This is a genomic window from Paraburkholderia nodosa (assembly GCF_001718195.1).
GTDB classification, from domain to species: domain Bacteria; phylum Pseudomonadota; class Gammaproteobacteria; order Burkholderiales; family Burkholderiaceae; genus Paraburkholderia; species Paraburkholderia nodosa_A.
This window is the reverse complement of sequence record NZ_MCNV01000003.1, coordinates 506343-564013: the sequence shown is the minus strand read 5'-3', so window position 1 is coordinate 564013 and position 57671 is coordinate 506343. Positions and strand designations below refer to the sequence as shown.

Here is a 57671-nt window from a genome sequence, read left to right as displayed (position 1 = left end):
CGTCACGACATTGTCGAATTCGTACATCGTCCGGCTGGCGAGCACGGCTTGCGCGTCGAACAGGCCGGGGTACTGCTCGAGTTTCTGGAGCGCCTTCACTTTCAGCGTCTTCAGGAAGCTGCGCGTGTAGATCATGCCGAAACCCTGCGTCAGCATCTCACTGCCTGCATGCACATCGAGCGGCGTGGAGATCGCCGCGGCGGCCGCGACGATCGCGGCATCTTCCCGACGCTGGGCAAGCCAGTGCAGCAGCACGTTGCCGCCGAGCGACACGCCCGCGACCACGAGCGGCCCCGCGTGGCGGGCAGCGAAGCGGCGCAGCACCCAGTCGACTTCGGCGGAATCGGCGAGATGGTAGAAGCGCGGCAGCAGGTTCAGCGGTCCGCTGCAGCTGCGAAAGTGGGGGATCGCCGCATGCCAGCCGCGCGCCTGCGCGGCGGCAGCGAGCGCGCGCGCATAGTGGGAGCTCGAGCCGCCTTCCAGGCCGTGGAACAGGACGAAAAGCGGGGCGTTGTGTGAATCCGCACCGGCATGCTTGCCGTCCAGCCAGTCCACTTCGATGAAGTCGCCATCCGGTGTGTCCCAGCGCTCGCGGCGGTAGGCGGGCGCGGGCAGGCGCGAGAACAGCGCCGGCACGATGGTCTGGATGTGCGCACCGGGCAGCCAGAACGGCGCGCGGTAGTCGTTGTCGTAGTGGGGGCCGAGCAGGGCGGTCTGGGCATCGAGCGCGGCCGCGACGCGGGCTGCGTCGCCGGGCCTGCGGGTGTCGTCGGTCGTACTCATCACTGCCCCCTGCTTTGCGCCCTTATGTCAGTGCAGCGCGCCCTGGCCGTGGCGCAATCTGGCCGAGAACTGGGTGGCTGCGTCGTCGGGCATGCGGCTCGCGTGAATGTGCGCAATGCGCCACTCGCCGCGCTCGTGAACCATCACGTAGGTCGTGAAGACCATGGTGGGAATCGCACTGGGATCGACCGGGCGGTGCGCTTCCACGATCGCGTAGACCACGGTGCCGAGGCTGTCGTACACACGGATGTCGAGCGGCTCGATCGACACCGGCGCCGCTTCGAGCTGTGCGGCGAGGCCCGCGCGGATACTCGGCAGGCCGTGCAGGTGCGCGCCTTCCGCCGTGATGCAGCTCACGAACTCTTCATCGATCCACAGACCCATCAAGCTGTCGATGTTGACTTCCGCGACGGCCTGGTAGTACGCGTTGAGGGTGTCCGCGGCGGCTTCGAAGATGTGGGCAAAACGTGGCATGGCTCGTTGGTCTTGTGCGCTCGGTGTCGCATTCGGCGTCTACCTGGGCGCGGGTTGGCGATTGATCGGTTGCGTCGTTGTGCGGCTGTCGCTGCGTGCCGCGCGTTTGCCGCGAGCATGCCGCTTTCGCGAGGCAGGCCTGTGACGTGCTCCGATGCGGCGCATGGGTCCCTCCCGCGCCTCGTTGCCTCTATTGGGCGCGCGCAACGCGCATGGCGTCCGTTGCGTGGCGCACATCCATTTGTGTGCGCGATGTTTTCAGCGTGGCGGGCGGCACATAGCCGCCCAACGCTGCTGGCGATGCCTGTTGCTTATCGCTGCCCGAGCAGCATGCCGCGTAGATCGCCGAAAACCTGTTCCGGGCTCAGTTCGCGCAGGCAGTTCAGATGCCCGAGCGGACACTCTCGCGCAAAGCAGGGACTACATTCGAGATGGAGCCATTGTACCTTTGCAAGCTCGGACAAGGGCGGCGTGTGGCGCGGATCCGTCGAACCGTACAGCGCGACGAGCGGCCGACGCAGCGCGGCGGCCACGTGCATCAGGCCCGAATCGTTGGTCACCACGGCGTTCGCGCGCGAGATCAGTGCGCACGCCTCGCCGAGCGCGGTCTGCCCGCACAGGTTGCGCACGTTCGGCGCGCGATCGGCAATCGCCTGGGCGAGCGGGGCGTCCTTCGGCGAGCCGAGCGCGACGATCTGCGTGTACGGGAACGACTGCCCCACCATCTTCGCGAGCGCCGCGAAATGCTCGGGCGGCCAGCGCTTGGCCGGGCCGTACTCGGCGCCGGGGCAGAACACGAGCAGCGGCACGCGCGTATCGAGATTGAAGCGCGCCGACACGCGCGACGCCTCGTTCGGGTCCGACTCGAGGCGCGGCATCGGCAGGTCGTCGGGCACGCTCGCGCCGGGCGCGTAGGCGAGCGCGGCGTAGTGGCTGACCATCGGCGGGCGCTCGTCCTTGGGCGGATTCGCATGGCGCACATTCAAGAGGCCGTAACGGTTCTCGCCCGTGTAGCCAATGCGCAGCCCGATATTGGCGAGCCACGGGATCAGCGCGGACTTGAGCGAATTGGGCAGCACGTAGGCGGCGTCATAGCGTTCGGCGCGCAGATCGCCCGCCAGTTGCCAGCGGCGCAGCAGCTGCAGCTTGCCGTGGCCGAGGTCGGTGGCGTAGACGTCGCGGATCTCGGGCATGCGCTCGAGCACGGGCGCAACCCAGGTTGGCGCGAGCGCATCGATCTGAATGCGCGGGTGCAGTTTCACGAGCCGCGAAAAAAGCGGCTGCGCCATCAGTGCGTCACCGATCCAGTTCGGTGCGATTACCAGCGCGCGGCGCATCGGGAGTCAGGGTCCGGAGAGGGTAAAGGTTGCACGTGCGGCTTGCCCGCCTCGCGCCGGCTCGGGCCGGCATGGGGGCGGATTGGGCCGCGCGCGAAACACGGTTGGGAAAATGACGAGAAGCCGCTCGCCGGTGAACGGGCGGCGGCAGCACGTAAAACGCGCCGCCGCATGCAACGACGGCGCGCCGCGAGTGAGGCGAAACGCGTCAGTGGCCGTGGACGACCTCGCCCGCGCGCAGCTTGTAACGCGTGCTGCAGTACGGGCACTTCGCTTCGCCGTGCGTCACGTCGAGGAACACGCGCGGGTGGTTGCTCCAGCGCGGCATCGACGGATTCGGGCAGTAAGCGGGCAGATCCTTGGCCGAAAGTTCGACCAGCGGCATTTCCTTGATTTCGCTCATGAGGACGATTCTCTGTGTAGCTGTGGGGGCCAGGCGTTGGCGCGCCCGGACCTTTTGTCTTAGACCTTCGCGAGCCAGCGCGCGTACTTGTCGTTCTTGCCCGAAACGACGTCGAAGAAGGCCGATTGCAGCTTCTCCGTGACCGGGCCGCGCGAGCCGCTGCCGATGGTGCGGTTGTCGAGCTCGCGGATCGGCGTGACTTCGGCGGCGGTGCCCGTGAAGAACGCTTCGTCGCAGGTGTACACCTCGTCACGCGTGATGCGCTTTTCGATCACGGGAATGCCCATGTCGCGCGCGAGCGTGATGACCGTGTCGCGCGTGATGCCGTCGAGGCACGACGCGAGGTCCGGCGTGTACAGCTTGCCGTTGTTCACAAGGAAGAAGTTCTCGCCCGAGCCTTCCGAGACATAGCCGTCCACGTCGAGCAGGAGCGCTTCGTCGTAGCCGTCGGCGGTGGCTTCCTGGTTGGCGAGGATCGAGTTCACATACCAGCCCGAAGCCTTGGCGCGCACCATCGACACGTTCACGTGATGGCGCGTGAACGACGACGTCTTCACGCGGATGCCCCGGGCGAGGCCGTCTTCGCCGAGATAGGCGCCCCACGGCCATGCGGCGATGGCCACGTGGATGGTGTTGCCCTTGGCCGAAACGCCGAGCTTTTCCGAGCCGACCCAGATGATCGGGCGGATGTAGCACGACTCGAGCCTATTCGCGCGCACGACTTCGAGCTGCGCGTCGGCGAGCGTCTTCGCGTCGAACGGCACGTCCATCTGGAAGATCTTGGCCGAGTTGAGCAGACGCCTGGTGTGCTCGGCGAGGCGGAAGATCGCGGTGCTGCCGTCGGCGGTCTGATAGGCGCGTACACCTTCGAAGACACCCATGCCGTAGTGCAGCGTGTGGGTCAGCACGTGAATGTTGGCGTCGCGCCAATCAATCAGCCTGCCGTCCATCCAGATCTTGCCGTCGCGGTCGGCCATTGACATACGAATCTCCAGACAAGTGCAGTAAATATCGGGCTTATATAGGGGTTTCGCCGCGCGCGGCGTGGCTGCGGTTGGCAAAGACGATTATTTTAGCGTCATTTGACGCCTGCCAGCGCGCCCGCGGGCGCTTGGGGCGGGGATTTCGGGCGATTTTAGGGTCGTTTCGCGCGCGTTCCGCCTGAATATTTTTTGGGTTTAGCCCATGCTGCATCGCAGCAAATCGCGCGAACGCCCGCCCGGCGAGCAGCGTCTGCCCAAATACGGGAGATTCGCCTGGACACGTCTCTGATCGTCCTGGCTATCAGCTAAAATACCGATCTCGCAATCGATGCCGGCTCGTGCCAGCGACGAGCAGCGACATGGAGCCGCGACCCGAAACAGCGTTCAAACCGGATCCCGCGCCGTGCCGTCCCGCACGTCTTGCCGCGCCAGAATGAGGCCCGCGGCGCCGCATCGCCTTGCCACCGCCTTCCCACCATCAAGATGACATGCCCATGAACAAGGTTCTGCGTCTTTCCGATCTGATCTCCGAAGGCAAATTGAAGGGCAAGCGCGTATTCATCCGCGCCGACCTGAACGTGCCGCAGGACGACCACGGCAACATCACCGAAGACACCCGCGTGCGCGCCTCCGTGCCGGCCATCAAGGCCGCACTCGACGCCGGCGCGGCCGTCATGGTCACCTCGCACCTGGGCCGCCCGACTGAAGGCGAATTCAAGCCCGAAGACTCCCTCGCGCCGGTCGCGAAGCGTCTGGCCGAACTGCTCGGCCGCGACGTGCCGCTGGTCGCGAACTGGGTTGAAAACGGCGTGAACGTCGAGCCGGGCAACGTGGTGCTGCTCGAAAACTGCCGCGTCAACAAGGGCGAAAAGAAGAACTCGGACGAGCTTTCGCAAAAGATGGCGAAGCTCTGCGATATCTACGTGAACGACGCGTTCGGCACCGCCCATCGCGCCGAAGCCACGACCTACGGCATCGCGAAGTACGCGAGCGTCGCCTGCGCGGGTCCGCTGCTCGCGGCCGAACTCGACGCGCTCGGCAAGGCGCTCGGCGCGCCCAAGCGTCCGCTGGTGGCCATCGTGGCGGGCTCGAAGGTTTCGACCAAGCTCACCATCCTCAAGTCGCTGGCCGAGAAAGTCGATCAGCTGATCGTCGGCGGCGGCATCGCCAACACGTTCATGCTGGCCGCGGGCCTGAAGATCGGCAAGTCGCTCGCCGAAGCCGATCTGGTGGACGATGCGAAGGCCATCATCGACGCGGCGCGCGCGCGCGGCGCCTCCGTGCCGATCCCGACCGACGTCGTGACCGCCAAGGAATTCTCGCCGACGGCCAGGGCCGAGACGAAGAACGTGGCCGACGTAGCCGACGACGACATGATCCTCGACATCGGTCCCGTCACCGCCAACGCGCTCGCCGCGCAACTCGCGCAGGCCGGCACGATCGTGTGGAACGGCCCGGTCGGCGTGTTCGAGTTCGACCAGTTCGGCAACGGCACGAAGACGCTCGCGGATGCGATCGCCAGTTCGGGCGCCTTCTCGATCGCGGGCGGCGGCGACACGCTCGCAGCCATCGCGAAGTACAACATCGCCGACAAGGTCAGCTATATCTCCACCGGCGGCGGCGCCTTCCTCGAGTTCCTCGAAGGCAAGAAGCTGCCGGCGGTCGAAGTGCTCGAAACGCGGGCGGCTGGTTAAGTGGCGCCGCGCGCCCCGGCCGGGAAGGCCATGAGCAAACTTCCTCGTGCAGGCGCACAGAAGTCGCGCAGCGCAGCCGGGGCCGCAGCAAAACAGAAGGGGCGCGCAGCGCCCCAGGCAGAGACGGACCAGGCGGGGGCCGACGCGACCCCCGCCGCCGCTGCCGAAAAGGATCTTGCGGCGACGCAGTCGACTGCTGAATCGACAGCCGCACAGAATCCGACGGGGCGCACAGCCCCGCCCGCATCGAATACGACTACGCATGTAGACAGCGCCGTAGCGGCTCACGTGAGCCCTGCGGTGTCCTCCAAGAAAGCGACGCCGGGTACACCCGGTGCGCGTTCCGGCGCATCCGCACTCGCGGCGCAGCCGGCCAGCACTTCTCGCAGCAACGGTTTTCCCAGCGATCCTATCCAGACGAGGAGACTCATGCATCGCGCCACCAAGATTGTCGCCACCATCGGTCCGGCTTCCAGCACGCCGGACATCCTGCTGAAAATGATCCGCGCAGGACTGGACGTGGTGCGCCTCAACTTTTCGCACGGCACCGCCGACGACCATCGTCAGCGTGCTGAAATGGTGCGGGACTGCGCCCGCCAGGCTGGCCGCGAAGTTGCGATCATGGCGGACCTGCAAGGCCCGAAGATTCGCGTCGGCAAATTCGAGAATGGCAAGACGACGCTCGAGCCGGGCCATCCGTTCATCCTCGACGCCGAATGCGAGCTCGGCAATGACGAGCGCGTCGGTCTCGACTACAAGGATCTGCCGCGCGACCTGAAGCCGGGCGACATCCTGTTGCTCAACGACGGCCTGATCGTGCTCGACGTCGCGCGCGTGATCGGCAGCGAGATCCACACGATCGTGCGCGTGGGCGGCGACCTGTCGAACAACAAGGGCATCAACCGCCAGGGCGGCGGCCTGACGGCGCCCGCGCTCACCGCGAAGGACATGGAAGACATCCGCACGGCCATGTCGCTGGGCGCGGACTTCGTCGCCGTGTCGTTCCCGAAGAACGCCACCGACATGGAAATGGCGCGCCAGCTCGCGAACATCGCGGGCGCGCCGTACGGCATCAAGCCGAAGATGATCGCGAAGATCGAGCGCGCCGAGGCGATTCCGGCGCTGCAGGAAATTCTCGATTCGTCGGACGGCATCATGGTCGCGCGCGGCGACCTGGCCGTGGAAGTGGGCAATGCCGCCGTGCCGGCGCTGCAAAAGCGCATGATCCGCATGGCGCGCGACTCGAACAAACTCGTCATCACGGCCACGCAGATGATGGAGTCGATGATCCACGCGCCGGTGCCTACGCGCGCCGAAGTCTCGGACGTCGCCAACGCGGTTCTCGACGGCACGGACGCCGTGATGCTCTCGGCCGAATCGGCCGCGGGCAAGTACCCGGTGCAGACCATCGAGGCCATGGCCGCGATCTGTCTGGAAGCGGAGAAGTCGGAGCAATCCGAACTGGACAAGGACTTCCTCGACCGCACCTTCACGCGCATCGACCAGTCGATCGCCATGGGCGCGCTGTTCACGGCCTACCACCTGGGCGCAAAGGCGATCGTCGCGCTTACCGAGTCGGGCTCGACCGCACTCTGGATGTCGCGTCACTGGACCCATGTGCCGATCTTCGCGCTCACGCCGCGTGCAGGCAGCGAGCGCGCCATGTCGCTCTATCGCAATGTCACGCCGCTGCACCTCGATACGAGCAGCGACCGCGACACGGCGCTCCAGCAAGCCATCGAAGTGGTGGTCAGCAAGGGCTACGCGTCGCACGGCGACATGGTCGTGCTGACCGTGGGCGAGCCGATGGGGCAGCCGGGCGGCACGAACACACTGAAGATCGTGCGCGTCGGCGACGTGCTCTAACTTCGGTGCGGTAACCTCGCGGCGATTTTTTTCGCTTTATTTTCGCGACTCCCGAAAATAAATGCGGACGGCTTCGACTGGTACCACACTGGTATCAGATCGACGCCAAATCGGTGCCGTTTAGACGCTTTTTCCCCGCAATTGAAGCCCGTACGCCATAGAAACGGCGCACGGGCTGTCAACGCTTTTTGCATCTTCTCGCGGTTCTGACGCTCCGATACGCCAATTTCATGCCAGTTACGTGCCTGGTGCCGGGATCGGACGCGCTTCGCGATAAAATCACGCCATCGAGCCCGCGGCAGGTCACGCGGGCGGCGGCTGCCAGGCCGCCCTCGACCGGCTGCGCAAGACAGTCGGCGGCAGAAGCATTTCGTTTCAAATCAAAGGAGTAACAATGCCTCTCGTATCAATGCGTCAACTGCTGGACCACGCGGCTGAACACGGTTATGGCCTGCCCGCGTTCAACGTGAACAACCTGGAACAGGTCCAGGCGATCATGGAAGCCGCGAACCAGGTCGGTTCGCCGGTGATCATGCAGGCATCGGCCGGCGCGCGTAAGTACGCGGGTGAGCCCTTCCTGCGCCACCTGATCGAAGCCGCGGTCGAGTCGTATCCGCATATTCCGGTCGTGATGCACCAGGACCACGGCCAGTCGCCGGCAGTCTGCATGGCAGCGATCCGCAGCGGTTTCACCAGTGTGATGATGGACGGCTCGCTCGAAGCCGACGGCAAGACAGTCGCATCGTACGAGTACAACGTCGAAGTTTCGCGCAAGGTCGTCGAAATGGCGCACTCGATCGGCGTGACGGTCGAAGCGGAACTGGGCGTGCTCGGTTCGCTGGAAACGATGAAGGGCGACAAGGAAGACGGTCACGGCGCCGAAGGCACCATGACGCGCGAGCAGCTCCTGACGGACCCGGAGCAGGCCGCCGACTTTGTGAAGCTCACGCAGTGCGACGCGCTGGCCATCGCCATCGGCACCTCGCACGGCGCGTACAAGTTCTCCAAGAAGCCCACGGGCGACATTCTGTCGATCCAGCGCATCAAGGAAATCCACGCGCGCATTCCGAACACGCACCTCGTGATGCACGGTTCGTCGTCGGTGCCGCAGGAACTGCTGGCCGAGATCCGCGAATTCGGCGGCGACATGAAGGAAACGTACGGCGTGCCGGTGGAAGAGATCCAGGAAGGCATCCGTCACGGCGTGCGCAAGATCAACATCGACACTGACCTGCGTCTGGCGATCACGGGCGCGATCCGTCGCTATATGTATGAAAATCCGTCGAAGTTCGACCCGCGCGACTACCTGAAGCCGGCTCGCGAAGCCGCGAAGAAGGTGTGCCTGGACCGCTTCCTCGCGTTCGGCTGCGAAGGCCAGGCCGGCAAGATCAAGCCGGTTTCGCTCGACAAGATCGCCGAGAAGTACAAATCGGGCGAACTCGCGCAGATCGTTCGCTAAGCGAGCTTCTGTGCCGGGCGCTGTGCGCCTCGAGTAGCAAACATCGCCGTTTCCGCCTGTTTTGGGGGAACGGCGATGGGCTTTTCCGGGAAATTTGCCGGTTTTTGGTTTACCCTCGCATTACCTTCGGTTTTACGGTTTCCGCGCGCGGTTGCAACCGCGATTCTGGACCGAACCCGCCTCCGTTTCGATTGTCCTTTTAGCGAATCACGACGATGTCTACCCTCTACGAATCCACGCTCCGCTCGCTGCCGCTTCTCGGCCGCGGCAAGGTCCGCGACAACTATGCCGTGGGCAATGACAAGCTGCTGATCGTCACCACCGACCGTCTGTCGGCGTTCGACGTCATCATGGGCGAGCCGATTCCGCGCAAGGGCGAGGTGCTCAACCAGATGGCCGACTTCTGGTTCGAAAAGCTCAAGCACGTCGTGCCGAACCACCTCACGGGCGTCGCGCCTGAAACGGTGGTGGCCGCCGACGAAGTCGAGCAGGTCAAGGGCCGCGCCGTCGTGGTGAAGCGCCTCGAGCCGATCCTCGTGGAAGCCGTGGTGCGCGGCTATCTGGCCGGCAGCGGCTGGAAGGACTATCAGGCAACGGGCGCCGTGTGCGGTGTCGAACTGCCGCCGGGCCTGCAGAATGCACAAAAGCTGCCCGAGCCGATCTTCACGCCGGCAGCCAAGGCCGAAATGGGCCACCACGACGAGAACATCACGTACGAAGAGATGGAGCGCCGCATCGGCACCGAGCTCTCGCGCACCATCAAGGATATTTCGATCAAGCTGTACAAGGAAGCCGCCGACTACGCGGCCACGCGCGGCATCATCATCGCCGACACGAAGTTCGAATTCGGTCTCGACAACCACGGCCAGCTGTATCTGATGGACGAGGCGCTCACCGCCGACTCGTCGCGCTTCTGGCCGGCCGACCAGTACCAGGTGGGCTCGAACCCGCCGTCGTTCGACAAGCAGTTCGTGCGCGACTGGCTCGAAACCCAGGACTGGAAGAAGGAGCCGCCGGCACCGAAGCTGCCCGACGAAGTGATCGCCAAAACGTCGGCAAAGTATCAGGAGGCGCTCGAGCGTCTTACGGGTCAAAAGCTCGCGTGAGCGAGAAGAGGGAAAAAGGAAGCACAATGAGCGAAGTTCAGACGGCTCACCAGCATGCGGCGCCGCTCGTCGGCGTGTTGATGGGCTCCAGCTCCGACTGGGACACGATGAAGCACGCGGTCGCGATCCTGCAGGAGTTCGGCGTCGCGTACGAGGCCAAGGTGGTCTCGGCGCACCGCATGCCCGACGAGATGTTCGAGTACGCGGAAAAGGCGCGCGAGCGCGGCCTGCGCGCGATCATCGCCGGCGCGGGCGGCGCGGCGCACCTGCCGGGCATGCTGGCGGCCAAGACCACGGTGCCCGTGCTGGGCGTGCCGGCGGTCAGCAAGTATCTGAAGGGCGTGGATTCGCTCCACTCGATCGTGCAGATGCCCAAGGGCGTCCCGGTCGCGACCTTCGCCATCGGCGAGGCGGGCGCGGCCAATGCGGCGCTCTTCGCCGTCTCGATCCTGAGCGTGACCAACACCGAATACGCGAACAAGCTCGCGGCCTTCCGTGTGCGCCAGAACGAAGCGGCGCATGCCATGGTGCTGCCCCCGCTTTGATCGTCCCGCTTTGATCGTCCCCACGCGCCGCGGCCACCCCGCGGCCGACCACGAAGATGACTCCTGACAATTCACCGGTTTCACCGATCCTGCCCGGCGCCTGGCTGGGCATGGTGGGTGGCGGCCAGCTCGGCCGCATGTTCTGCTTTGCCGCGCAGGCGATGGGCTATCGCGTCGCCGTGCTCGATCCCGACGCGACGAGCCCCGCGGGCACCGTGGCCGACCGCCACATCTGCGCCGCGTACGACGACGAAGCGGCGCTCACCGAACTCGCGCGTCTGTGCGCGGCCATCTCGACCGAGTTCGAGAACGTGCCCGCGGCGAGCCTCGACACGCTCGCGAAGTCGACCTTCGTGAGCCCGGCTGGACGCTGCGTGGCGGTGGCGCAGGACCGCATCGCCGAGAAGCGCTTTATCGCGGCGGCCGGCGTGCCGGTCGCGCCGCACGTGGTGATCGAGTCGTCGCAGGCGCTCGCCGGCATCGACGACAAGACGCTCGCCGCCGTGCTGCCGGGCATTCTCAAGACCGCGCGCATGGGCTACGACGGCAAAGGCCAGATTCGTGTCTCCAACGCCGAAGAAGTGCGCGAGGCGCATGCGTCGCTCGGCGGCGTGCCGTGCGTGCTGGAAAAGCGCCTGCCGCTGAAGTTCGAGGTGAGCGCGCTGATCGCTCGCGGCACGAACGGCAAGGCCGTCGTTTATCCGCTCGCGCAGAACACGCACCGTAACGGCGTGCTCTCGCACACCATCGTGCCCGCGCCGGACGCAAGCCCGGCGCTCGTGCAGCAGGCCCAGCAGGCGGCGATCCAGATCGCGGCGAAGCTCGGCTATGTTGGCGTGCTGTGCGTGGAGTTCTTCATCCTCGAAGACGGCTCGCTCGTCGCCAACGAAATGGCGCCGCGTCCGCACAACTCGGGCCACTACACGACCGATGCGTGCGCCACGAGCCAGTTCGAGCAGCAGGTGCGCGCCATGACGGCCATGCCGCTCGGCGACACGCGCCAGCACTCGCCGGCCGTGATGCTGAACATTCTCGGCGACGTGTGGTTCCCCTGCGCCGTGGGCGAGGCGAAGCCCCAGAAGGGCGCCGCGCCCGTCACGCCGCCGTGGGACCAGGTGGCCGCGATGCCGGCCGCGCGCCTGCATCTGTACGGCAAGGAAGAAGCGCGTGCGGGCCGTAAGATGGGCCACGTGAACTTCACTGCGCCGACGCTCGACGAAGCGCGCACGGCCGCACGCGACTGCGCGCGCCTGCTGCACATCGCCACGAGCTGAGGTTGAGCCGCATCATGTCTGATCAGCAGAACGCGCCGCACGATGGCGCGCCGACTCTGACCGATGCCGACATCGAGCACGCCGCCGCGCTGCTCGACGCGGGCGAGCTGGTAGCGTTCCCGACCGAGACCGTCTATGGTCTGGGCGGCGATGCGGCGAGCCCCGAGGCAGTCGCGCGCATTTACGCGGCCAAAGGGCGGCCGGCGAACCATCCGGTGATCGTGCACTTGCCGCCCGGTGGCGACCCGCAATACTGGGCCGCTGAATGGCCCGAGGCCGCGCAAAAGCTCGTCGACGCGTTTTGGCCCGGCCCGCTCACGCTGATCGTCAAACGCCACGAACGCATTCCCGATGCCGTGAGCGGCGGTCAGGACTCGGTGGGGCTGCGCTGCCCGTCGCATCCGGTCGCGCAGCAGCTGCTGGCGGCGTTTTCTGCGCGTCGCGGCGGTCATGGCGGCGTGGCGGCGCCGTCGGCGAACCGCTTCGGCCACGTGAGCCCGACCACGGCGCAGCACGTGCGCGACGAATTCGGCGCGGCGGTGCATGTGCTCGACGGCGGCGCATGCGACGTGGGCATCGAATCGACGATTCTCGATCTCTCCCGCGGATTTCCCGCGTTGCTGCGGCCCGGCCACGTGACGCCGCACGACATCGCGCGCGTGCTGGGCGAGGCGCCGCGCTTGCCCGACGGCTCGGACGCCACGGCGCCGCGCGCCTCGGGTACGCTCAAGGCGCACTATGCGCCGCGCACGCCGCTCGCGCTGCTGCCGTTCGAGGCGCTGGAGCCGCTGCTGGCGGCAGCGCGCGATGCGGGCGAAACGGTGGCGCTCGTGGCGCGCGCCTCGCGCGCGGGCGATTGGGCGCAGGCACAGGGCGTGCACTTCGTCGCCGCGCCGGAAGAGCCGCAGGAATATGCGCGCGAGCTGTATGGCTTGCTGCGCGCGCTCGATCGCGCGAACGTCTCGCGCATTCTCATCGAGAAGCTGCCGGAGACGATCGAGTGGATCGCGGTCAATGACCGGTTGGGGCGGGCGGCGGCGGCGTTCGAGGCGCAGCAGCAGGGCTGAGCACCTTCTTTCGCGTTCAATGAAAAACACCCCACGAGCCTGACGGTTCGTGGGGTGTTTTTTCTTGCACCGGGAGGCCCGGTGCAAGCGACGCTTATCAGGGCGCCTTGCCGATGCCCGCAGCAGCCAGCTGCTTTTCGACGTACGTCGCGAACTGCGAATGCAGCGCCGTGGTCGGGTGCACGAGATCCGCGAACATGTAGGTCGTGGGCGCGTTGGCCGTCGTCAGCGTTTGCGGCGAGCAGAACAGCGAGCTGCCGAAGTTCTGGCCGTAGGCCGCGGCGTACGCGTTGATGGTGGCTTGCGGCGTCGTGGCCGGGTCCAGCCCCAACGTAGCCTTCGGATTGGCGAGCGCGTAGTTGGTCGCGCTGTTCGTCATGGCCGTGAGGTTACAGGCCGTATCCGTGTTCGTCACGGTGAAGCCGAGGCTGGCCGCGTTCGCGATCGACTGATCGAGCCACGAGAACGTATCGACCAGCACGACCTTCTTCGCCTGCACGTCGGCTGCGGTCGCCTTGATCAGCGTCAGGTTGTACATCGCCGAAATGAGCGAGAGCGCCTGGTCGGCCGAGCTCGCGGAGCCGGGCGTTGCGCCGATGGCGGCATCAGCCTTCAGCGCCGCCGGCGTCTTGCCGATGTCGGGCACCGTGACGACCGCGATCTTCGGATTGCCGGGGACGATATCCGCATGGACGAGCGCGCCCAGCGTGCCCGCTGCTGTGAGGACCGGGGCGATCGAGGCGAAGCTGGAGGCGTAGTTCGGGTTCGTGACGATACCGAGCGCGATGGCGGCGGGCACCAAGGCTGTTGCCTGCGCTTGGGTGAAGCCCGACTGCATCAGGCTCGCAACCGTGCTCTGCTGCGTCGCGGGATCGTTGACGAGCGTCGAAAACGGAGTGGCCGCGAGCGCCGCGCCGAACAACGCCAGGCCCGTGGGGCTGCCGTTAGTGGGCACGTTCAGCAGATTCAGGATTTCATTCGCGCCGCCTTCCACGAGCACGAGCTGATTCGCATTGAAGCTGCCGTGCTGCGCCAGGTACTGCTGGAGCTGCCACGTGACCGGCTGCTCGCTCGCGGCGGAGATCACGGCGCTGGTATTCGCCACGCCGCCGCCCGTCACCAGCGCGCCGCCTTGCGCGTAGTCGAGCCCGCCCGTGGCCGTGAGCGGCAGACCGAAGCCGCCTTCGAAGGCGGGCGATAGCGTGTTGCCGAAGTACTCGGACACATGCTGCGCCCAGACCTCGCCCGGGTTGGTCGTGAAGCGGCCGCCGCCGAAGCCCGGCAGAATCTGCTCCGAATACGTGCCCGCGTCTGTCAGGCTCGTGCCGAACGCCACCACCTGCATGTTGACGCCCGAGGGCGGCGGCGTGCTCGCGTTGTTGTTCCCACTGCTGCCACCACCGCAGGCGGCGAGCAGCGCAAAGGCGGCGCTCGCGGCAGCGATCTGGGTGGCGCGCAACAGCTTACGGTGTCTCGGTCCTTGATGCTTCATATTCACTTCATCTCCTCTGTGTGTGGCCTTTGATGCCATGCCTGCCTACTCATGCAACGGGTGCTCGTGGCACGAGCAGCTGCCCCGTTGTCGATGTTTTTCTCGATCGCCGGCCTTGCATGCACCCCCTGTGTGCTGCTGTCCCAGGGTCAGGGCCAAGGCCGACAGACTACGCAATCTCTCAGCTATTGCGCGACCCGAACTCACCCTCGGTGTTGTTTTCCGGCACGCCGTAGCGCGTTCCCACGGGTGTCGCCGGCGCCGTCACGGATGCGAGGCCGAGCGCGTCGTGGCGCTCGCACCAATCGGGCGGTGCGAAGAGCGCGGCGAGGCGCGAGCGCCAGTCGGGCATGCGCGCGAAGTCCCGCGCCATCGCGAGCCATTCGTGAAACGTCGCCTTGAGCGGATTGCATGACGCAAGCGGCTTGACGATGCCGTAATCGGGCGCGTCGTGTGCGTCTTCCTCGACATAGCTGCCGAACAGGCGGTCCCAGATCGCGAGCACGCCGGCGTAATTGCGGTCGATATAGCGTGCGTTACGCGCGTGATGGACGCGATGCATCGACGGCGTGTTGAATACGTATTCGAGCCAGCCGAGCTTGCCTACGGCCTGGGTATGCACGAAGAACTGAAACGCGAGATTGACGAGCACGATCGCGACGATCTGCTCCGGCGTGAAGCCGAGCATGGCGAGCGGAACCCAGAACAGCCACATGCCCGCCACGGGGTACATGAGGCTCTGGCGAAACGCCGTGGAAAGGTTCAGGCGCACCGACGAATGGTGGACGACGTGCGCGGCCCAGAGCCAGCGCACGCGATGGCTCGCGCGGTGAAACACGTAGTAGAGCAGGTCCTGCCCGATAAAGAGTGCGAACCATGCGACGAGCCCCGGCTGCCACGAAACGAGCCGGAAGTGCCGGTAGACGTAGGCATAGACGGGCACCGCGACGAGCCACGCAAGTTTGTCGGCGCCCTGGTGCATGAGCGCGAGCGCGGCGTTGCACAGCGTATCGGGCCAGGCGTAGCGGGCGCTGTCGGGGGTGGCGTTCGATGCAGTGCGCGGCCGCGTGTGGGAGAGATGCCACGCTTCCCAGCCGATGCAGGCGAGAAATACGGGGGCGAGGGCGAGCAGCAGCCATTGCGCATCGAACTGCACGAACGTCGTCCTCCTTGTCCCGTGGGCGGCGCTGGTGGACAGCGCGGCGGTTGTAGTCTCATGTCTTGTCGGCCGCGTTAGTGCGCGTTCTTACGGGCGCGCGGCTCGATTGGCGGGCGCGTATGACAGATTTTTATGACGCGCCTTCGGCCTTTGCCCGTCAGGGTACACGCCTCGCGCCCAGGACGGGCGGCGCTTTGCTAGAGGAAAGATTCGAGCCCGGCGCGCGGCGGCGCGCTCGGGTGAGGCGCACGGGGACAGGTCCGCGGCGCCCGCCCGGCGTGCACACAGCGTGCTCGCCGGGTGCAATCAGCGTGCTCCCGGCACGTGGTCAATGCGTGGTCAATGCGCGTGGTCAATGCGCGCCGCGTCGTCTGGCCGGAGTTTTGTGCGTGGCCTTCTCGCCCTTCGACGCTTTCGCCGCGCGCTTCGGATGCGGCTCGACATACACGGGCTTTTCTTCGGGCATGCCCTTGTAGACCCACTCGAGCAGCGCGTCGTGCGCGGCGCGTGCGGCCTCGGCGCGCGGATCGTTGATGAGGCTCACCACGATCCAGCTCTCGCCATTCTCGGCCGCCACGTAACCGGCGATCGCGCGCACGTCGCGCAGCGTGCCCGTCTTGATATGCGCGTTGCCTTCCACGCCTGCGTTGGTGAGGCGGTTGCGCATCGTGCCGTCCACGCCGACGATCGGCAGCGAGTCGATGAACACCTGCGCGACCGGGCTCGCGTTCGCGTTCTGCAGCAGGTTGGCGAGCGAGAGCGCGCTGACGTGCTCTTCGCGCGAGAGGCCGCAGCCGTTGTCGAGCACGAGTTCGGGCATGTTCAGGCCGCTGCGCCGCAGGTACGTATTGACGGCCGTGGCGGCCTTGGCCGTAGTCGCAGGCGCTTTGCCCTCGACGGCGCCGAGCGTGAGGAACAGGTTGCGCGCCATCACGTTGTTGCTGAACTTGTTGATGTCGTGCACGACGTCCGAGAGCGGCGGGCTCTGGTGCACGGCGAGCAGACGTGCGCGCGGCGGCACGACGCCTTCGCGCACCGCGCCAGACGGCGTGGCGAAGAGGCTGCTGCCCGTTTGCTGCCAGAGGGCGAGGAAGCCGTCCGCGAAGAACGTGCTGTGGTCCACGGGCGCGGCCATGTTGAGCGTGCGCTCGCCGCAGCGCATGGCGTAGCTGCCCGCGAAGCTCGCGGTGACGACGCCGTTGCCGCCCGGCGAAACCTGCGGGCTCGGCAGCATGCCGCCGCACGCGCCGGCGCGCTCGCGGATCTGGTTGTCGATTTGCCACTGCGCAACGGGCGGCACCACATCGATCGACACCCCCTCGCGGGAGGGCAAGAACGTGAACGAGACCGACTTGAACGCGTACATCAGCGGATCGGGGCCGACGTTGTAGGGCGCGCTGTCGTCGCCGTCGAACGAGGGCAGGTCGCGCGTGGACGGATCGAACTCGCTCTTGTCGAGCACGAGTGCGCCGTCGATGCGCGCGACGCCCGCGGCGCGAATCTTCTGCACGAGGTCGATCAGCTCTTCGGGCACGAGCTTCGGGTCGCCGGTGCCCTTGATATAGAGGTTGCCGTGCAGCGTGCCGCTCGCATCGACTTCGCCGTCGGTATAGGCGCTCGTTTTCCAGCGATAGTCGGGACCGAGCATCGCGAGGCCGCTCCACGTCGTGACGAGTTTCATCGTCGAGGCGGGCATCATCGGCTGGCCGGCATTCACGGCGACGCTCGGCTGGCGGTCGCCGACCTTTTCGATCACCACGCTGACCGACGAGAGCGGCACGTGTGCGCGCTCGAGGCCTGCCATCACGGTGGGCGGCAGCACCGTGGTCACGTTGACCGTGGGAATGCGCGCGCCTTCGGGCTGCGCGTACGCGGCCGGCGCGGCGGCGAAGCCCGCGGCGAGCGCGGCGCAGGCGAGCATGAGGGCGAGCGGTCGAGGCAGGCGCGCAGTGGCGGCGGTGCGATGCGTGCGGTTGGAGCGCGAGGCAGGCAGTCTGAGCAAAGAGCGTAGGCGGGACAGCGAAGCGGGCAGCATGAAAAGCGTTCGGGCGAGTGCAGGGGCGGTGCTTGGGCCGGGCGCGGCGCACGGAAAGAGGGGACTCACCGGTGCTGCGCGCGGGCGCGAAAATCAGGGCGGCGTGTGATTCTCGGTGCGCGCGCGATGCGCTCGCTTGAACGTACTGTACAAGCCTGCACGCGCGCATCGCGGCCGAATCACGAGTGGAGCGCCGCAAAAGCGCACATTGTAAAGACCTCGCGCCGCGTGCGCGCATTGCCGCAAGAAAACGTTGCACATTGCGTGGCGTGATTCAAACACTGCCGATAATGTGCCCATGCCGCGCGCCATTGCCTCGCGACCGGCTGCGTGCCGCAGCGGCGCGGCGCCCCTGTTCAGGCGCTAGAATGCTCGCATCCTCATCCACTCACGCAGCGCGGCGCAGCAGCGCCGCCCGGCCAATATTACGATGCGCATACTGCTAGTCGAAGATGACCGCATGATCGCCGAAGGCGTGCGCAAGGCGCTGCGCGGCGAAGGCTTCGCGGTCGACTGGGTCGAAGACGGCGACGCCGCCCTCTCGGCCGCGAGCGCGGATTCTTACGATCTCATGCTGCTCGATCTCGGATTGCCGCGGCGCGACGGTCTCGACGTGCTGCGCACGCTACGCGCGCGCGGCGCGGCACTGCCCGTGCTGATCCTCACGGCGCGCGACGCCGTGGCCGATCGCGTGAAGGGTCTCGACGCCGGTGCGGACGACTACCTCATCAAGCCCTTCGATCTCGATGAACTGGGCGCACGCATGCGAGCGCTGATCCGCCGCCAGGCGGGCCGCAGCGATTCGACCATCCGCCACGGCTCGATCACGCTCGATCCGGCTTCGCACCAGGTCACCCAGGACGGTTCGCCCGTCGCGCTCTCGGCGCGCGAATTCGCGCTGCTCGAAGCGCTGCTCGCGCGACCGGGCGCGGTGCTCTCGAAATCCCAGCTCGAAGAGAAGATGTACGGATGGGGCGAGGAGATCGGCAGCAATACCGTCGAGGTCTATATTCACGCGCTGCGCAAGAAGCTCGGGGCCGACCTGATCCGCAACGTGCGCGGCCTCGGCTACATGATCTCCAAAGACACATGAAGCAGGTAATCAAGTGCGTAAGCGCCAAAGCGCTAGCTCCGGATCGACAGGGAGACCCCGTTAGCCGATGAGTTCCATCCGACGACAACTGCTGTTCTGGCTGCTCGCGATCGTCGTCGCGGGCGTTGGGCTCGCGGGCTGGCTGATCTACCGCCAGGCGCTCGCCGAAGCCAACGAGCTGTTCGACTACCAGCTGCAGGAAATCGCCGAGGCGCTGCCCTCCGAGCCATTCAACGAGATCCTCAGTTCGCGCGACACGGGCGACGAAGGCATCGTGCTGCAGATCTGGAATCGCAACGGCGTGCTCATGTACTACTCGCATCCGCGTGCGCCGCTCGCGCCGCGTGCGGAACTCGGCTTTTCGACGGAGCGCACCGACCGCGGCGACTGGCGCGTGTACGGCGCGATCGTCGGCGACAACGTCGTGCAGCTCGCGCAGCCCGTTTCCGTGCGCAACCGTCTCGCCGCGAACGTCGCGTTGCGCACGCTCTGGCCGCTCATCGTGGTGCTGCCGTTTCTCGGCATCGCGGTCTGGATCATGGTGGGGCGTGGGCTCAGGCCGCTCTCGCGCGTTGCGCGCGCGCTCGACACGCGTCATCCCGAAGCGCTCGATCCGCTGCCCGAAGAGCGTCTGCCGCGCGAAGTCACGCCGCTCGTGCATGCGTTGAACGCGCTGCTCGAACGCCTCGCGCAAGCCATCGACACACAGAAGGCCTTCGTCGCCGACGCTGCACACGAGTTGCGCACGCCGCTGGCGGCCGTGCAGATCCAGGCGCAACTCGTTGCGCGCGCAAAGGATGACGAAACGCGTCGCGAAGCGCTCGTCGATCTGCAGGCGGGCGTGACGCGCGCCACGCGTCTTGCCGAGCAGCTGCTCGCCCTCGCGCGCTCCGAACCCGACGGTCACGCGCGCGCGCAGAACGTCGATCTGCATGCGCTGCTCGATGATTGCGTGCTCAACCATGCGCCGCTCGCGCAGCAGCGCGGCGTCGATCTCGGCATCGAGGAAAGCGCGGCGGCGAGCGTGCATGGCGACGCCGATGCATTGCGCGTGATGCTCAACAACCTGCTCGACAACGCGACCAAGTACACGCCCGCGGGCGGCCGCGTGGACGTGAGCCTCGCCGTCGTCGACGGGCGTGCGCACGTGCGCATCGCGGACAGCGGGCCGGGCATCCCGGAAGAGGAGCGCGCGCGCGTGTTCGATCGCTTTTATCGCGTGGGCGCAGGCGCGAATCGCGCGCGCACCGATATCGCCGGCACGGGACTCGGGCTCGCTATCGTGCGCCGAATCGCGGATCAGCACGACGCGACCATCACACTCGGCGATTCGCCCGCAGGCGGCCTGCTCGTGGACGTGCGGTTCTGACTCCGAATCGCCCGCAAATGCCCGCCGCGCGGGCGTTTGCGCGATTATTGCGATTTCCGCGTACTTAAGACTCCTTTAAGCGACACGGCTTACTCTTCGGTACGTCGTGATGAGTACCCCGCGCAAGGAGTCCGCAATGAATACAAAAGTGCTTTCCCGCAGTGCCGTGGCAGCCGCCGTGGTCGTCGCATTGTCGGCGGGCTACGTAGCAGGGCACCGTGATCTGCCTGCTCCGCAGGTCATTTCTCAGGCCCAGGCCGCGGCGATGATGCCCGCCGAAGCCGCAGCCAAGACTGGCATTCCCGACTTCTCTGGTCTCGTGGAAACCTACGGGCCCGCGGTGGTCAACATCAGCGCCAAGCACGTCGTGAAGCAGACGGCGCTGCGCAGCGGCGGCAGCGGCTCGCAGCAACTGCCGATCGATCCGAGCGATCCGTTCTACCAGTTCTTCAAGCACTTCTATGGTGGCGCGCCCGGCATGGGCGGCGGCGACAATGGTCCGCAGGCCGACCAGCCGAGCGCGAGCCTCGGCTCGGGCTTCATCGTCAGCCCGGACGGCTACATTCTCACGAACGCGCACGTCGTGGACGGCGCCAACGTCGTGACGGTGAAGCTCACCGACAAGCGCGAATACAAGGCGAAGGTCGTGGGCGCGGACAAGCAGTCGGACGTCGCTGTGCTCAAGATCGACGCGAAGGACCTGCCGACCGTGAAGATCGGCGACCCGCGTCAAAGCAAGGTCGGTCAGTGGGTGGTGGCGATCGGCTCGCCGTACGGTTTCGACAACACGGTGACCTCGGGCATCATCAGCGCGAAGTCGCGCTCGCTGCCGGACGAAAACTACACGCCGTTCATCCAGACCGACGTGCCGGTCAACCCCGGCAATTCGGGCGGCCCGCTGTTTAATCTGCAGGGCGAAGTCATCGGCATCAACTCGATGATCTATTCGCAGACGGGCGGCTTCCAGGGCCTTTCGTTCGCAATCCCGATCAATGAGGCGATCAAGGTCAAGGACGAACTCGTCAAGACCGGCCACGTGAGCCGCGGACGTCTCGGCGTCGCGGTGCAGTCGATGAACCAGACGCTCGCCAACTCGTTCGGCATGGACAAGCCGCGCGGCGCGCTGGTGAGCTCGGTGGACGCGAGCGGTCCGGCCGCGAAGGCGGGTTTGAAGCCCGGCGACGTGATCCTGTCCGTGAACGGCCAGGCCGTGGATGATTCGTCCGCTTTGCCGTCGCTCATCGCGGGCATGAAGCCGGGCACGAAGGCCGATGTTCAGGTGTGGCGTGACAAGAGCACGAAGGACCTCACCGCAACCATCGGCGCGCTGGGCGACGCCAAGGTGGCTTCGAACGACGCTCCGCAGGCGCAGATGCAGGGTCGCCTCGGCGTCGCGGTGCGCCCGCTCACGCCGCAAGAGAAGAGCAACGGCTCGCTCGATCACGGTCTGCTCGTCGAGCAGTCGGGTGGCGCGGCCGAAAATGCGGGTGTCCAGCCCGGCGACGTGATTCTCGCCGTGAATGGCCGCCCGGTGACGAGCGCCGATCAGCTCAAGCAAATGGTTTCCAAGGCTGGCAACAGCATTGCGCTCCTGATCCAGCGAGACGACGCACAGATTTTCGTGCCCGTCGATCTCGGCTGATCCCTGCTGTCGCGAATCCGGCTCCGTGCGCCGGATTCGCGGCGAGAGCAGGTTTCATTACGTTGTACTTGCGCTGCCCCCGTTGGCCTTTGGCCTCGGCGGCGGCGATTTTTTTTGGGGCGCACAAAACCTTTTACTCGAACCACTCGGGCACGCGTCTTGCGCGAGCATTACATCGGACAAACTGAAAGGAGCGATCGATGAAGCGTTTCCGCAACTCGCGCCCCATCCATACGACCGCTTACGCGACGATTCTCGCGGCCACGCTTGCTCTCGGCTACGCGGGCGGCGCGGCGGCGCAGCAGGCCGATGCCTCGGGCACCGTCGGCGGCACGACCACCGACAATACGAGCGCCGGCAACACGAATGGCGGCGGCATGCCGCAAGTCCAGCAGCAGGGCGACGTGTCGTTCGTTTCTGGCGGCGTGGGTCTGGACGAATCCAGGGCGCTGCTCGGCGCGGAACACCAGTGGCCGCTTGCGTTGCGCTTTACCCAGCGCAGCGGTGAGTACGTCGCGGACGTGCACGTGCAGATCACCGACTCGCACGGCGCGAGCGTGCTCGATACCACTTCGCGCGGGCCCTATATGCTCGTGAGGGTGCGTCCTGGCCGCTACAGCGTGCATGTGAGCCATGCGGGCGTCGACAAGACGAGCGCCGTGACGGTGGGCTCGAACGGCAGCGCGCGGGCGGCGTTCATCTGGTAAGCCGCGTGGCCGGGCCGGTCGTGTTGGGGCGCTCCCGCACGCGTGCCGCGCATAAGATTCACGCAGCCAGGACGAGTTTGGCCGATAATGAAGCCGATGGGAGGCTGCGATCGCTCAGGCGTTTCGCGAGCGGGTTGGCGCGTTGCCGTCGGTCGCCGTCGATTGCGTGACCGGTACGGCGGCAGGCGACTGGCGAGCGGCCATCCCGTGGGATTGCACGGCACGCGCCTGCCTGGCGGCGTGCCACGCGAACCGGTGCGGCCTGCCGCCCGGTGAGCGCAGGGCGCCGCAGGCGCCGCCAACCAACAGGGGAACCGAACATGGCGGTCGAACCGGATGCGGACCATCGCATCGAACTCGTTGCGAACCGTCACCGCGTGCGCGTGATTCATGGCGGCATCACCATTGCCGATACGCTGCACGCCGTCACCCTTTGCGAAACCGGCTACCCCGACGTCTTCTACTTCCCGCGCGCAGACGTGAACATGGCACGACTCGAACGCTCCGGACAGACCTCGCATTGCCCGTTCAAGGGCGAGGCGACGTATTTCCATTTGCGTACCGAAGACGGGCGCGTCGACGACGCGGCCTGGAGCTACGAAGCGCCGCTCGATGACGCAAGCGGCATCAAGGGGTATCTGGCTTTCTACGCAACTCGCGTGGACCGGATCGACCAGACCTCCTGAAATGGCCCGGTAGCTTGCATAGGGGGAGCCGCCATGGAACTGAACGACGCGTTGAGAATTCCGCTCGAACCGGCCGCCGTCTGGGCGGCGCTGCAGGACGTCGCGCTCGTGCGCGCGAGCATGGAGCATTGCGAGTCGTTCAGGCGGCTCGGCCCCGGCGAATACGCGATCACCCTCACGGTGCCGCTCGGGCCGCTGCGCGCACGCTATGAAGTGCGCGCCCACATTGCCAATGACACGGCGCAGGTGCCCCTCACGCCCCGGCGCGTGCTGAGCTTTCGCGCCCGCGCGGACGGCATCGGCTCGCTGCGCGGCCAGATCGACGTCGCGCTGCGCCCCGAAGAGCGCGCCACGGCGCGGGAGCCGGGTACGGGCAAGGATGTGAGCACGCGGATCGACTACTCGGTGTGGGCCACGCTCACGGGCCCGCTTTCCGAGCTGCCGCCGCGCCAGATCGAGAACGCGCTGCACGAACTGGCCGACGACTTCTTCACGGAGTTCTGCGCCGTGGTTGCGGTCAAGCACGGCCAGGCGCCGAACCGCGTGGCCGGCGAGCAGCCGCGCCGGCAGCATGTGTTCCTGCGGCCCATCAACCTCGCCGGTCTCGCCCGGCGTGCGCATATCCTGCCACAGCACCACGCGGGCGGAACGCTCTCGGGCCGCGCCGCAAGCACGCTGAATCACGAGCCGCCGCAGCACGCCATGCCCTATTGGGCGTGGGCTGCGATGATCTTTTTCGTGGCGTTGCTGCTTTATGCTGCGCGCTGGTTCACCGGGACCTGAATTCGGCGCTGCCCGGCGCGCGCAAGGTGCGCCGAGCGTCGCACCGCTCATCGAACCGCTCATCGAACCGCTTACACCCCCCTAAACTCCCGCCGCCACGCCGACGGCGAAATCCTGAACGCCTCCACGAAATGCTGACGCAGCGACGCGGCCGAGCCAAAGCCCGCGCGCTGGGCGATCGCGTCGATCGGCTGATCGGTGCTTTCGAGCAACTGCTGCGCGCGGGCGAGGCGCTCGCCGAGCAGCCACGCGCTCACCGTCGTTCCCGTCGTCGAACGAAACTGGCGCGTGAAGGTGCGCCGGCTCATCAGGGCGCGCTGCGCGAGCGAGTCGAGCGTGTGGGGCGCGTCGAGGTGGGCGCGAATCCAGTCGAGCAGACCCGGCAGCCGCTCGCCGCGCCCGGGCGCCGCAAGCGGCTGTTGTACGTACTGGGCCTGGTTGCCCTGGCGATGCGGCGGCACGACGAGCCGCCGCGCCACGTAGTTCGCGGCGCCCGAGCCGCACAGCCGCCGCATGAGATGCAGGCAGCAATCGAGTCCCGCCGCGGTGCCCGCCGAGGTCAGCAGGTCGCCGTCGTCGATGTAGAGCACGCCGGGATCGAAGCGTACGGCCGGAAAGCGCTGCGCGAAGTCGTCCGCCGCGGCCCAGTGCGTGGTGCCCGGGCGGCCGTCGAGCAGGCCCGCATGCGCGAGCACGTAGGCGCCGAGGCAGAGCCCGACGAGGATCGCGCCGCTCGCGTGCGCGTCACGCAGCGCGTCGCAAAGCGCGGCGGGCGGCGCCTCGTGGGTGTCGCGCCAGCTCGGCACGACGATCACGTCCGCGCCGCGCAGCCCCTCGAGGCCCTGCGGCGCGCCGATCGTGAAGCCTGCCGTGGTGGTGAGCGTGCCGGGCTCCGCCGCGCAGACTGCGAGTTCGAACGGCGGCACGCCGCCTTCGCTGCGGTCTTCGCCGAACACGACGCAAGGCACCGAGAGATGGAACGGACTGATGCGGTCGAAGGCGATCACGGCGACGCGCAAGGGGGCCGGTGACGGAGCCTGACGAATAGCGGTGGCCATGACGAGTCCCGAAGAGGAATGGCCCGATTCTAGCGAAAGTTGTCGTCCGGGCCACTGTCGCGTGGGCGCTCGCGGCGCCACAATCCCGCCATCGACTTCGCGTCTTCGGACCGGTCGGTTCCTTTCAACCCCTGGAGGCATGGCCATGTCCGCGAATCCGCGCCGGGCGCTCGTCGTCATCGACGTGCAGAACGAATATGTCAGCGGCGATCTGCCGATCGAATATCCCCCCATCGAGACGTCGCTTGCCAATATCGGCCGCGCGATCGACGCTGCGCGCGCGGCCGGCGTGCCGGTCGTGGTGGTGCAGAACTTCGCCCCGGCGGACTCGCCGCTCTTTGCGCGCGGCAGCGTGGGCGCCGAACTGCATCCGGTCGTGGCCTCGCGCGAGCGGGACCACTACGTCGAAAAAGCGCTGCCGAGCGCCTTCGCGGGCACCGATCTCAAGGCCTGGCTGACCGATCGCGGCATCGACACGCTCACGGTAGTGGGCTACATGACGCATAACTGCGACGCCTCGACGGTGTTCGAGGCGACCCACGCGGGTCTTGCCGTGGAGTTTCTCGCCGATGCGACCGGTTCGGTGCCGTATGCAAACGAGGCGGGAACGGCGAGCGCCGAGGAGATCCACCGCGTATTCAGCGCGGTGATGCATACGCGTTTCGCTGCGGTCGTGAACACGGATGCCTGGCTTGCCGCCGTCGAACAAGGCGTGCCGCTCGCGCGCGACAACATCTACGCGTCGAATCAACGGGCCCGGGCGACCCGCGTGCCGGCCTGAGCGCTCAAGAAAAAGGCGGCCCCGTCAGTGGGCCGCCTGGTTCGATCCGGGAACTGCGCGCGTAGGCGTCAGGCTTGCGACGCGCTCGCGCCGATGCGCAGCGACGGGCTGAAGCGCAGCGCGTCGAGCATCGCGTCGACGTGCAGTTCGGCGTTGCTCGCCACGTCGAACGCGTCCGGCAGGATCGCCATATCGCGCAGCGCGCCGCCGATGAACGAATGGAGCACGCGCGAAGCGCGCTTGGCGTCGAGGTCGGCGGGCAGCTGGCCCTTCGACATCGCATTGCGCAAACCCTGTTCGATGCTCGCCAGGCCCTCGCGCATATCGGTCTGATGGCGCGCCATCACCGGGCCCATCTCCTCGACGAACTCACACTTCAGGAACAGGATCTCGAACACGCGGCGGCGGCGCACGTCGGTCGCCGTATTGCGCAGACACAGAATGCAGAGATCGCGCATGCGCCCGAGCGGGTCGGGCTCGCCGGGATCCGTCGATGCCACCTTCAGCTCGTCGAGCGGCAGCACCACGCGGTCGAACATGGCCGTGAACAGGTCGCCCTTGTTCTCGAAATGCCAGTAAATCGCGCCGCGCGTCACGCCCGCGGTCTGGGCGATGTCGGCCAGCGAAGTGCGCGACACGCCCTTCTCGTAAAAGACGTGTTCGGCGGCGTCGAGGATCCGGTTGCGCGTCTCCAGCGCTTCCTCTTTCGTGCGGCGGGCCATTTTGTAAAGTCGGTGCGTTGCAGCAGGTTGGGGGTGAATGAACGTATTTGGGGTGCGAACCGTAATGTATTGATTTGTAATATGGAGGTGATGCGCGGATCGCTCCTGAAGCACCCCTCAACGGTTAAGTAACGTCCTTTTACATTCGTTCGCGAATGTATCTATAATAGCACCCCACCACCTGGGTGCCTCAAATGGTGATGTCCGGTTAATATCCGTCCTTGGCCAAGTGGTCGTAGAAACCCCAATGCGCGACGCCTCTCGCGGCGGCGCGCGGCAGTATCGCCCGGACGGATGTGCAGACCGGAACGCGCCTTCTAGAAGAAGTACCGGGTTTATCCGTCAGGTATTTGCCAGATGCTGGCGTGCGTGGTCGTCCTCCTCGTTGCAGGACGCCGCACGCTTTTATTGTCAGTTATAGACAGAGGTCGCTCCATGCGCGTCGAACGGGTTCCATTCCGCCTAATCAGTGTCGCGACGGCTGCCATCGTGCTCGCAGCCTGCGGGCAAAAGCAGTCGGCGCCGCCGCCGCAAACCCCCGAAGTGGGTATCGTCACCGTCCAGCCGTCCGCCGTGCCGGTCGTCTCCGAGCTTCCCGGCCGCACCAGTGCCTATCTCGTCGCGCAAGTGCGCGCACGGGTGGACGGCATCGTGCTGCGCCGCGAATTCACCGAAGGCGCGCTCGTCAAGGCCGGTCAGCGGCTCTACAAGATCGATCCGGCGCCGTACATCGCTGCGCTGAACAATGCCAAGGCCACGCTCGCCAAGGCGCAGGCCAACCTCGTCACGCAGAACGCGCTGGTCGCGCGCTACAAGGTGCTGGTGCAGGCCAACGCGGTGAGCAAGCAGGACTACGACAACGCCATTTCCGCCCAGGGCCAGGCTGCAGCCGACGTCGCCGCCGGCAAGGCCGCCGTCGACACGGCACAGATCAACCTCGGCTACACCGACGTCACTTCGCCGGTCTCGGGCCAGGTCGGCATCTCGCAGGTCACGCCGGGCGCCTACGTGCAGGCGAGCGCGGCCACGTTGATGTCGACGGTGCAGCAGCTCGATCCGATGTACGTGGACGTCACGCAGTCCAGCCTCGAAGGCCTGAAGCTGCGCCGCGAGATCCAGGAAGGACGCCTGAAGACCAACGGCCCGAACGCCGCCAAGGTCTCGCTCGTCCTCGAAGACGGCCGCACCTATTCGGAAAAGGGCAAGCTCCAGTTCTCCGACGTCACCGTCGACCAGACCACGGGCTCGGTCACGGTTCGCGCGATTTTCCCGAACGCCGACCGCGTGCTGCTGCCGGGCATGTTCGTGCGCGCGCGCATCGAAGAAGGCATCAACAACAACGCGTTCCTCGTGCCGCAGGTCGGCGTGCAGCATGACCAGAAGGGGCAGGCCTCGGTGTACGTCGTCAACCAGGACAACAAGGTCGTGCCGACGCCGATCACCACGGCGGGCACGCAGGGTCAGGACTGGGTCGTTCAGAGCGGTCTGAACGCCGGCGACCGCGTGATCGTTCAGGGCACCGACAAGGTCAAGCCGGGTGCGCAGGTCAAGCCGGTTCCCGCGCAGCTGCCGCCGCCGCCGCCGCAGGGCGCGCCTTCGGCCGACATGGCAACGGCTTCGGGCTACGCGAACGCCGCCAGCGCCGCATCGGGGCCGAAGGCTGCCTCGGCTGCACCTGCCGCCTCCGCAGCGCAATAACGGGGAGCCTGCTTCATGGCAAAGTTCTTTATTGATCGCCCAATTTTTGCATGGGTGATCGCCATCATCCTGATGCTGGCGGGTGTGGCATCGGTGTTCACGCTGCCGGTCGCGCAGTATCCGACCATCGCGCCGCCTTCCATCCAGATCAGCGCGAACTATCCGGGCGCGTCGGCCAAGACGGTGGAAAACACGGTCACGCAGGTGATCGAGCAGCAGATGAGCGGTCTCGACCACCTGCTGTACATCTCGTCGACTTCCGATGACTCGGGTACGGCCACGATCACGCTGACTTTCGCGGCGGGCACCAACCCGGACATCGCGCAGGTGCAGGTGCAGAACAAGCTGCAGCTCGCCACGCCGATCCTGCCGCAGGTGGTGCAGCAGCTTGGCATCAGCGTCACGAAATCGAGCAGCAGCTTCCTGCTGGTGCTCGCGTTCGTGTCCGAAGACGGCAGCATGACCAAGTACGACCTCGCGAACTACGTGGCGTCGAACGTGAAAGACCCGATCAGCCGTATCGACGGCGTGGGTACGGTCACGCTGTTCGGCTCGCAGTACGCGATGCGTGTCTGGCTCGATCCAAACAAGCTCACGAACTTCCAGCTAACACCAACCGACGTCACAGCGGCAATCACCGCGCAGAACGTGCAGATCGCGGGCGGTCAGCTGGGCGGCACGCCGGCAGTGGCGGGGCAGGCGTTCCAGGCGACCATCACCGAATCGACGCTGCTGCAGACGCCCGAGCAGTTCGGCAACATCCTGCTGAAGGTGAACCAGGACGGCTCGCAGGTGCGCTTGAAGGACGTGGCGCGTATTGGTCTGGGTGGCGAAAACTACAACTTCGACACGAAGTACAACGGTGCGCCGACGGCCGGTCTGGGCATTCAGCTCGCGACGGGCGCCAACGCGCTGCAGACCGCGAAGCTCGTGCGCCAGAAGATCGACGACCTCTCGAGGTACTTCCCGCACGGTCTCGTCGTGAAGTACCCGTATGACACGACGCCGTTCGTGCGCCTGTCGATCGAGGAAGTGATCAAGACGCTGCTGGAAGGCATCGTGCTGGTGTTCCTCGTGATGTACCTGTTCCTGCAGAATCTGCGCGCGACGTTGATTCCGACGATCGCGGTGCCGGTGGTGCTGCTGGGCACGTTCGCGATCATGGCGGCGGTGGGCTTCTCGATCAACACGCTGTCGATGTTCGGTCTCGTGCTCGCCATCGGCCTGCTGGTGGACGACGCGATCGTGGTCGTGGAGAACGTCGAGCGGGTGATGGTGGAAGAGGGGTTAGGGCCGAAGGAGGCCACCCGCAAGGCGATGGGCCAGATTACCGGCGCACTCGTTGGCGTGGCGCTCGTGCTTTCCGCGGTGTTCGTGCCGGTGGCGTTCTCGGGCGGCTCGGTCGGCGCCATCTACCGGCAGTTCTCGCTCACGATCGTGGCGGCGATGGTGCTGTCCGTGCTCGTCGCGCTGATTCTCACGCCGGCGTTGTGCGCGACCATCCTCAAGCCGATTCCGAAGGGTCATCACGAAGAGAAGAAGGGCTTCTTCGGCTGGTTCAACCGTACGTTCGAGACGAGCCGGGACAAGTATCACTCCGGCGTGCACCACGTGATCAAGCGCTCGGGCCGCTGGCTCATCATCTATCTCGCGGTGATCGTCGCGGTTGGCCTGCTGTTCGTGCGCCTGCCGAAGTCGTTCCTGCCCGATGAAGACCAGGGCACGATGTTCGTGATCGTGCAGACGCCCGTGGGCTCGACCCAGGAAACGACGGCACGCACGCTCGCCAACATCCAGAACTGGCTGCTCAAGGACGAAGGTAGCATCGTCGAGTCGGTGTTCACGGTGAACGGCTTCAGCTTCGCGGGCCGTGGCCAGAACTCGGGTCTCGTGTTCGTACGGATGAAGGACTACAAGCAGCGTCAGAACGCGGACCAGAAGGTCCAGGCGCTGGTGCGGCGTATGTTCATGCACTATGCGGGCTACAAGGACGCGATGGTGTTCCCGGTGAATCCGCCTTCGATTCCTGAACTCGGCACCGCGTCGGGCTTCGACTTCGAATTGCAGGACCGCGGAGGTCTCGGTCACGAGAAGCTGATGGAAGCGCGCAACATGCTGCTCGGCATGGCTGCGAAGGATCCGACGCTCGCACTCGTGCGCCCGAACGGCCTGAACGACACGCCGCAGTTCACCGTGGACATCGACCGCGAAAAGGCCGAGGCGCTCGGTGTGACGGCGGCCGCGGTCGACCAGACCTTCTCGATCGCGTGGGCGTCGGCGTACGTGAACAACTTCCTCGACACGGACGGCCGTATCAAGAAGGTGTACGTGATGGCCGATGCACCGTTCCGCATGACGCCCGAGGACATGAACCTCTGGTACGTGCGCAACAGCGCGGGCGGAATGGCGCCGTTCGGCTCGGTGGCGAAAGGCCGCTGGACCTTCGGTTCGCCGAAGCTCGAACGCTACAACGGCATTTCCGCTCTGGAAATCCAGGGTCAGGCGGGGCAGGGCAAGTCGACCGGCCAGGCCATGACGGCCATGGAGCAGATCGCGGCGAAGCTGCCCGCGGGTATCGGCTACGAATGGACGGGCCTGTCGTATCAGGAGCGCCAGTCGGGCTCGCAGGCGCCGATCCTGTACGGCATCTCGATCCTCGTCGTGTTCCTGTGTCTCGCGGCGCTGTATGAAAGCTGGTCGATTCCGTTCGCGGTCATCATGGTGGTGCCGCTCGGCGTGCTCGGTGCGCTGCTGGCGGTGACCTTGCGCGGCCTCGAGAACGACGTGTTCTTCCAGGTGGGTCTGTTGACCACCGTGGGTCTCTCGGCGAAGAACGCGATTCTGATCGTGGAGTTCGCGCGCGACCTGCAGGCCGAGGGAAAGATGGGACCGATCGAGGCGGCGCTCGAAGCTTCGCGACTGCGTCTGCGGCCGATTCTCATGACGTCGATGGCGTTCATTCTCGGCGTGCTGCCGCTCGCGATCAGTAACGGCGCGGGTTCGGCTTCGCAGCACGCGATCGGCACGGGCGTGATCGGCGGGATGATCACGGCCACGTTCCTCGCGATCTTCATGATCCCGATGTTCTTCGTGGTGATTCGCGCGAAGTTCGCCGGCGAGAAGGAGGACGCGGACGTCGCGCTCCAGCACTACGAAGAGCACCACGCGCACGACCACGACCAGGACAATGGCGCGAATGGTGGTGGCGCTCAGGGTGGCAATGACCGTGGTGGCGAAGGTGGCAACGGCGGCAGCAACGGCGACGGCCCGGGCAAGGAAGGACATTGAGATGCATAAACTATCCGTAATTGCAGCGGCCGCTGCGCTCCTCGCGGGTTGCACGATGGAGCCGTGGTACCACCGGCCTGAAGCGCCGGTGTCGCAGAGCTTCCCGCAAGGCGGCGTGTACGCGACGCAGCCGGTTGCCGGGGGCGCGAATGGCCAGAACGGCCAGGCCGCCCCGAGCGCCAATGGCGCCGCGGCTACCGACATCGGCTGGCGCGAGTTCTTCGTCGATCCGCGTCTGCAGCAGCTCGTCGACATCGCGCTGAAGAACAACCGCGATCTGCGCGTGTCGGTGCTCAACGTCGAGGCGGCGCGCGCGCAGTATCAGATCACGCGCGCCGAGCTGTTCCCGGCGATCAACGGCGTGGCCACGGACACGCGCACGCGCACACCGAGGGATCTGCTGACCACACCGAACAGTCCGAACCCGTACAGCGTCTACAACGTGGGCGTGCAGGCGTCGTGGGAGCTGGACTTCTGGGGGCGCATCCGCAGCCTGAAGGACCAGGCGTTGGCGCAGTACCTCTCGACGGCGTATGCACGCAAGGCAGCGGAAATCACGCTGGTTTCGGAAGTCGCGGACCAGTACCTGACCATGCTCTCCGACGACGACCTGCTCAAGGTCACGCAGGAAACGCTCAAGACGGCGCAGGACTCGTACAACATCGCGAAGGCGCAGTTCGATACGGGCACCGGCACCGAGCTCGATTTGCGCCAGGCGCAAACGGTGGTCGAGAACGCGCAGGCCAACATGCAGGCGCAACTGCGGGCACGCGCGCAGGCCGAAAACGCGCTCGTGCTGCTGATCGGCGAGCCGCTGCCGGCGGATCTGCCGCAAGGCCTGCCGCTCGACGGCCAGCCGCTGGTCAACGACATTCCGGCAGGCCTGCCTTCGGATCTGCTCACGCGTCGTCCGGACATCATGCAGGCTGAGCAAACGCTGCTTGCGGCAAACGCCAATATCGGCGCGGCGCGTGCGGCGTTCTTCCCGAAGATCTCGCTCACGGCGGCGTTCGGCACCGAAAGCCTGTCGCTCGGCGGCCTCTTCAAGGCGGGCACGGCGGCATGGAGTTTCGTGCCGCAGATCACGCTGCCGATCTTCGAAGGCGGCTCGAACATCGCGAACCTGCAACTCGCGAATGTCGAGAAGCGCATCGAGATCGCCAACTACGAGAAGTCGATCCAGTCGGCGTTCCGCGAAGTGGCCGACGGCCTGGCTGCACGAGGCACCTACGACGAGCAGATCGCCGCGCTCGAGCGCAGCACCTTTGCGAACCAGCGCTCGCTCACGCTTTCGGAACTGCGCTACAAAAACGGCGTGGACAGCTATCTGCCGGTGCTGGCCGCGCAGACCAGCCTCTACACGGCGCAGCAGTCGCTCGTCACGGCGCGCCTTGCGCGCCTGACGAACCTCGTCGATCTGTATCGCGCGTTGGGCGGCGGCTGGATCGCGCATGCAGGCGAGACGCCGCGCGAGCCCGATGCGCCAGCCGATTACGGCGCGGCCAGCGCGCCGGCGGCGGCTTCGGCGGCTACGGCGACGGCGGGATAACGCTCTACGGTTTCGGAATCGGAAGCCAGAACGCCACGGGAGACCGTGGCGTTTTTTTTCGCGTGTGAGCGTGCGCAGCGCGGTTAAAAAAAGCGCCATGGTTTCCCATGGCGCCGAACCAGCAAAAGACCCCGCCCGCCTGTGTATGGATGGGCACCTGCGAGCGGGGCACCTCTCGCGTCAACTCAATACATTCAAACCCGGTTCGATCAGTGCAGTGGGATCGACTCAGTGCGCGGCCGAGCGCGGCATTTCGTGGCCCGTATCCGGCGTCGGCGCGGCATCGGGGCGGCCTTCGAAATCGTGCCCGGCGCGGCGGATGGCGCGCTCGGCGGCTTTCTCGCTCTTCGCACCGTTGAAGATCAGGTTCAGCACCACCGCCGAAACCGAAGCGAGCAGGATGCCGCTATGGAGCAGCGGCGAAAGCGCGGGCGGCAGCTTGGCGAAGAAGTGCGGCGACACCACCGGCACGAGGCCGAAACCCACGCTCACGGCCACGATGAACAGGTTGTGCTGGTTCTTCACGAAGTCCACGCGAGAGAGCACCTTGATGCCGTTCGCCGCCACCATGCCGAACATCACGATGCCTGCGCCGCCCAGCACGAAGGCGGGCACGGAGGCGACCATCTGCGCCATCTTCGGAAAGAGGCCGAGCAGCACGAGAATCACGCCGCCCATCGCGCACACATAGCGGCTCTTCACGCCCGTCACGCCGATCAAGCCCACGTTCTGCGAGAACGACGTATGCGGGAACGAGTTGAAGATGCCGCCGATCATCGTGCCGAGACCGTCGACGCGCAGGCCGCGCACGAGCGTGGCCTGATCGACGGGGCGCTCGACCATGTCGCCTACCGCGAGGAACATGCCCGTCGATTCGATGAAGGTGACGAACATCACGATCACCATCGTCGCGATCGGCAGGATGTGGAACTTCGGCATGCCGAAGTGGAACGGCATGACGATGCCGACCCACGGCGCGCTGGCCATGCCTTCGAGGTTCACGCGACCGAGCGCAAGCGCGATGGCGAAGCCCGCGACGATGCCGAGCAGCACCGAGATATTGGCGATGAAGCCGCGCCCGAACTTGTTGATGAGCAGGATCAGCATCAGCACGAGCAGCGAGAGGCCGAGGTAGATCGGGTTGCCGTAGTCGGGGTTGCCCACGCCGCCCGCGGCCCAGTTGATGCCCACTTCCATGAGCGAGAGGCCGATCACTGCGATCACGGTGCCCACCACAACAGGCGGGAAGAAGCGCAGCAGCTTGCCGATCATCGGCGCGATCACGATGCCGATCGCACCCGCCGCGATGGTCGAGCCGAAGATGTCGAGCAGGCCGAGCGACGGATTGGTGCCGATGGCGATCATCGGACCCACCGAGGCGAACGTGCAGCCCATGATCACGGGCAGGCGGATGCCGAAGATCCACAGGCCGAGCGTCTGGATCAGCGTGGCGATGCCGCAGGCGAACAGGTCGGCGCTGATGAGGAAGGCGACCTGGTCCTTCGGCAGCCCGATCGCGCCGCCGACGATGAGCGGCACGGCCACCGCGCCTGCGTACATCACGAGCACGTGCTGGATGCCGAGTGTCAGCAGCTGGCTAAACGGCAGGCGCTCGTCGCAGGGGTGGACCTGCTTCTGGCCAGACCGCTGGGCGGCCTGGTCCTCAATGCCCTTGGCTTGCATGTCGTCTGTCTCCGTCTCTTGGTTTAAGGGTATGGCCTCCAAGGTATGCGGTAAGAAAATATGCAACAAGACCACTGGAGACTATTCCGTGCTTTCCGGCGACGATATGCGCCCGTCGGGATGGGCCGGCGACATAAGGGTGAGATCGGCGCGCGTGGCGGCATCATGGCGGCGTCGCGAGGCGCCGGTTCGGACCGCGCGTGCGGCGGCTCAAGGCGGGGAGCCCCCTGTTTGCGGCGATTGGGCGGCTCCGCGCTGTGGGTGCCGCGGCGCGGCGTGGCGGTACGGCGCCATGGCGGAGCGCGTGCAGGTGGCTCGAAGTGAGGCCGGCGATGCCCAGCGGGTCATGTCACCTATGGCAGCGTCGTTATGATCTCTATTTCGAATGCGCAATGTGAGCCATTTTGCATCTCGCGAACACCCAACGGGTTAACCCGCGAATGGGCATGATTCGCGTCGAAATCGGCTGCGTTGCACGCGGGTTCGCGGCAGGTTTGATTCCCCCGCTCAACGCACATTCGGAGGCGTGCTCGCCGGTATGATCGTTCTTCCCGTCCCCACCCACCTCGCACATCGTTCGCCATGAGCCCATCGCAGACACGCTTTCTCGGTATCGACCTCGGCACCGGTTCACTCAAGCTCGGCATCATCGATGGCGATGGCGTCGAGCGTGCCGCCGCGAGCGTGGCCTATGCGCTCGAAACACCGCAGCCCGGCTGGGCCGAGATCGCCGTGGATCGGTGGTGGGACGCGCTCGTCGTGGCCTGCGCGCGATTGCCGGAGAGCGAGCGCGCCGCGGTGCGTGGCATCGGCTTTTCCGGACAGATGCACGGCGTCGTGCTCACCGACGAAGCGGGCCGCGCGTTGCGCCCCGCGATGCTCTGGCCCGACACGCGCGCGCATGCGCTGCTCGACGCGTGGCCCGACGACCCCGAACATCCGCAGCCCAACCCGGTGGCCCCTGGCATGGCGGGGCCGCTGCTGCGCTGGGTTCTGCAGCACGAGCCGCAAGTCGCACAAGCCGCGCGCTGGGCGCTGCAGCCGAAAGACTGGCTGCGCGTGGCGCTCGGTGGCGCAGTCAAAGCCGATCCGTCGGATGCGTGCGCGACGGCGCTCGCCGCACCCGACGGCACGTGGGACTTCGCGCTGATCGAGCGCCTCGGACTGCCGGCGCGGTGGTTTGCGCCGCTGGCTGCGTCGCATGAAGCGTGCGGCGCGCTGAGCGCGCAAGCCGCGCAGGCGCTCGGGCTGCCCGCCGGCATCGTGCTCGCGACGGGCGCGGGCGACACGCCTTGCGCCGCGTTCGGCAGCGGACTGGCCGACGAAGGCGACGCGCTCCTCACGACGGGCACAGGCGGCCAGATCGTCGTGAGCGCGCGCAGCGAGCCGCCCGCACGGCGCGGGCTGCATCGCTACCGCTCGGCGACGGGCGGCTGGTACACCATGGCCGCCATGCAGAACGTGGGCGTGGCGCTCGAAGCGGCACGCGGCTGGCTGGCCTACGACTGGGCTTCGGCTTACGCGGATGCGTTCGCCGTGCCGCCGTCGGCGACGCTCGCGTTCCTGCCTTACCTGAGCGGCGAGCGCTCGCCGTGGCTCGACCCCGCCGCGCGCGGCGGCTGGCTGGGCGCTGCGCTCGGCGACTCGCGCGGCACGCTCATGCGCGCGGCGTTCGAGGGCGTCGCGTTTGCGTTGCGTGCAGGCCTCGATGCCGTGCGCAGCACCCGTGAAGCCGTCGATGGCGGCACGCGGGATGCGCGCAGTGTGCCGACGCTCAAGCTCGCGGGCGGCGGCTCGGTGGATGCGCGCTGGCGGCAGTTGCTCGCCGACACGCTCGACGCGGACCTCTACGCGATCGACTGCCCGAACGCAGCGGCGCGCGGCGCCGCGATGCTGGGCGGCCTCGCCTGTGGACACTGGCGCATGAGCGACCTCGCGGCGCTTGCGCCGGCCGCGACGCAAGTGGCGTCGCCGCGCGAAGACGCCGCGCTCGCGCAGCGCTATGCGCGCTTCATCGATCTATACGGCCGCGTTCGAACCTGGTTCGCACCGGCATCGGTCCGCGCGCCGGCGAGGTGCTCATCGAGGTGAAGCCGTAGAAGCAAAAAAGGCGTTGCCACCGCGAGGGGCAACGCTTTTTTCCTGGCGCATCCAGCGTTCTAGCGACGCCCGATCAGACTCGCGCCGTAGACGAGCGCGGCGAGCGCGGTGATCCAGAAGCTGGTGGGCCAGTCGGTGTAGAACGCGAGCGTCACGCCGAGCCACGCCTGCACGAGCGCGAGCAGCGCGGCGAGCACGAGGCCGGTGGACAGGCGCGTGGTGAGATTCTGCGCGGCGGCGGCCGGACCGACCATCAGCGTAAAGACGAGCAGCACGCCGACGATCTGCGTGCACGCGGCCACCGCGAGCGCGGCGATGGCGAGGAACAGCATCGAGACCGCGCGCAGCGACACGCCCTTCGCTTCGGCGAGTTCGGGCTGCAGCGAGGCGAACAGCAGCGGCCGCATGATGGCGGCCAGCGCCGCCAGGCTCGCCGCGGCGAGGGCGGCCAGCACGCCGAGCGTCTCGCGATTCACGCCCAGCACGTTGCCGAACAGCAGCGCCGTGACCTGCGTGGCATACGACGTGAAGAAGTGCAGAAACAGCAGGCCGAAGCCGAGCGCGAGCGAAAGAATCACGCCGATCGCGACATCGCGACCCGCGAGCTTTTCGCCGAGCGCGCCCATCGAAACGCCGGCGGCGAGCGTGAAGCCCACCATGCCCCACAGCGGCGAAACGCCGAGCAGCACGGCGCCTGTCGCGCCCGTGAAACCGACGTGCGAGAGCGCGTGGCCCGCGAAGGTCTGACCGCGCATCACGAGGAAATAGCCGACCACGCCCGCGAGCACCGCGACGATGCCCGACGCCGCGAAGGCGTTCACCATGAAATCGTATTCAAGCATCGTGCGTGTGGCCGTGTGTGTTGTCGTTGTTGTCGCCGTGGGCATGTCCGTGCGCGTGGCCATGGCCGCCGTGGTCGTGGCCATGGTCGTGCTCATGCTCGTGGTCGTGCTTTTCGACTTCCACGCCGCCCGACATCACGAAGATGCGGCCCTTCATGCGCATCACTTCGATCGGCGAGCCGTAGAGGCGCGAGAGCACGGGCGCGGTGATGACTTCATCGACGCTGCCGAGCGCGGCCACGCCGTTGCCGAGATAGAGCACGCGATCGAGCGCGTTGAGGAGCGGGTTCAGCTCGTGCGCGGAGAACAGCACCGCGATGCCGAGCTCGCGCTGCACGCGGCGCACGAGTTCGACCACGCCGCGCTGGTGGTTGGGGTCGAGGCTGATGAGCGGCTCGTCGAGCAGCAGCAGCTTGGGGTCGCCGAGCAGGCATTGCGCGAGCAGCAGGCGCTGGCGTTCGCCGCCCGAAAGCTCCGAAAGCGGGCGGTCCGCCAGTGCGGTCGCCCCCACGAGATCGAGCACGCGCGCGACGTCGGCGCGCGTGGCGGCGTCGGCGCGCGGCAGGCCCCAGCGGTGGCCGTCGGCGGCCATCGCCACGAAGTCGCGGCCACGCACGCGGCGGCTCGCGAGCGCCGTGCGCGTTTGCGGCATATAGCCGATTTTTGCGTTGCCGCGCGCGACCGGCTCGCCCAGCACGCGAATCGCGCCGTGCGAGGCCGGCACGAGGCCGAGAATCGCCCGCATGAGCGTGGTCTTGCCCGCGCCATTCGGGCCGAGCACGCCGATGAATTCGCCCTGGTTCACCGCGAAGTTCGCGTCGCGCAGGATCGTGCGCTCGCCGAGCGTCAGCGTCACGCCCGCTAGCGTGAGCACAGGCGTGGGCGCGCGGTGCGCGCCGTTGTGCTGTGCGTTGCGCGATGAAGCGATATCGGTGGGCGAAGAGCCGGCCCCGGTCATGACATCTGTCCTTGCTGAATACGGTTAGTGTTGCCCTGCTGTTCCCGCTGCCAGCGCCTTGTCGAGCGCGTCGAGCTGCGCGAGCATCCATTGCTGGAAGGTCACGCCGGCCGGCTGCGTCTCGGTCACGCTCACGGACGGCACCTTCGACTGCTTCGCCAGCGCCAGCATGCGCCGCGTGAGCGCCTCGGTCGCCTGGCTGTTATAGATCAGCACGTGCACGCGGTGCTCGCGCAGGTCGCGCTCGAACGCGGCGATGTCCGAGGCGCTTGCCTCGGTGTCGTTCATCGCCGCGAGCTGGAAGCGCAGGTTGCGCATGTCGAGGCCGATCGCATCCGACATATAGCCGAACACCGGCTCCGTCGCCGTGACGGGCTGCCCCTGGTAGCGCGCGCGCAGCGCCGCGACCTTGGCGTCGACCGGCTGCAGCGAGGCGAGGAACGTTGCCAGGTTGGCATCGTACACGCTCTTGTGCGCGGGGTCCGCTGCGCCGAGCGCGGCGCTCACGGCGCGCGCCACGGCGGGCATGGTCTTCGGGTCGTACCAGAGGTGCGGATTGTCGCCCGCTTTCTTGCCGACGAGGTCCGCCGCGACGATCGTCGTGCGGTTGGCGCCGTTCTTGCCGGCGCCGGTGGCGCCGAGCAGCTTGGTCATCCACGGGTCGTAATCGGCGCCGTTGTACACCACTACGCGCGCATTCTGGAGCGCGCGCGCGGTCTTCGGGCTGGCCTCGAAGAGGTGTGGATCCTGGTCGGGGTTGCTCAGGATGCTCGTGACATCCACGTAATTACCGCCGATCTGCTTGACGACATCGCCATAGAAGTTCTCCGCCGCGACAACCGGAATCGTGGCGCTGACAGCCTGCGCCGCCAGGGCGGCGCTCGCGCCGCCGAACGCGCCGACCAGCGCGAGCGCGAGCCCGCCCGCGAGGCGCGCGAGCGTGACGCGACGGCGCGCGTCTGTGGTGGCAGCCCGGGGCGTGCAGTTGGCGCGGCTGAACGTGATCATGGTTCTATCCTTGTCTATAGGGAGCCTGAAAGCGGACGCGGTCGCGTCGGCGTCGCGAAGGCGAGATGATATAACGTATCACTTCGATTGGCGAGTCAGCTCGTCATCCGGCCAGGGGGGCCGGATCTGCAGGCCGCAGCCAGTGGAGGCTTGCGCGTCGCACCATCGAAATCTCGGCCAATCGCGTTTGTTCGCCTTGACAGTCTCCAACTCGTATCCGATCATTCGATCAACGACAGAGCAAATGCTCACATGTCGGGCGATCGCTCAGCTGCTCCTCTGGAGCGTCTGCCGGGCGCGCCCCGCACGAACGAAATTGGAGACACCTGTGGCACACACCGCGACCCCGGCGGCCGGACGTTTGCAGGACAAGGTAGCCGTGCTGACTGGCGCGGCGAGCGGGATTGGCGAGGCGGTCGCGCAGCGTTATCTGGACGAAGGCGCGCGCTGCGTGCTAGTGGACGTGAAGCCCGCCGGGTCCGTCGCGCCAACGCTGGCCGCCGCGTACCCCGAGCGCGTGCTCGCGATCTCCGCCGACGTCACCCGCCGTGAGGACATCGATCGCATCGTGGAGGGCGCGCTCGAACGCTTCGGCCGCATCGACATCCTCTTCAACAACGCGGCGCTCTTCGACATGCGCCCGCTCCTCGACGAATCCTGGGACGTGTACGACCGCCTCTTCGCGGTGAACGTGAAGGGCATGTTCTTCCTCATGCAGGCCGTGGCGCGCCGCATGGTCGAGCAGGGCCAGGGCGGCAAGATCATCAACATGTCGTCGCAGGCGGGCCGCCGCGGCGAAGCGCTCGTCTCCCACTACTGCGCAACCAAGGCCGCCGTGCTGAGCTACACGCAGTCGGCGGCGCTGGCGCTCGCGCCCCATCGCATCAACGTGAACGGCATCGCGCCGGGCGTGGTCGACACGCCCATGTGGGAGCAGGTCGACGCGCTCTTCGCACGCTACGAGCATCGTCCGCCCGGCGAGAAGAAGCGCCTCGTGGGCGAGGCCGTGCCGCTCGGGCGCATGGGCCTGCCCGAGGACCTCACGGGCGCCGCGCTCTTTCTCGCTTCCGCCGACGCCGATTACATCACCGCGCAGACCCTCAACGTCGACGGCGGAAACTGGATGAGCTGAATTTCCCGCAACCCTTGCCCAACGCATCACGACAGCAGCCCGGCTGCAGCAAGACATAACGCAACGAACAAGGAGACAACGTCATGAAGCCAGCAATGAAGACCGCCGCGAAGTGCATAAGTCGAGCGGTGAGTGTGGGTGCACTCGTCGCGGCGGCGAGCGCCGCGCACGCGCAGACCGTCACGATCGCGATGTTGAACAACCCGGACATGATCGAGCTGAAGAAGCTCTCGCCGGCTTTCGAAAAGGCCAATCCGGGCATCAAGCTGAACTGGGTGATTCTCGAAGAAAACGTGCTGCGCCAGCGTGCCACCACCGACATCACGACCAACAGCGGCCAGTTCGACGTGATGATGATCGGCACCTACGAGGCGCCGCAATGGGGCAAGCGCGGCTGGATCGTGCCGATGACGAACCTGCCCGCGAGCTACGACCTCGACGACGTGGTGAAGACCGCGCGCGATGGCCTCTCGTACAACGGCACGCTTTACGCGCTGCCGTTCTACGTCGAAAGCTCGATGACGTATTACCGCAAGGACCTGTTCGACAAGAAGGGCCTCAAGATGCCCGAGCAGCCGACCTATGACCAGATCAAGGACTTCGCCGACAAGCTCACCGACAAGTCCGCCGGCACCTACGGCATCTGCCTGCGCGGCAAGGCCGGCTGGGGCGAGAACATGGCGTATGTGACGACGGTCGCGAACACCTTCGGCGGCCGCTGGTTCGACGAAAAGTGGCAGGCGCAGCTCACTTCGCCAGAGTGGAAGAAGGCGGTGAACTTCTACGTCGACATGCTGAAGAAGGACGGCCCGCCGGGAGCCAGCTCGAACGGCTTCAACGAAAACCTCACGCTGATGTCGTCGGGCAAGTGCGCGATGTGGATCGACGCGACGGTGGCAGCCGGCATCCTCTACAACAAGCAGCAGTCGCAGGTGGCCGACAAGATCGGCTTCGCGGCCGCGCCGACTGAAGCCACGCCCAACGGCGCGCACTGGCTGTGGTCGTGGGCGCTCGCGGTGCCGAAGTCGTCGAAGTCGCAGGACGCCGCGAAGAAGTTCATCGAATGGGCCACCTCGAAAGAGTACGTCCAGATGGTCGCGCAGGACGAGGGCTGGGCTTCGGTGCCCTCGGGTACGCGCATTTCGACCTATCAGAATCCCGAGTACAAGAAGGCCGCGCCGTTCTCCGAGTTCGTGCTGAAGGCGATCCAGACCGCCGATCCGACGCATCCGACTGCGAAACCGGTGCCGTACACGGGTATCCAGTTCGTCGGGATTCCTGAGTTCCAGTCGTTCGGTACGGTCGTGGGCCAGAGCATTGCGGGCGCCGTGGCAGGGCAGATGAGCGTCGATCAGGCGCTGACCGCCGGTAACGCCGCTGCCAACCGTGCCGTGGCGCAAGCCGGGTATCAGAAGTAACTGCGGGAAGTCGGGCTGCGCCGTTCAGGCAGCCAGCGTAGTCGCGCGAGTGCGCGCGCCGGGCGACCTGGCGCGGCGCGCGCACTCGCGACAGCCGATGCCGCGCCGTGTTCCATAGAGGCGCGCAACCGAGAAGGGTGGTCCTCATGCGTCATCTCCATCTCCCCATGCCTATATTCAATCGAGCGCGCACGCCACAGAAACCGCAGCAGGTCGAATCGCGCCGCTCGGCCTCACGCTGGCTCGTGACGCCGTCCGTGGCGGTGCTGCTGCTGTGGATGACGATCCCGCTCGCGATGACGATCTGGTATTCGTTCACGCGATACAACCTGCTGAACCCCGATCTCAAGGGATTCGCGGGCTTCGACAACTACAGGTTCCTCGCTACCGATCCCTCGTTCGTGCCGTCGATCGTGCACACCATCGAGCTGATCGTGGCGGTGCTCGTGATCACCGTGGTCGGCGGCGTGCTGATGGCGGTGCTGTTCGACCGCAAGTTCATCGGTCAGGGCGTCGCGCGCCTGTTCGCGATCGCGCCGTTCTTCGTGATGCCCACGGTGAGCGCGCTGATCTGGAAGAACATGATCCTGCATCCGGTGTACGGCCTCGTGGCCATCGCGATGCGCTCGATAGGCATGACGCCGATCGACTGGTTCGCCGTCTATCCGCTCACCGCGGTCATCATGATCGTGGCGTGGCAGTGGCTGCCGTTCGCGTTCCTCATTCTCTTCACGGCGATCCAGTCGCTCGACCAGGAGCAGAAGGAAGCCGCGAAGATCGACGGCGCGGGCCCGATCGCCTTGTTCTTCTACATCACGCTGCCGCACCTGCGGCGCGCGATTGCCGTTGTCGTGATGATGGAAACCATCTTCCTGCTGTCGATCTTCGCCGAGATCTACACGACCACGGGCGGCGGTCCCGGCAACGCGACCACCAACCTCACTTACCTGATCTACTCGATGGGCCTGCAGCAGTTCGACGTGGGCATCGCTTCGGCTGGCGGCATTCTCGCCGTCGTGCTGGCGAACATCGTGTCGTTCTTCCTCGTGCGCATGCTCGCGCGCAACCTCAAAGGGGAGTACGAAAAATGAGCCAGATTACCGCTACGCCCGCGCAATCGCCCGACGCGGTCAAGCATTCGTCGCCGATGCAGTTCATCGGGCGCGTGCTGCCGGGGCTGCTTGCCTGGCTGATCGCGATCGCGCTGTTCTTCCCGATCTTCTGGATGACGATCACGGCGTTCAAGACCGAGCAGCAAGCCTATATCCCGACGATCTTCTTCCTGCCCACGCTCGACAGCTTCAGAGAGGTGTTCGCGCGCAGCAACTACTTCGCGTTCGCGTGGAATTCGGTGATGATTTCGGCCGGCGTGACGATCGTCTGCCTGATTCTTGCCGTGCCCGCGGCCTACGCGATGGCGTTCTTCCCGAACAAGCGCACGCAGGGAATTCTGCTGTGGATGCTCTCCACCAAGATGATGCCTTCGGTGGGCGTGCTCGTGCCGATTTACCTGCTGTGGAAGAACTCGGGGCTCCTCGACACCGTGAGCGGGCTGGTGATCGTCTACACGCTGATCAATCTGCCGATCGCAGTGTGGATGGCGTACACGTACTTCAACGAGATTCCCAAAGACATTCTCGAAGCCGGACGCATGGACGGCGCGGCCACCTGGCAGGAAATCGTCTATCTGCTCATGCCGATGGCGGTGCCGGGGCTCGCATCTACCGCGCTGCTGTTGATCATTCTTTCGTGGAACGAAGCGTTCTGGAGCATCAACCTCTCGAGCTCGAACGCCGCGCCGCTGACGGTGTTCATCGCGTCGTACTCGAGCCCTGAGGGGCTGTTCTGGGCGAAGCTCTCCGCGGCGTCGCTGCTCGCGGTCGCGCCGGTGCTGATCGTCGGCTGGCTGTCGCAGAAGCAACTGGTGCGCGGCCTTACGTTCGGGGCGGTCAAGTAATGGCCAATGCGATGTCCAGTCAAGCCCTGATCTGCGATTGCGACGGCGTGCTGATCGACAGCGAAGCCGTAGCGGCCCGCGTGCTGGTGCGCGAACTCGAAGCGCGCTGGCCCGGCGTGGACGCGGCGCCCGTCGTCATGCCGCTGCTCGGCCAGCGCATCGAGCGCGTGCTGGGCGGCGCGGGCGAAGCGCTCGGGCGCAGCCTCACCGCCGCCGACGTCGATGCGATCCGCACCGTGGCCGAAGCCGAAGCGCGCGAAGCGCCGCTATTTCCGGGCGTCGTGGCGGCACTGGAAGCCGTGGCGCTCACCAAGGCCTGTGCGAGCAACAGCTACACGGCGGTGGTGCGCGAGGTGCTGGCGCGCAACGGGCTCGATCGCTTCTTTGGCGCGCGCATGTACTGCGCCGATATCGTCGCCCGGCCGAAGCCCGCGCCCGACGTCTATCTCGCGGCGGCGCAGGGCATGGATGTCGCGCCCGCCGCGTGCCTCGTGGTCGAGGACAGCGTGACGGGCGTGAGCGCGGCACGCGCGGCCGGCATGACGGTGCTCGGCTTCGTGGGCGGCACGCACGTGGGCGGCGACGCGCACGCGCACGAGTTGCGCGAAGCGGGTGCAAGCGAAATCTTCGACGATATGACGACGCTGCCCGCGCGGGTGGCGTACTGGATGAACAAGGCGCAAACGCGTTCGAACTGAACCGGCTTAGGCAGGCTTAGGCAGACTCAAGCAGAAACGGAGACACATCATGGCAAGCGTGATCCTCAGAGACGTACTGAAGCGCTACGACGACAACGAAGTGCTGCGCGACGTGAACCTCGACATCGGTGACGGCGAATTCGTCGTGTTCGTGGGCCCGAGCGGCTGCGGCAAGACCACGCTCATGCGCATGATCGCGGGGCTGGAGGACATCAGCGGCGGCGACCTGATGATCGACGGCACGCGCATGAACGACGTGCCGCCGGCCAAGCGCGGCATTGCGATGGTGTTCCAGTCGTACGCGCTGTATCCGCACATGACGCTGTACGACAACATGGCGTTCGGCCTGAAGCTCGCGGGCGCGAAGAAGCCCGAAATCGACGCGGCCGTGAAGAACGCCGCGAAGATCCTCCACATCGACCATCTGCTCGACCGCAAGCCCAAGCAGCTCTCGGGCGGCCAGCGCCAGCGCGTGGCGATCGGGCGCGCGATCACGCGCAAGCCGAAGGTGTTCCTGTTCGACGAACCGCTCTCGAACCTCGACGCCGCGCTGCGCGTGAAAATGCGCCTCGAATTCGCGCGCCTGCACGACGAACTCAAGACGACGATGATCTACGTGACGCACGATCAGGTCGAAGCGATGACGCTCGCCGACAAGATCGTCGTGCTCTCGGCAGGCAATGTCGAACAGGTCGGCAGTCCGAACCGTCTGTACCACGCGCCGGCGAACCGCTTCGTGGCGGGCTTCATCGGCTCGCCGAAGATGAATTTCCTCGACGGCACGGTGCAGCAGATCGGCAGCGACGGCATCGTCGTGCGCTACGAAACGGGCGATACGCAGAAGGTGGGCGTCGAGCCGGGCAAGGCGCGCGAGGGCGACAAGGTGACGGTGGGCATCCGCCCCGAGCATCTGCACATCATGACGGGCGCGGAGGGCGTGAGCGCGAAGGCGATGACGGTCGAGTCGCTCGGCGACGCCGCCTATCTGTACGCCGAATGCCCGGTCGCGCCCGATGGCCTGATCGCGCGCATTCCGCCGCTGGAGCGTCACGATCGCGGCGAGGCGTTCAAGGTGGGCTCGACGCCCGACCATTGCCATCTCTTCGACGCGAACGGCCACGCGTTCGAGCGTCGCTTCGCGCAGCAACTGGCTGCGTGAATTCACCGGCTTGCCGGACGCACCGCCTCGGAGGAGGGTGAGACGGTGTCTTGTGTGGCGAGGTACCTGAGGTTGCCTTTGTTAGCCCGCTTCGTGCGGGCGCTTTTTTGGGGCTTAGCGTTCAATCGCGGCGCGCGCGCACAGCTCGTCGGTGACGAGGCCGGAGAGCCAGCCGCCGTTGAGCGCCGCGATCACCGCTTCGCGCTTGCGCGCGCCGCCGGCGAAGCCGATGGTCGGGCGGCGCGGCGGCGAATCGAGGTACACGCTCGTCACGCGGCGGCCCGTGGGCGAATCGACGCGCTTGCCGGCGGCGTCGATCGGCAGGCCGAGCATTTCGGCCACGGCGCCCTGGCCCATCAGTTCGCGCACTTCGTCGGAGGTGATGAAGCCGTCCTCATGCAGCGGGCAATGCTCGCCGATGTTGCCGATGCCGACGAACGCGACATCGGCCTCGCCCGACAGCGACTCGACGATGCGATAGAGCCGGTGATTGCACCATTGCGCGCGCTCGGCCTCGTTATCCGCGATGAGCGGCGCGGGCAGCAGAAAGTGCTTGCCGCCCGTTTTCTCGGAGATATGCAGCGCGACGTCGTAGCGGTTCGACGAACCGTCCTGGGCGATCGCGCCCACCATCGAAACCAGCCGATGCTGCGGCCGCTCCAGCTGCGCGATCTGATCGACGGCGGCCTTGAGCGTTCGACCGCTGCTCACGGCCACCACCATCGGCCGCTCTTCGCCCAGATAGCGCTCCATCACCTGCGCCCCTGCCACGGCGAGCTTGCGGTCGATTTCCTCGGGCGTGTCGTTGTCCACGGGCACCACTTCGCAAACCGAAAGGCCGTAGCGCTTCGAAAGCGCGTCGGCGAGCGCGAGGCAGTCGGCGAGACGATGATCGACGCGCACGCGAATGAGGTTCTTCTCGACCGCGAACGCGACGAGGCGCTGCGCGACCGGGCGCGACACCTGCAGCTTCTCGGCGATTTCGTTCTGGGTGTTGCCGGCCACGTAGTAGAGCCAGGCGGCGCGGGTCGCGAGATCGAGTTTTTCGGTGGACTTGGGCACGATGGGGGTCGGGGGGATGCGGGGCCGAAGTGTACTGCACGCGTTACGCGAGGCGTTCGCGCGAGGGCTCGAAGAGCGGGCGCACGTGGCGGTACAGCGCGCGGTAGGCAGTGAGCCGCTCGCGCAGCGCCGCGTGGCGCGCCGCATTCGGCGCGTACTCGGCCACCACGGGCGGCTTGGTCAGCACTTCACGCGCGTTGCCGCCTGCCGCGAGCCAGCCAAGGCGGGCCGCTCCGAGCGCCGCGCCCGTCTCGCCGCCGCCGTGCTGGCGCGTGGGCGTGTCGAATGCGTCTGCAACCAGTTGCGCCCAGTAGCCGCTGCGCGCGCCGCCGCCCAGCATCGACAGCGCGCCCACTTCGGTGCCCGCGGCCGCGAGCGCGTCGAGGCCGTCGGTGAGCGCGAGCGTCACGCCTTCGAGCACGGCGTAGCCGAGCAGTGCGCGGTCGGTCGCGTGCGTCATGCCGAAGAACACGCCCTGCGCATACGGGTCGTTGTGCGGCGTGCGCTCGCCCGAGAGATACGGCAGGAAGAGCGGGGCTTCGGCGAGGGTTGGCGCGTTGAGCTGCTCCACTTCGGCGAGCAGTGTGGGCTCGTTCGTGCCCGTGAGCTTGCAGACCCAGCGCAGGCAGCTTGCCGCCGAAAGCACGACGCTCATCTGGTGCCAGCGGTCCGGAATCGCGTGGCAGAACGCGTGCACGGCAGAAGCGGGATTTGGCCGGAAGCGGTCGCCCACCACGCAAAGCACGCCAGAGGTGCCGAGCGAGACGAAGCCGTCGCCAGGCTGCGTGGCGCCGATGCCGATGGCGCTCGTCGCGTTGTCGCCGCCGCCCGCTGCCACGACCACGTCCTCGCGCAGACCGAACTCGCGTGCGAGCGCAGGCAGCAGCGTGCCGGAGGGCGCGCTGCCTTCGGCGAGCGCGGGCATTTGCGCGCGCGTCATGTTGCAGGCGTCGAGCAGCGCATCGGACCAGTCGCGTTTGGCCACGTCGAGCCAGAGCGTGCCCGCGGCATCCGAAGGATCGGAGACCTTGCCGCCGGTGAGCTGCAGGCGCAGATAGTCCTTCGGCAGCAGCACACAGGCCGTCTCGCGAAAGATCTGCGGCTCGTGGCGCGCGACCCACAGCAGCTTGGGCGCGGTGAAGCCCGGCATGGCGAGATTGCCCGCAATGCGATGCAGCTGCGGCGCACGTGCGGTGAGTTCGGCGCATTCGTCAACCGCGCGCATATCGTTCCAGAGGATCGCGGGGCGCAATACGTTGTCGTGCGCGTCGAGCAGCACCGCGCCGTGCATCTGTCCGGAGAGGCCAATGCCGCGCACCTGCGCGAATTCGTGAGGATGCGCCTCGCGCAGCGCGGCGAGCGCGCGGCGCGTGCCGTCCCACCAGTCGGCGGGATTCTGCTCCGACCAGCGCGGGTGAGGGCGCGAGACGACGAAGGGGGTGCCGGCAGTGCCGATCACGCGGCCGTCGGGCGCGAGCAGCAGGACTTTCACTTCGGAGGTGCCGAGGTCGATGCCGAGATACATAGGCGCGCTGAAGTCGTGAAGAGAGTTGCGCTACTTTAGCCGCGCGCCGGGCGCGACGCCATGCGCGCCGACCCGGAGGGCGCGCGTGGCGCGGGTGTTGCGGATTGCGCTGCGGTCTTTTTTCAAACGCTGCAGCCGCGAGAGGCGAGCCACTGGTCCACGCGCGTGAGCGCGCCGCGCACCGCGCCGCCCAGAGTCGGGTTGCCGGCGAGGCCGCCCCACAGCAGCTTGTCGCCGAGAAACGTCGAGACGGGGTCGCCGGTTTCGAACATGCGGTGGACGGCCGCTTCGTCCATCACGCCGTCCTGGTAGCGGTAGGGCAGCGTGCCCTTGTGCCAGCGTTCCAGAAAGCGCAGGAAGAGCGCGGGCAGCATGGCCGTGGCGGCGGGCGTCGCGCCCGCGGCGATGCGTTGCGCGAGCGTGGGCGCGATGAAGCCCGGGAGCTTCGAGTAGCCGTCGGCGGCCACGCGCTGGTTCGTGTCCTGGATGTACGGATTGCTGAAGCGTTCGAGCACGACGTCGCGATACTTCGCGAGATCGAGCGGGCTGGGCGTGAGGCAGGGAATCACGTCTTCGCTCACGTACTCGCGCGCGAAGGTACGGATGTCGGCGTCGTGGGTGCCTTCGTGGATGAAGTCGAGCGCGATGAGCGTGCCCGCCCACGCAATGCAGCTGTGCGTGGCATTGAGGATGCGGATCTTCGCTTCCTCGTAGGGCATCACCGATTCGACCAATTCCGCGCCAGCGCGCTCCCAGGCGGGCCGCCCCGCGCAGAAGTGATCCTCGATCACCCACTGGATGAACGCTTCGCCCATCACCGGACAGGCGTCGTCCACGCCGGTCGCCGCTTTTACGCGCTCGCGCACGTCGGGCGTGGGGCGCGGCGTGATGCGGTCGACCATGGAGTCGGGGCACGCCGTGTTGGCATCGAACCAGTCGCGCAGATCCGTTGCGCCACGCAGCGCGAGGAATTCGCGCATGCCCGCGTGAAAGCGCTTGCCGTTGCTGCGCAGGTTGTCGCAGGTCTGCAGCGTGACGGGGCCGCCGTCACGTGCCATGCGCGCTTCGAGGATCGCGGCGAGCGCGCCGTAAATCGTCGTGCGGTCGCCCTTGAGGTCGGCGGCGAGGTCGGGGTTCGCGGTGTCGAGGCGGTCGTGCTCGTCGAGGTAATAGCCGCCTTCGGTCACCGTAAACGCGATGATCCTGCAGTTCGCGTCGGCGCCTGCATCGATCAGGCTCGCAAGATCGGCCGACCACGGCAGCACGCGCGTAATCGAGCGGATCGTCTCGTAGGCGCGCTCGCCCTGCGGCGTGACTGTTTCGAGCGTGTAGACGCCGTTTTGCGCGGCCAGCGCGTCCATCACGGCGTTCATGTCGGAGCGGATGTTGCCGACGGTGAGCGACCATGCGGCCTCGTCGGGCTTGCGCGCGAGGTTCACGCGATGCAGGTACCACGCCTGATGTGCCCGGTGAAACGACCCGGCGCCGATGTGCAGGATCACGTTCGCATTGCTGCGTTCGGTGTTCATTCGGTGTCTCCTTACTCAAAGCGGCCGATCGGCTCAAGCCTGAGCAATTGCTCTAGTGATGAACGAATGATCGTATCCGGTCGGTCGAAAGTCAAGCGGGCGAGGGCGGTTTTCGGTGGCGCGCTGCGGCGGGCGATGGCGCGCGGGCAACGCACGCACGTGCGCCGCCTGCGGACGGAACGGGGATGTTGTGGCGCACAAAGCGCCCGGGAGCCGAAGCGGGGAAAGGGGGACGCGGCTTCAGCCGCCGATCTGCGCTACGGCCGCGACGGCCTGATCGGTCGCATCCTGCGCGCAGCAATCCACGACGATGCGCTCCGGCATGGCGCGCAGCCACGTGAGCTGACGCTTGCAGAGCTGGCGGGTGGCAAAGACGCCCTTGTCGCGCATGGTGTCATAGTCGACTTCGCCATCGAGGTATTCCCAAACCTGGCGATAACCCACGCAGCGCATGGATGGCAGGTTGGGGTTCAGGTCCCCGCGCGCGCGCAGCGCCTTCACCTCGTCGATGAGACCGCCGGCGAGCATCGCATCGAAGCGCGCTTCGATACGCGCGTGCAGCACGCTGCGATCGGACGGCTCGAGCGCGACGGGCACGAAGCGGTAGCGCGCGGCTTCATCTTCGCGCGTGGACGGCGTGGCGAGCAGCACCGACATCGGCTGCCCGCTCAGCATGAAGATTTCGAGCGCCCGCTGGATGCGCTGCGAGTCGTTCGGGGCGAGGCGTGCAGCCGTGGCCGGATCGACCTGCGCGAGGCGGGCATGCATGGCGGGCCAGCCATCGCGCGCGGCTTCGGCGTCGAGTTGCGCGCGCACGGCCGGATCGGCCGAGGGCAGGTCGTTCAGGCCTTGGGTGAGCGCCTTGTAGTAGAGCATCGTCCCGCCCACGAGCAGCGGCACGTTCCCGCGCGCAACGATTTCGCCCGTCACGCGCAGCGCGTCGGCACGAAAGTCGGCGGCGGAATAGGCATCCAGCGGATCGACGATATCGATCAGATGATGCGCGGCGGCCGCACGCTCCGCGGCGTTCGGCTTCGCCGTGCCGACGTCCATCTCGCGGTACACGAGCGCCGAATCGACGCTCACGATTTCCACCGTGCGCCCGCGCGCCGCCGACTGCGCCGCATACGCGAGCGCGGCCGCCGTCTTGCCCGAGGCCGTGGGGCCGAGCAGACACGCGACGGGCAGCGCTGCGCCTTCCTGTTTCGTGGACTGCGTCATTGACCGCGCATGAAGAGCCGATCGAGATCGGCGAGCGTGAGCTGATACCAGGTCGGCCGGCCGTGGTTGCACTGGTCGGCACGCTCGGTGGCTTCCATCTGGCGCAGGAGCGCGTTCATTTCGTCGAGCGTGAGACGCCGGTTCGCGCGCACCGCGTGATGGCAGGCGAGCGTGCCGAGCATCTCGTGCTGGCGCTCGGTGAGCACGCGCGAGCCGCCATACTCGTGCAGGTCGGCGAGCACGGCGCGCGCGAGCGCCTGGAGATCGGCGTCCTTGAGGAGCGCGGGCACCGCGCGGATCGCAATCGAGGTGGGCGAGAGGACGGCGAGATCGAAGCCCAGCGCTTCGAGCGTGGCCTTTTCTTCCTCGACGGTGCCGGTTTCGACGGGATCGGCCGTCATCGAGATCGGGATCAGCAAGGGCTGCACGGCGAGCGAGCGTTCGGCGAGGGCCTGCTTGAACTGCTCGTACAGGATGCGTTCGTGCGCGGCGTGCATGTCGACGATCACGAGGCCGCGCGCGTTCTGCGCGAGCACGTAGATGCCGTGAACCTGGCCGAGCGCGAAACCGAGCGGGTGGTCCTCGCCGGCTTCGAAGGCGGCGTGCGGCGCGCCGGTGGCGAATGCATCCACTGCGCCGTCTTGCGCCTGCAGCACGGTCGAACCTTGCGCCGTGCCGGCGCCGACATCTTTGCGGCCGAACAACGCGTCATATAGCGCGAGCGGCTGCGCGACAGGCAGGCTGCCTTGCGTCATGCGCGACTGGCGCAGCCAGGTGTTGCCGCTGCTCGCGCCTGCACCGCCGCCGCCTGGCTGACCGAAGCCCGACGCGCGCGAAGGCAGGCCACCCGCGCCGCCGCCGAAGCTGCTTGCCACGCTCGCGGTGCCGAACTTGCCGTCCGCGCCGAAGCCGGGCGCTGCGCCTGCGCGCGCGGAGTCGGCCGCGCCCGAAGCCAGCCCGACCGAGGCGCCCAGCACCCCGGCCCCCGGCAACGCCCGCGGCTCGATGAGCGCCGCGGCATGGCCGCCCGAGGTCGTCTCGGGCGAGGCGCCCGCGTGGCGCGCTAGCGCGCGCTGCACGGCATGGAACACGAACTGGTGAATCGAGCGCGAATCGCGGAAACGCACTTCGATCTTCGAGGGATGCACGTTCACGTCGACGGCTTCGGGCGGCAGGTCGAGGAACAGCACGTACGACGGGTAGCGCTCGCCGTGCAGCACGTCCTCATACGCCGAGCGCACCGCGTGCGTGAGCAGTTTGTCGCGCACGAAGCGGCCGTTCACGAAGAAGTACTGCTGGTCGGCGCGGTTGCGGCTCGCCGTCGGCAGCCCTGCACAACCGTAGACGGCGAGCGGCCCGGCGCGCTCGTCGAGCGGCAGATGCGCCGTGGCGAACACTTCGCCGAGGATCTTCGAGACGCGCGTGGCCGGATCGCTCGCGTTCCAGTGCTCCACCGCGCGGCCGTTGTGCAGCACCGAGATCGCGACGTCCGGGCGCGCGAGCGCGCTGCGGCGGATCATCTCGAGGCAATGGCCCAGTTCGGTCTGCTCGCTCTTCAGGAACTTGCGGCGCGCGGGCGTGTTGAAGTACAGCTCGCGCACTTCGATGGTCGTTCCCTGGCCGCCCGCAGCCGGCGAGATCGCGCCGGTGTGCCCGTCGATCTTCACGGCGTGCTGCGCGTCGGCGCTGCGGCTCGTGATCGACATCTCGGCGACCGAGGCAATCGACGCCAGCGCTTCGCCCCGGAACCCGAGCGTCGCGACGCTCTCCAGTTCGGCGAGCGAGCGGATCTTGCTCGTGGCGTGCCGCATGAGCGCGAGCGGGAGTTCGGATTCGGGAATGCCGCAGCCGTCGTCGGCGATGGAGATGCGCTTGACGCCGCCCTCGTCGAGCAGGATGCGCAGCGTGCTCGCGCCCGCGTCGAGCGCGTTTTCGAGCAGTTCCTTGACGACGGAGGCAGGCCGCTCGACCACTTCACCCGCGGCGATCTGGCTGATGAGCTGGTCGGGCAACGCCTGGATCGCGCGCGCGGGCTGCGCGGCACGCGACGCGACTGCGGCGCCGGTCGTGGCGCCAGTGTCGGCGGCGCTGGCGGAATCCGGCACGGCGCCGGTGGGTTCGGAGTTCGAAGACATGCGCGCAATTATAGCGAGTCGGCGCTAGCCGACCCGACGCGCTTCAGCGCCGCGAAACCCTCATGTAGCAGCGCTTTGTGCGCAAATTCACCGAAATTGGCGGGAAATTTTCGTGGCGCACGGGCACTTTCGGTATCATGGCGCGATCAATTTGGCTTCTCGCGCAACGCAGGGCGAATGCGCTTTTTCAGGCGCGCGGCCCACGATCAATAAGGGACACTTTTGGATACGCTTCTGCAGTTCGTCAATCTTGTCTTGCACATCGACAAGTTTCTCGGTGTCTTCATCCAGCAATACGGCGGCTGGGTCTACGCGGTGCTGTTCCTGATCGTGTTCTGCGAAACCGGCCTCGTGGTGCTGCCGTTCCTGCCCGGCGACTCGCTGCTCTTCATCGGCGGTGCGTTTGCCGCGACGCATGAGATGAATCTCGGCGTGCTGATCGTGCTGCTGCTCGTGGCTGCGGTCCTCGGCAATACGGTGAACTTTCTGATTGGGCGCGCCATCGGGCCGAAAGTGTTCAATACGCACATTCCTGTGCTCGAACGCTTCCTCGACCGCGCCGCGCTGCAGAAAACCCACGAATTCTACGAACGCCACGGCGGCAAGACCATCGTGCTCGCGCGCTTCATTCCTGTCGTGCGGACGTTCGCGCCGTTCGTGGCGGGCGTCTCGCAAATGCCTATGCGACGCTTTCAGTTTTTCACGGTCACGGGCGCGCTGTCCTGGGTGTTGCTGCTCGTGCTGCTCGGCTACTTCTTCGGCAACATTCCGTTCATTCGCCAGTACCTCAACGTGATCGTGCTCGTCGGCATCGGCGCGGCGATCGTGCCGATCCTGATCGGCGGCGTGTGGAAGATGCTGCGCAAGGACTCGCGCGGCGGCGCGGTGCGCAAGCCCAACGGCGGTTGAGCGTCCGGCGCCTTCGGGCCGCAACGCAAGGAAAAACGGCATCGCCTGCGAAGGCGATGCCGTTTTGTTTTGGCGCTCGCGTCGAACGCGGCGCGCTAGGTGCCCACGCGACGAATGATCGAGGGCGTTTCGGGCGTCGGGTAGCCCGCGTCCTTGAAGGTCTCGACAATCGTGCGGTTGGTGTCGAAATACACCTGCCAGTAGGAGTCGTTGCTGGTGTAGGGACGTACAGCCAGCAGCGGGCCTTCGGGCGTGAACGAGAGAATCTCGACGTTGGGCGGCGGCTCCTGCGAAACGTTCGGAATTTTGGCGATGGCCGTGCGCAGACGGCTGGCGGCATCGACGGGATCGACGCCGTTGGCGATCTTCGCGGTCAGCTCTACGCGGCGCACGGGCGTCGCGCTGTAGTTCGAGATGGTGTCCGAGAAGATCTTGTTGTTGCCGACGATGTTGACCACGTTGTCCGGCGAGATGATGGTCGTGCCGAAGATGCCGAGTTCCTTCACGGTGCCCGTCACGCCCCCGGCCGTCACGAAGTCGCCCACCTTGAACGGGCGCAGCACCTGCATGAACACGCCCGCCGCGAAATGCGCGAGCAGCCCGCCCCACGCCGTACCGATGGCGAGGCCGAGACCGGCGAGGAGCGCCGCGAACGAGGTGGTCTGCACGCCGAACACCTGCAGGATCGCGAGGACCAGCAGCAGGTTCAACACGGCGGCGAGGATCGAACTGAGGTAATGCGCGAGCGTGGGATCGACGCGCTCGTTGCGCGCGAGCACCTTGCGCAGCACACCGGCGACGAGGTTGATGGCCCAGCGTCCGATGATCCACAGGACGATCGCCGCCACGACCTTGGTCCCGAAGTCGATGCCCCGGGTCATGATGAATACGCGGATGGTTTCGAGATCCAAAATGCCCTCGCTTGTGTCGTTGGTTGAGCCTGGAAGACGTGCAACTGACAGCGGCGGGAGCATGACGGGCGCGGTGGTGCGCGCCGTCTGTCCCTTGGCGCATTTATAGGCGAAGCGGCGAAAGCGTGCATCCAGCGTGCCCGCCCGTCTCAGGGTTGACCCTGCGCACGGGGCGCGCGGCGCTCGTTCGATTGAACCGGCGTGCATGGCCGTTCGGCTGTATCGTTGCGCGATCGACCCCGACACGAACCGACACTAAAACAGGAGGCCCGCCATGAACCTGCCGAACACCGATCTCCATCTCATCACCGTGAAGCTCGACGAGTTGCGTCCCACGCAGATCACAGTGGGCTTTCGGGAGGTGAACGCCAAGCGCGCGCACTGGCAGACGCTCGACAAGAAGGGGCGCGCGGCGGCCATCGACTCGCACTGGTTTCCCGCTGTGCTGGGGCCGAAGTCGCGCTACTACGTGGTCGATCATCACCACCTTGGCCGCGCGTGGCTCGAAGAGTCGGTGCAGAGCGTGCGGGTGACGGTGCTCAAGGATCTCTCGTGGCTCGAGCCCACCATCTTCTGGCGCATGATGGAGCACGACCAGTGGGTGCATCCGTTCGATGCCGCGGGCGAGCGCTGCGAATTCGACCAGTTGCCGAAGCAGCTTCTCGGCCTTGTCGACGATCCGTATCGCAGCCTCGCGGGCGAGTTGCGCACGGCGGGCGGCTACGCGAAGGACACGACGCCGTTCAGCGAATTCCTGTGGGCCGACTATCTGCGCCGTAAGGTATCCGAAACGCGCCTGCGCAAGGACTTCGACGCTGCGCTCGCCGAGGCGCTATCGCACGCGCACGATGCCGACGCGCGTTATTTGCCGGGCTGGTCGGGCGTGGTGCCACCCGCGGCGGCGGCGCCAGCGCCAGCGGCTGCGCCGGCCAAGGCGGCCAAGGCGGCCAAGGCGGCCAAGCCAGCCAAGGTCAAGAAGGGCTGAAGCGGGCGGCGCACCCTACCTCGCCAGGGGCAGACTCAGGCGTGCGCGGGCTTGCGTTCGTACAACCCGCACGCGCTTCGCTCCCGCGCCAGTTCAGCGTTCAGCGCGCGTCGGGCAACGGCGCCTGCGGCGGCGTGCCTTGCGTGAGGTAGTGGCAGAGCCACTCGCTGGCGGGGCCGCGCGCCGCGTCGGTGCGATGGATCAGCGAGATGTTGTAGTTCACCGAGCGCCGGTCCGCGAGCGCGACGCGCACGAGCCGACCGGCTTCGAGATCGGCTTCCACGAGGTGCTTCGGCATCGACCCCCAGCCGAGGCCCGCGAGCAGCAGCCGGTGCTTGGCGCCCAAGTCGCCGAGTTTCCACGCGCGATTGCTGTACACGCCGAAATTCTGGCCCTCGGTAAGGCGGCTGCGGTCGGTGAGCACCAGCTGCGTATGCTCGCGCGCATCCGAAATGCGCACGGGGTGCTCCGCCTTGGCGAGCGGATGGCAGGGGGCGGCCACGAGCACGAGTTCCACGGTGCCGATGGACTGGGCTTCGATCACGTGCGGCCAGTTGTGGTTCGGCCCGCTGATCCCCACCGCGCAGTCGCCGTCGAGCACGAGCTTGAGCACGCCGCCAAGCGCTTCCATGGTGAGATTCAGCGCGACGGTGGGAAACGTGAACGCGAACGCCTGCAGGGCCTCGACGAGCCGCTGCGACGGAAACATCACGTCCACGGCCAGCGAAACCTCGCCCTCGAGCCCCCTCTGCAGGCCGGCCGCCTTGGCGTTAAGCTGACCCATGAGCAGATCGAGGCGGCGCGCGTCGGCGAGGATCGCGCGGCCCGCGGCCGTGAGTTCCGGCTTGCGCTTGCCGCGCTCGAACAGCGCGACGCCCAGCAGCGCCTCGAGATTGGCGATCGTATAGCTGACCACCGACTGCGCGCGGTCGAGCTGGCGCGCCGCCGCCGAGAAGCTGCCGGTTTCGGCGACGGCGATCAGCGCGCGCAGCTGCTCGAGGCTAGGGGAGCGGTCCGAGGTGCGGTCCACGAGGTACGGTCCTTTTCGATCTATCGAAAAAATGGATGATAACCATCCATTTTAGACGATTGTTTGAATAGGTTTGGCCGGGTAAAGTGCACACCTCGAATAATGGAGTCGTATGCCGATGAACCCCACCGTCAAGCCCGCCGGCCGCTATAACGGCGTTGCCATGCTGCTGCACTGGCTGATCGCCGCGCTGATCGTCTGGGGCTTTGCGCTCGGCTGGGTCATGACCGACATTCCGGGCATCACGCCCACGAAGCTGCGCTACTTCTCGTGGCACAAGTGGATTGGCGTGACCGTGCTCGCGCTCGTGCTCGTGCGCATTCTCTGGCGCGTGACGCACACCGCGCCCGCGTTGC

The 57671-nt window shown here is 66.7% G+C and carries 47 protein-coding genes and 1 pseudogene (2 of these 48 cut by a window edge); 27 read left to right on the top strand and 21 right to left on the bottom strand.

What is annotated here, in order from left to right; translation table 11 throughout:
• The 5 genes from BFD71_RS08850 to BFD71_RS08830 form a co-directional block, all read right to left on the bottom strand.
• On the bottom strand, positions 1-783 hold the 5' portion of the coding sequence (locus tag BFD71_RS08850) for a YheT family hydrolase (RefSeq protein WP_069262854.1). The gene continues 288 nt to the left of window position 1, outside the view; the window shows 783 of its 1071 coding nt (coding positions 1-783); its start codon is at positions 781-783; the stop codon falls past the left edge of the window.
• 27 nt (positions 784-810) lie between these two features.
• Positions 811-1257, bottom strand: a complete 447-nt coding sequence (locus BFD71_RS08845; RefSeq protein ID WP_069262853.1) for a nuclear transport factor 2 family protein — start codon at positions 1255-1257, stop codon at positions 811-813.
• A gap of 311 nt (positions 1258-1568) precedes the next feature.
• Entirely contained in the window at positions 1569-2594 is a 1026-nt protein-coding gene (waaF, locus tag BFD71_RS08840) for a lipopolysaccharide heptosyltransferase II (protein ID WP_069262852.1), read from the bottom strand.
• Positions 2595-2802: 208 nt separating this feature from the next.
• On the bottom strand, positions 2803-2997 hold the full coding sequence (locus BFD71_RS08835; protein ID WP_028205950.1) for a zinc-finger domain-containing protein: 195 nt from the start codon (positions 2995-2997) through the stop codon (positions 2803-2805).
• A gap of 59 nt (positions 2998-3056) precedes the next feature.
• The gene (locus BFD71_RS08830; protein WP_083245133.1) at positions 3057-3980 is read right to left on the bottom strand and encodes a branched-chain amino acid transaminase; all 924 of its coding nucleotides are present in this window, start codon (positions 3978-3980) and stop codon (positions 3057-3059) included.
• 494 nt (positions 3981-4474) lie between these two features.
• Here BFD71_RS08830 and BFD71_RS08825 point away from each other — a divergent pair, with 494 nt between their 5' ends.
• From BFD71_RS08825 to BFD71_RS08795, 7 genes are all read left to right on the top strand, one after another.
• Entirely contained in the window at positions 4475-5674 is a 1200-nt protein-coding gene (locus BFD71_RS08825; RefSeq protein ID WP_069262850.1) for a phosphoglycerate kinase, read from the top strand.
• A gap of 429 nt (positions 5675-6103) precedes the next feature.
• A complete protein-coding gene (gene pyk / locus BFD71_RS08820; RefSeq protein ID WP_069262849.1) occupies positions 6104-7540 on the top strand; it encodes a pyruvate kinase in 1437 nt (478 codons plus the stop codon).
• 394 nt (positions 7541-7934) lie between these two features.
• Positions 7935-8999 (top strand): class II fructose-bisphosphate aldolase, encoded by a 1065-nt coding sequence (gene fba, locus BFD71_RS08815; RefSeq protein ID WP_069262848.1) that lies wholly within the window; start codon positions 7935-7937, stop codon positions 8997-8999.
• Positions 9000-9214: 215 nt separating this feature from the next.
• Positions 9215-10105: a phosphoribosylaminoimidazolesuccinocarboxamide synthase gene (locus BFD71_RS08810; RefSeq protein ID WP_069262847.1), complete on the top strand. Its 891-nt coding sequence runs from the start codon at positions 9215-9217 to the stop codon at positions 10103-10105.
• Between the two features lie 26 nt (positions 10106-10131).
• Positions 10132-10650: a 5-(carboxyamino)imidazole ribonucleotide mutase gene (gene purE, locus BFD71_RS08805; RefSeq protein ID WP_028205944.1), complete on the top strand. Its 519-nt coding sequence runs from the start codon at positions 10132-10134 to the stop codon at positions 10648-10650.
• 56 nt (positions 10651-10706) lie between these two features.
• Positions 10707-11924, top strand: coding sequence for a 5-(carboxyamino)imidazole ribonucleotide synthase (locus BFD71_RS08800; protein WP_069262846.1), 1218 nt, complete (start codon positions 10707-10709; stop codon positions 11922-11924).
• 14 nt (positions 11925-11938) lie between these two features.
• Complete coding sequence (locus tag BFD71_RS08795) at positions 11939-12991, top strand: L-threonylcarbamoyladenylate synthase (protein ID WP_069262964.1); 1053 nt, start codon at positions 11939-11941, stop codon at positions 12989-12991.
• Positions 12992-13088: 97 nt separating this feature from the next.
• Here BFD71_RS08795 and BFD71_RS08790 read toward each other — a convergent pair whose 3' ends face one another.
• The 3 genes from BFD71_RS08790 to dacB form a co-directional block, all read right to left on the bottom strand.
• Positions 13089-14483, bottom strand: coding sequence for an SGNH/GDSL hydrolase family protein (locus BFD71_RS08790; RefSeq protein WP_069262845.1), 1395 nt, complete (start codon positions 14481-14483; stop codon positions 13089-13091).
• A gap of 181 nt (positions 14484-14664) precedes the next feature.
• On the bottom strand, positions 14665-15639 hold the full coding sequence (locus BFD71_RS08785; protein WP_083245132.1) for a sterol desaturase family protein: 975 nt from the start codon (positions 15637-15639) through the stop codon (positions 14665-14667).
• Positions 15640-15994: 355 nt separating this feature from the next.
• On the bottom strand, positions 15995-17677 hold the full coding sequence (dacB, locus tag BFD71_RS08780) for a D-alanyl-D-alanine carboxypeptidase/D-alanyl-D-alanine endopeptidase (protein WP_083245131.1): 1683 nt from the start codon (positions 17675-17677) through the stop codon (positions 15995-15997).
• Positions 17678-18107: 430 nt separating this feature from the next.
• Here dacB and BFD71_RS08775 point away from each other — a divergent pair, with 430 nt between their 5' ends.
• The 6 genes from BFD71_RS08775 to BFD71_RS08750 all read left to right on the top strand — a co-directional run bounded on the left by BFD71_RS08775 (position 18108) and on the right by BFD71_RS08750 (position 23957).
• Positions 18108-18770 (top strand): response regulator, encoded by a 663-nt coding sequence (locus BFD71_RS08775; RefSeq protein WP_069262844.1) that lies wholly within the window; start codon positions 18108-18110, stop codon positions 18768-18770.
• A 67-nt stretch (positions 18771-18837) separates the two neighbouring features.
• The gene (locus tag BFD71_RS08770) at positions 18838-20139 is read left to right on the top strand and encodes an ATP-binding protein (protein WP_069262843.1); all 1302 of its coding nucleotides are present in this window, start codon (positions 18838-18840) and stop codon (positions 20137-20139) included.
• A 136-nt stretch (positions 20140-20275) separates the two neighbouring features.
• Complete coding sequence (locus BFD71_RS08765) at positions 20276-21781, top strand: DegQ family serine endoprotease (RefSeq protein WP_069262842.1); 1506 nt, start codon at positions 20276-20278, stop codon at positions 21779-21781.
• 200 nt (positions 21782-21981) lie between these two features.
• Entirely contained in the window at positions 21982-22488 is a 507-nt protein-coding gene (locus tag BFD71_RS08760; RefSeq protein WP_256094552.1) for a carboxypeptidase-like regulatory domain-containing protein, read from the top strand.
• Between the two features lie 320 nt (positions 22489-22808).
• The gene (locus tag BFD71_RS08755) at positions 22809-23174 is read left to right on the top strand and encodes a DUF427 domain-containing protein (RefSeq protein ID WP_069262841.1); all 366 of its coding nucleotides are present in this window, start codon (positions 22809-22811) and stop codon (positions 23172-23174) included.
• 33 nt (positions 23175-23207) lie between these two features.
• A complete protein-coding gene (locus BFD71_RS08750) occupies positions 23208-23957 on the top strand; it encodes a CoxG family protein (protein WP_069262840.1) in 750 nt (249 codons plus the stop codon).
• Positions 23958-24028: 71 nt separating this feature from the next.
• On the opposite strand, the gene BFD71_RS08745 is transcribed toward BFD71_RS08750, so the two are convergent.
• Entirely contained in the window at positions 24029-25015 is a 987-nt protein-coding gene (locus BFD71_RS08745) for a helix-turn-helix domain-containing protein (RefSeq protein WP_069262839.1), read from the bottom strand.
• A gap of 145 nt (positions 25016-25160) precedes the next feature.
• Here BFD71_RS08745 and BFD71_RS08740 point away from each other — a divergent pair, with 145 nt between their 5' ends.
• Positions 25161-25796: a cysteine hydrolase family protein gene (locus BFD71_RS08740; RefSeq protein WP_069262838.1), complete on the top strand. Its 636-nt coding sequence runs from the start codon at positions 25161-25163 to the stop codon at positions 25794-25796.
• A 68-nt stretch (positions 25797-25864) separates the two neighbouring features.
• Here the strand turns inward: BFD71_RS08740 and BFD71_RS08735 are convergent, their stop codons facing one another.
• On the bottom strand, positions 25865-26518 hold the full coding sequence (locus BFD71_RS08735; RefSeq protein WP_069262837.1) for a TetR family transcriptional regulator: 654 nt from the start codon (positions 26516-26518) through the stop codon (positions 25865-25867).
• Between the two features lie 435 nt (positions 26519-26953).
• Between BFD71_RS08735 and BFD71_RS08730 the strand changes: the two genes are divergently transcribed.
• The 3 genes from BFD71_RS08730 to BFD71_RS08720 are packed head-to-tail and all read left to right on the top strand — an operon-like array spanning position 26954 to position 33053.
• Complete coding sequence (locus BFD71_RS08730) at positions 26954-28216, top strand: efflux RND transporter periplasmic adaptor subunit (protein ID WP_069262836.1); 1263 nt, start codon at positions 26954-26956, stop codon at positions 28214-28216.
• A 15-nt stretch (positions 28217-28231) separates the two neighbouring features.
• Entirely contained in the window at positions 28232-31504 is a 3273-nt protein-coding gene (locus tag BFD71_RS08725; RefSeq protein ID WP_069262835.1) for an efflux RND transporter permease subunit, read from the top strand.
• A 1-nt stretch (position 31505) separates the two neighbouring features.
• A complete protein-coding gene (locus BFD71_RS08720; RefSeq protein WP_069262834.1) occupies positions 31506-33053 on the top strand; it encodes an efflux transporter outer membrane subunit in 1548 nt (515 codons plus the stop codon).
• Between the two features lie 228 nt (positions 33054-33281).
• On the opposite strand, the gene BFD71_RS08715 is transcribed toward BFD71_RS08720, so the two are convergent.
• Entirely contained in the window at positions 33282-34736 is a 1455-nt protein-coding gene (locus BFD71_RS08715) for a nucleobase:cation symporter-2 family protein (RefSeq protein ID WP_069262833.1), read from the bottom strand.
• 582 nt (positions 34737-35318) lie between these two features.
• Here BFD71_RS08715 and BFD71_RS08710 point away from each other — a divergent pair.
• Positions 35319-36827 carry a xylulokinase gene (locus BFD71_RS08710; RefSeq protein ID WP_069262832.1) on the top strand — a complete coding sequence of 503 codons (1509 nt, stop codon included), beginning with the start codon at positions 35319-35321 and terminating at the stop codon, positions 36825-36827.
• Between the two features lie 68 nt (positions 36828-36895).
• On the opposite strand, the gene BFD71_RS08705 is transcribed toward BFD71_RS08710, so the two are convergent.
• Genes BFD71_RS08705 through BFD71_RS08695 form a run of 3 tightly spaced genes read right to left on the bottom strand, consistent with a single transcriptional unit; the run spans position 36896 to position 39644 of the window.
• Positions 36896-37678 (bottom strand): metal ABC transporter permease, encoded by a 783-nt coding sequence (locus BFD71_RS08705; RefSeq protein ID WP_069262831.1) that lies wholly within the window; start codon positions 37676-37678, stop codon positions 36896-36898.
• The gene (locus BFD71_RS08700) at positions 37671-38636 is read right to left on the bottom strand and encodes an ABC transporter ATP-binding protein (RefSeq protein WP_069262830.1); all 966 of its coding nucleotides are present in this window, start codon (positions 38634-38636) and stop codon (positions 37671-37673) included. The genes BFD71_RS08705 and BFD71_RS08700 overlap by 8 nt, the downstream gene beginning before the upstream one ends.
• Before the next feature lie 24 nt (positions 38637-38660).
• Positions 38661-39644, bottom strand: coding sequence for a metal ABC transporter solute-binding protein (locus BFD71_RS08695; protein WP_083245130.1), 984 nt, complete (start codon positions 39642-39644; stop codon positions 38661-38663).
• Positions 39645-40005: 361 nt separating this feature from the next.
• Here BFD71_RS08695 and BFD71_RS08690 point away from each other — a divergent pair, with 361 nt between their 5' ends.
• The 6 genes from BFD71_RS08690 to BFD71_RS08665 all read left to right on the top strand — a co-directional run bounded on the left by BFD71_RS08690 (position 40006) and on the right by BFD71_RS08665 (position 46008).
• Positions 40006-40776 (top strand): L-iditol 2-dehydrogenase, encoded by a 771-nt coding sequence (locus BFD71_RS08690; RefSeq protein WP_370684263.1) that lies wholly within the window; start codon positions 40006-40008, stop codon positions 40774-40776.
• Positions 40777-40859: 83 nt separating this feature from the next.
• Positions 40860-42194 carry an ABC transporter substrate-binding protein gene (locus BFD71_RS08685; protein ID WP_069262828.1) on the top strand — a complete coding sequence of 445 codons (1335 nt, stop codon included), beginning with the start codon at positions 40860-40862 and terminating at the stop codon, positions 42192-42194.
• Positions 42195-42361: 167 nt separating this feature from the next.
• Complete coding sequence (locus BFD71_RS08680) at positions 42362-43285, top strand: carbohydrate ABC transporter permease (RefSeq protein ID WP_110384303.1); 924 nt, start codon at positions 42362-42364, stop codon at positions 43283-43285.
• Between the two features lie 56 nt (positions 43286-43341).
• Positions 43342-44151, top strand: a complete 810-nt coding sequence (locus BFD71_RS08675) for a carbohydrate ABC transporter permease (protein ID WP_370684262.1) — start codon at positions 43342-43344, stop codon at positions 44149-44151.
• Between the two features lie 11 nt (positions 44152-44162).
• Positions 44163-44849, top strand: a complete 687-nt coding sequence (locus tag BFD71_RS08670) for an HAD family hydrolase (protein ID WP_256094551.1) — start codon at positions 44163-44165, stop codon at positions 44847-44849.
• A gap of 49 nt (positions 44850-44898) precedes the next feature.
• On the top strand, positions 44899-46008 hold the full coding sequence (locus BFD71_RS08665; RefSeq protein ID WP_069262824.1) for an ABC transporter ATP-binding protein: 1110 nt from the start codon (positions 44899-44901) through the stop codon (positions 46006-46008).
• A gap of 114 nt (positions 46009-46122) precedes the next feature.
• Here BFD71_RS08665 and BFD71_RS08660 read toward each other — a convergent pair whose 3' ends face one another.
• From BFD71_RS08660 to mutL, 5 genes are all read right to left on the bottom strand, one after another.
• Positions 46123-47070, bottom strand: a complete 948-nt coding sequence (locus tag BFD71_RS08660) for a sugar-binding transcriptional regulator (RefSeq protein WP_069262823.1) — start codon at positions 47068-47070, stop codon at positions 46123-46125.
• A gap of 43 nt (positions 47071-47113) precedes the next feature.
• On the bottom strand, positions 47114-48595 hold the full coding sequence (xylB, locus tag BFD71_RS08655; RefSeq protein WP_069262822.1) for a xylulokinase: 1482 nt from the start codon (positions 48593-48595) through the stop codon (positions 47114-47116).
• Positions 48596-48717: 122 nt separating this feature from the next.
• On the bottom strand, positions 48718-50124 hold the full coding sequence (gene dalD / locus BFD71_RS08650; RefSeq protein ID WP_069262821.1) for a D-arabinitol 4-dehydrogenase: 1407 nt from the start codon (positions 50122-50124) through the stop codon (positions 48718-48720).
• Between the two features lie 240 nt (positions 50125-50364).
• A complete protein-coding gene (gene miaA / locus BFD71_RS08645; RefSeq protein WP_069262820.1) occupies positions 50365-51345 on the bottom strand; it encodes a tRNA (adenosine(37)-N6)-dimethylallyltransferase MiaA in 981 nt (326 codons plus the stop codon).
• Complete coding sequence (mutL, locus tag BFD71_RS08640) at positions 51342-53480, bottom strand: DNA mismatch repair endonuclease MutL (RefSeq protein WP_083245128.1); 2139 nt, start codon at positions 53478-53480, stop codon at positions 51342-51344. The genes miaA and mutL overlap by 4 nt, the downstream gene beginning before the upstream one ends.
• 222 nt (positions 53481-53702) lie before the next feature.
• Between mutL and BFD71_RS08635 the strand changes: the two genes are divergently transcribed.
• On the top strand, positions 53703-54389 hold the full coding sequence (locus tag BFD71_RS08635; RefSeq protein ID WP_069262819.1) for a DedA family protein: 687 nt from the start codon (positions 53703-53705) through the stop codon (positions 54387-54389).
• Between the two features lie 95 nt (positions 54390-54484).
• On the opposite strand, the gene BFD71_RS08630 is transcribed toward BFD71_RS08635, so the two are convergent.
• Positions 54485-55300 (bottom strand): mechanosensitive ion channel family protein, encoded by an 816-nt coding sequence (locus tag BFD71_RS08630; protein ID WP_069262818.1) that lies wholly within the window; start codon positions 55298-55300, stop codon positions 54485-54487.
• Positions 55301-55574: 274 nt separating this feature from the next.
• Between BFD71_RS08630 and BFD71_RS08625 the strand changes: the two are divergent.
• Positions 55575-56189: pseudogene (locus BFD71_RS08625) on the top strand (ParB-like protein); the annotation flags it as partial.
• Between the two features lie 196 nt (positions 56190-56385).
• Here BFD71_RS08625 and BFD71_RS08620 read toward each other — a convergent pair.
• A complete protein-coding gene (locus BFD71_RS08620) occupies positions 56386-57315 on the bottom strand; it encodes a LysR family transcriptional regulator (RefSeq protein ID WP_069262816.1) in 930 nt (309 codons plus the stop codon).
• A gap of 118 nt (positions 57316-57433) precedes the next feature.
• On the opposite strand from BFD71_RS08620, the gene BFD71_RS08615 reads away from it, so the two are divergent.
• Positions 57434-57671 carry the 5' portion of a cytochrome b gene (locus BFD71_RS08615; protein ID WP_069262959.1) on the top strand. 326 nt of this gene lie beyond the right edge of the window, so only the first 238 of its 564 coding nucleotides appear in the window; it begins with the start codon at positions 57434-57436; its stop codon lies off the right edge, out of view.

Coding starts and splice junctions, on each gene's coding strand:
- BFD71_RS08845 (WP_069262853.1), bottom strand. CDS start 1,257: ATGCCACGTTTTGCCCACATCTTCGAAGCCGCCGCGGACACCCTCAAC.
- waaF (WP_069262852.1), bottom strand. CDS start 2,594: ATGCGCCGCGCGCTGGTAATCGCACCGAACTGGATCGGTGACGCACTG.
- BFD71_RS08835 (WP_028205950.1), bottom strand. CDS start 2,997: ATGAGCGAAATCAAGGAAATGCCGCTGGTCGAACTTTCGGCCAAGGAT.
- BFD71_RS08830 (WP_083245133.1), bottom strand. CDS start 3,980: ATGTCAATGGCCGACCGCGACGGCAAGATCTGGATGGACGGCAGGCTG.
- BFD71_RS08825 (WP_069262850.1), top strand. CDS start 4,475: ATGAACAAGGTTCTGCGTCTTTCCGATCTGATCTCCGAAGGCAAATTG.
- pyk (WP_069262849.1), top strand. CDS start 6,104: ATGCATCGCGCCACCAAGATTGTCGCCACCATCGGTCCGGCTTCCAGC.
- fba (WP_069262848.1), top strand. CDS start 7,935: ATGCCTCTCGTATCAATGCGTCAACTGCTGGACCACGCGGCTGAACAC.
- BFD71_RS08810 (WP_069262847.1), top strand. CDS start 9,215: ATGTCTACCCTCTACGAATCCACGCTCCGCTCGCTGCCGCTTCTCGGC.
- purE (WP_028205944.1), top strand. CDS start 10,132: ATGAGCGAAGTTCAGACGGCTCACCAGCATGCGGCGCCGCTCGTCGGC.
- BFD71_RS08800 (WP_069262846.1), top strand. CDS start 10,707: ATGACTCCTGACAATTCACCGGTTTCACCGATCCTGCCCGGCGCCTGG.
- BFD71_RS08795 (WP_069262964.1), top strand. CDS start 11,939: ATGTCTGATCAGCAGAACGCGCCGCACGATGGCGCGCCGACTCTGACC.
- BFD71_RS08790 (WP_069262845.1), bottom strand. CDS start 14,483: ATGAAGCATCAAGGACCGAGACACCGTAAGCTGTTGCGCGCCACCCAG.
- dacB (WP_083245131.1), bottom strand. CDS start 17,677: ATGCTGCCCGCTTCGCTGTCCCGCCTACGCTCTTTGCTCAGACTGCCT.
- BFD71_RS08775 (WP_069262844.1), top strand. CDS start 18,108: ATGCGCATACTGCTAGTCGAAGATGACCGCATGATCGCCGAAGGCGTG.
- BFD71_RS08770 (WP_069262843.1), top strand. CDS start 18,838: ATGAGTTCCATCCGACGACAACTGCTGTTCTGGCTGCTCGCGATCGTC.
- BFD71_RS08765 (WP_069262842.1), top strand. CDS start 20,276: ATGAATACAAAAGTGCTTTCCCGCAGTGCCGTGGCAGCCGCCGTGGTC.
- BFD71_RS08760 (WP_256094552.1), top strand. CDS start 21,982: ATGAAGCGTTTCCGCAACTCGCGCCCCATCCATACGACCGCTTACGCG.
- BFD71_RS08755 (WP_069262841.1), top strand. CDS start 22,809: ATGGCGGTCGAACCGGATGCGGACCATCGCATCGAACTCGTTGCGAAC.
- BFD71_RS08750 (WP_069262840.1), top strand. CDS start 23,208: ATGGAACTGAACGACGCGTTGAGAATTCCGCTCGAACCGGCCGCCGTC.
- BFD71_RS08745 (WP_069262839.1), bottom strand. CDS start 25,015: ATGGCCACCGCTATTCGTCAGGCTCCGTCACCGGCCCCCTTGCGCGTC.
- BFD71_RS08740 (WP_069262838.1), top strand. CDS start 25,161: ATGTCCGCGAATCCGCGCCGGGCGCTCGTCGTCATCGACGTGCAGAAC.
- BFD71_RS08735 (WP_069262837.1), bottom strand. CDS start 26,518: ATGGCCCGCCGCACGAAAGAGGAAGCGCTGGAGACGCGCAACCGGATC.
- BFD71_RS08730 (WP_069262836.1), top strand. CDS start 26,954: ATGCGCGTCGAACGGGTTCCATTCCGCCTAATCAGTGTCGCGACGGCT.
- BFD71_RS08725 (WP_069262835.1), top strand. CDS start 28,232: ATGGCAAAGTTCTTTATTGATCGCCCAATTTTTGCATGGGTGATCGCC.
- BFD71_RS08720 (WP_069262834.1), top strand. CDS start 31,506: ATGCATAAACTATCCGTAATTGCAGCGGCCGCTGCGCTCCTCGCGGGT.
- BFD71_RS08715 (WP_069262833.1), bottom strand. CDS start 34,736: ATGCAAGCCAAGGGCATTGAGGACCAGGCCGCCCAGCGGTCTGGCCAG.
- BFD71_RS08710 (WP_069262832.1), top strand. CDS start 35,319: ATGAGCCCATCGCAGACACGCTTTCTCGGTATCGACCTCGGCACCGGT.
- BFD71_RS08705 (WP_069262831.1), bottom strand. CDS start 37,678: ATGCTTGAATACGATTTCATGGTGAACGCCTTCGCGGCGTCGGGCATC.
- BFD71_RS08700 (WP_069262830.1), bottom strand. CDS start 38,636: ATGACCGGGGCCGGCTCTTCGCCCACCGATATCGCTTCATCGCGCAAC.
- BFD71_RS08695 (WP_083245130.1), bottom strand. CDS start 39,644: ATGATCACGTTCAGCCGCGCCAACTGCACGCCCCGGGCTGCCACCACA.
- BFD71_RS08685 (WP_069262828.1), top strand. CDS start 40,860: ATGAAGCCAGCAATGAAGACCGCCGCGAAGTGCATAAGTCGAGCGGTG.
- BFD71_RS08680 (WP_110384303.1), top strand. CDS start 42,362: ATGCCTATATTCAATCGAGCGCGCACGCCACAGAAACCGCAGCAGGTC.
- BFD71_RS08675 (WP_370684262.1), top strand. CDS start 43,342: ATGCAGTTCATCGGGCGCGTGCTGCCGGGGCTGCTTGCCTGGCTGATC.
- BFD71_RS08670 (WP_256094551.1), top strand. CDS start 44,163: ATGTCCAGTCAAGCCCTGATCTGCGATTGCGACGGCGTGCTGATCGAC.
- BFD71_RS08665 (WP_069262824.1), top strand. CDS start 44,899: ATGGCAAGCGTGATCCTCAGAGACGTACTGAAGCGCTACGACGACAAC.
- xylB (WP_069262822.1), bottom strand. CDS start 48,595: ATGTATCTCGGCATCGACCTCGGCACCTCCGAAGTGAAAGTCCTGCTG.
- dalD (WP_069262821.1), bottom strand. CDS start 50,124: ATGAACACCGAACGCAGCAATGCGAACGTGATCCTGCACATCGGCGCC.
- miaA (WP_069262820.1), bottom strand. CDS start 51,345: ATGACGCAGTCCACGAAACAGGAAGGCGCAGCGCTGCCCGTCGCGTGT.
- mutL (WP_083245128.1), bottom strand. CDS start 53,480: ATGTCTTCGAACTCCGAACCCACCGGCGCCGTGCCGGATTCCGCCAGC.